At 40.0% G+C, this 57,671-nt stretch carries 44 protein-coding genes (1 of these 44 running past the window's edge); 15 read left to right on the forward strand and 29 right to left on the reverse strand.

Annotated features, from left to right (window positions below; translation table 11 throughout):
• Positions 1-152 precede the first annotated feature (152 nt).
• A complete protein-coding gene (locus tag AC1EU0_RS03300; protein WP_480300510.1) occupies positions 153-578 on the forward strand; it encodes a DUF4124 domain-containing protein in 426 nt (141 codons plus the stop codon).
• 52 nt (positions 579-630) lie between these two features.
• Here AC1EU0_RS03300 and ubiT read toward each other — a convergent pair whose 3' ends face one another.
• Complete coding sequence (gene ubiT / locus AC1EU0_RS03305; RefSeq protein WP_480300511.1) at positions 631-1,131, reverse strand: ubiquinone anaerobic biosynthesis accessory factor UbiT; 501 nt, start codon at positions 1,129-1,131, stop codon at positions 631-633.
• Positions 1,132-1,268: 137 nt separating this feature from the next.
• On the opposite strand from ubiT, the gene ubiU reads away from it, so the two are divergent.
• Positions 1,269-2,270, forward strand: coding sequence for a ubiquinone anaerobic biosynthesis protein UbiU (gene ubiU, locus AC1EU0_RS03310; RefSeq protein WP_480300512.1), 1,002 nt, complete (start codon positions 1,269-1,271; stop codon positions 2,268-2,270).
• A gap of 226 nt (positions 2,271-2,496) precedes the next feature.
• Positions 2,497-3,351 (forward strand): U32 family peptidase, encoded by an 855-nt coding sequence (locus AC1EU0_RS03315; protein WP_480300513.1) that lies wholly within the window; start codon positions 2,497-2,499, stop codon positions 3,349-3,351.
• Between the two features lie 40 nt (positions 3,352-3,391).
• Here AC1EU0_RS03315 and AC1EU0_RS03320 read toward each other — a convergent pair whose 3' ends face one another.
• Positions 3,392-4,102: a CatA-like O-acetyltransferase gene (locus tag AC1EU0_RS03320; protein ID WP_480300514.1), complete on the reverse strand. Its 711-nt coding sequence runs from the start codon at positions 4,100-4,102 to the stop codon at positions 3,392-3,394.
• 432 nt (positions 4,103-4,534) lie between these two features.
• On the opposite strand from AC1EU0_RS03320, the gene AC1EU0_RS03325 reads away from it, so the two are divergent.
• The gene (locus tag AC1EU0_RS03325; protein ID WP_480300515.1) at positions 4,535-7,306 is read left to right on the forward strand and encodes a DUF2339 domain-containing protein; all 2,772 of its coding nucleotides are present in this window, start codon (positions 4,535-4,537) and stop codon (positions 7,304-7,306) included.
• Positions 7,307-7,484: 178 nt separating this feature from the next.
• Here the strand turns inward: AC1EU0_RS03325 and AC1EU0_RS03330 are convergent, their stop codons facing one another.
• The 4 genes from AC1EU0_RS03330 to AC1EU0_RS03345 form a co-directional block, all read right to left on the reverse strand.
• Complete coding sequence (locus AC1EU0_RS03330; protein WP_480300516.1) at positions 7,485-8,693, reverse strand: metallophosphoesterase; 1,209 nt, start codon at positions 8,691-8,693, stop codon at positions 7,485-7,487.
• 374 nt (positions 8,694-9,067) lie between these two features.
• A complete protein-coding gene (locus AC1EU0_RS03335; protein ID WP_480300517.1) occupies positions 9,068-9,823 on the reverse strand; it encodes a hypothetical protein in 756 nt (251 codons plus the stop codon).
• Positions 9,824-9,875: 52 nt separating this feature from the next.
• Entirely contained in the window at positions 9,876-11,660 is a 1,785-nt protein-coding gene (gene ggt / locus AC1EU0_RS03340) for a gamma-glutamyltransferase (protein ID WP_480300518.1), read from the reverse strand.
• 292 nt (positions 11,661-11,952) lie between these two features.
• On the reverse strand, positions 11,953-14,580 hold the full coding sequence (locus AC1EU0_RS03345) for a TonB-dependent receptor plug domain-containing protein (RefSeq protein ID WP_480300519.1): 2,628 nt from the start codon (positions 14,578-14,580) through the stop codon (positions 11,953-11,955).
• A 275-nt stretch (positions 14,581-14,855) separates the two neighbouring features.
• Here AC1EU0_RS03345 and AC1EU0_RS03350 point away from each other — a divergent pair, with 275 nt between their 5' ends.
• A complete protein-coding gene (locus AC1EU0_RS03350) occupies positions 14,856-16,187 on the forward strand; it encodes a sodium/glutamate symporter (protein WP_480300520.1) in 1,332 nt (443 codons plus the stop codon).
• A gap of 369 nt (positions 16,188-16,556) precedes the next feature.
• Here AC1EU0_RS03350 and AC1EU0_RS03355 read toward each other — a convergent pair whose 3' ends face one another.
• The 6 genes from AC1EU0_RS03355 to AC1EU0_RS03380 all read right to left on the reverse strand — a co-directional run bounded on the left by AC1EU0_RS03355 (position 16,557) and on the right by AC1EU0_RS03380 (position 24,908).
• Complete coding sequence (locus AC1EU0_RS03355) at positions 16,557-17,315, reverse strand: adenine phosphoribosyltransferase (protein ID WP_480300521.1); 759 nt, start codon at positions 17,313-17,315, stop codon at positions 16,557-16,559.
• A gap of 121 nt (positions 17,316-17,436) precedes the next feature.
• Positions 17,437-18,690, reverse strand: coding sequence for a dicarboxylate/amino acid:cation symporter (locus tag AC1EU0_RS03360; protein WP_480300522.1), 1,254 nt, complete (start codon positions 18,688-18,690; stop codon positions 17,437-17,439).
• Positions 18,691-19,012: 322 nt separating this feature from the next.
• The gene (locus tag AC1EU0_RS03365) at positions 19,013-20,230 is read right to left on the reverse strand and encodes a phosphoenolpyruvate carboxylase (RefSeq protein WP_480300523.1); all 1,218 of its coding nucleotides are present in this window, start codon (positions 20,228-20,230) and stop codon (positions 19,013-19,015) included.
• A gap of 25 nt (positions 20,231-20,255) precedes the next feature.
• Positions 20,256-20,555: a hypothetical protein gene (locus AC1EU0_RS03370; protein ID WP_480300524.1), complete on the reverse strand. Its 300-nt coding sequence runs from the start codon at positions 20,553-20,555 to the stop codon at positions 20,256-20,258.
• 16 nt (positions 20,556-20,571) lie between these two features.
• Positions 20,572-21,234: a condensin complex protein MksE gene (locus AC1EU0_RS03375; RefSeq protein WP_480300525.1), complete on the reverse strand. Its 663-nt coding sequence runs from the start codon at positions 21,232-21,234 to the stop codon at positions 20,572-20,574.
• On the reverse strand, positions 21,234-24,908 hold the full coding sequence (locus AC1EU0_RS03380; RefSeq protein ID WP_480300526.1) for an ATP-binding protein: 3,675 nt from the start codon (positions 24,906-24,908) through the stop codon (positions 21,234-21,236). Before AC1EU0_RS03380 ends, AC1EU0_RS03375 begins: the two co-directional genes overlap by 1 nt.
• A gap of 147 nt (positions 24,909-25,055) precedes the next feature.
• Here AC1EU0_RS03380 and AC1EU0_RS03385 point away from each other — a divergent pair, with 147 nt between their 5' ends.
• Positions 25,056-26,630, forward strand: a complete 1,575-nt coding sequence (locus AC1EU0_RS03385) for an ankyrin repeat domain-containing protein (RefSeq protein WP_480300527.1) — start codon at positions 25,056-25,058, stop codon at positions 26,628-26,630.
• Between the two features lie 170 nt (positions 26,631-26,800).
• Here AC1EU0_RS03385 and AC1EU0_RS03390 read toward each other — a convergent pair whose 3' ends face one another.
• From AC1EU0_RS03390 to bamJ, 3 genes are all read right to left on the reverse strand, one after another.
• Positions 26,801-27,505: a DUF3581 family protein gene (locus AC1EU0_RS03390; RefSeq protein WP_480300944.1), complete on the reverse strand. Its 705-nt coding sequence runs from the start codon at positions 27,503-27,505 to the stop codon at positions 26,801-26,803.
• Between the two features lie 338 nt (positions 27,506-27,843).
• Positions 27,844-28,659 carry a 4-hydroxy-tetrahydrodipicolinate reductase gene (gene dapB, locus AC1EU0_RS03395; protein ID WP_480300528.1) on the reverse strand — a complete coding sequence of 272 codons (816 nt, stop codon included), beginning with the start codon at positions 28,657-28,659 and terminating at the stop codon, positions 27,844-27,846.
• An 87-nt stretch (positions 28,660-28,746) separates the two neighbouring features.
• Entirely contained in the window at positions 28,747-29,364 is a 618-nt protein-coding gene (bamJ, locus tag AC1EU0_RS03400) for a BamJ family beta-barrel-assembly machinery protein (protein WP_480300529.1), read from the reverse strand.
• Positions 29,365-29,537: 173 nt separating this feature from the next.
• Between bamJ and AC1EU0_RS03405 the strand changes: the two genes are divergently transcribed.
• From AC1EU0_RS03405 to AC1EU0_RS03425, 5 genes are all read left to right on the forward strand, one after another.
• On the forward strand, positions 29,538-29,777 hold the full coding sequence (locus AC1EU0_RS03405; protein WP_480300530.1) for a hypothetical protein: 240 nt from the start codon (positions 29,538-29,540) through the stop codon (positions 29,775-29,777).
• A 15-nt stretch (positions 29,778-29,792) separates the two neighbouring features.
• Complete coding sequence (locus AC1EU0_RS03410) at positions 29,793-30,299, forward strand: hypothetical protein (protein WP_480300531.1); 507 nt, start codon at positions 29,793-29,795, stop codon at positions 30,297-30,299.
• The gene (locus tag AC1EU0_RS03415; RefSeq protein ID WP_480300532.1) at positions 30,300-31,136 is read left to right on the forward strand and encodes a hypothetical protein; all 837 of its coding nucleotides are present in this window, start codon (positions 30,300-30,302) and stop codon (positions 31,134-31,136) included.
• Entirely contained in the window at positions 31,109-31,474 is a 366-nt protein-coding gene (locus AC1EU0_RS03420) for a DCC1-like thiol-disulfide oxidoreductase family protein (RefSeq protein WP_480300533.1), read from the forward strand. Before AC1EU0_RS03415 ends, AC1EU0_RS03420 begins: the two co-directional genes overlap by 28 nt.
• Before the next feature lie 87 nt (positions 31,475-31,561).
• Entirely contained in the window at positions 31,562-32,521 is a 960-nt protein-coding gene (locus tag AC1EU0_RS03425) for a DUF2608 domain-containing protein (protein WP_480300534.1), read from the forward strand.
• Positions 32,522-32,574: 53 nt separating this feature from the next.
• On the opposite strand, the gene dnaJ is transcribed toward AC1EU0_RS03425, so the two are convergent.
• From dnaJ to AC1EU0_RS03445, 4 genes are all read right to left on the reverse strand, one after another.
• Positions 32,575-33,717 (reverse strand): molecular chaperone DnaJ, encoded by a 1,143-nt coding sequence (dnaJ, locus tag AC1EU0_RS03430; protein ID WP_480300535.1) that lies wholly within the window; start codon positions 33,715-33,717, stop codon positions 32,575-32,577.
• Between the two features lie 90 nt (positions 33,718-33,807).
• Positions 33,808-35,736 (reverse strand): molecular chaperone DnaK, encoded by a 1,929-nt coding sequence (gene dnaK / locus AC1EU0_RS03435; RefSeq protein ID WP_480300536.1) that lies wholly within the window; start codon positions 35,734-35,736, stop codon positions 33,808-33,810.
• Between the two features lie 298 nt (positions 35,737-36,034).
• Complete coding sequence (locus tag AC1EU0_RS03440; RefSeq protein WP_480300537.1) at positions 36,035-37,324, reverse strand: NCS2 family permease; 1,290 nt, start codon at positions 37,322-37,324, stop codon at positions 36,035-36,037.
• Positions 37,325-38,159: 835 nt separating this feature from the next.
• The gene (locus AC1EU0_RS03445) at positions 38,160-39,032 is read right to left on the reverse strand and encodes an alpha/beta fold hydrolase (RefSeq protein WP_480300538.1); all 873 of its coding nucleotides are present in this window, start codon (positions 39,030-39,032) and stop codon (positions 38,160-38,162) included.
• Positions 39,033-39,114: 82 nt separating this feature from the next.
• On the opposite strand from AC1EU0_RS03445, the gene AC1EU0_RS03450 reads away from it, so the two are divergent.
• On the forward strand, positions 39,115-40,575 hold the full coding sequence (locus tag AC1EU0_RS03450) for an aminoacyl-histidine dipeptidase (RefSeq protein ID WP_480300539.1): 1,461 nt from the start codon (positions 39,115-39,117) through the stop codon (positions 40,573-40,575).
• Between the two features lie 29 nt (positions 40,576-40,604).
• Here AC1EU0_RS03450 and AC1EU0_RS03455 read toward each other — a convergent pair whose 3' ends face one another.
• Positions 40,605-42,500 (reverse strand): hypothetical protein, encoded by a 1,896-nt coding sequence (locus tag AC1EU0_RS03455; RefSeq protein ID WP_480300540.1) that lies wholly within the window; start codon positions 42,498-42,500, stop codon positions 40,605-40,607.
• A gap of 128 nt (positions 42,501-42,628) precedes the next feature.
• Complete coding sequence (locus tag AC1EU0_RS03460; protein WP_480300541.1) at positions 42,629-45,160, reverse strand: hypothetical protein; 2,532 nt, start codon at positions 45,158-45,160, stop codon at positions 42,629-42,631.
• Positions 45,161-45,268: 108 nt separating this feature from the next.
• On the opposite strand from AC1EU0_RS03460, the gene AC1EU0_RS03465 reads away from it, so the two are divergent.
• Positions 45,269-45,640, forward strand: a complete 372-nt coding sequence (locus AC1EU0_RS03465) for an MAPEG family protein (RefSeq protein ID WP_480300542.1) — start codon at positions 45,269-45,271, stop codon at positions 45,638-45,640.
• Between the two features lie 40 nt (positions 45,641-45,680).
• Here the strand turns inward: AC1EU0_RS03465 and AC1EU0_RS03470 are convergent, their stop codons facing one another.
• The 3 genes from AC1EU0_RS03470 to dinB all read right to left on the reverse strand — a co-directional run bounded on the left by AC1EU0_RS03470 (position 45,681) and on the right by dinB (position 49,365).
• Complete coding sequence (locus AC1EU0_RS03470; RefSeq protein WP_480300543.1) at positions 45,681-46,874, reverse strand: iron-containing alcohol dehydrogenase; 1,194 nt, start codon at positions 46,872-46,874, stop codon at positions 45,681-45,683.
• A 199-nt stretch (positions 46,875-47,073) separates the two neighbouring features.
• Complete coding sequence (locus AC1EU0_RS03475; RefSeq protein ID WP_480300544.1) at positions 47,074-48,168, reverse strand: ankyrin repeat domain-containing protein; 1,095 nt, start codon at positions 48,166-48,168, stop codon at positions 47,074-47,076.
• A gap of 111 nt (positions 48,169-48,279) precedes the next feature.
• A complete protein-coding gene (dinB, locus tag AC1EU0_RS03480) occupies positions 48,280-49,365 on the reverse strand; it encodes a DNA polymerase IV (protein WP_480300545.1) in 1,086 nt (361 codons plus the stop codon).
• A 172-nt stretch (positions 49,366-49,537) separates the two neighbouring features.
• Between dinB and AC1EU0_RS03485 the strand changes: the two genes are divergently transcribed.
• Together AC1EU0_RS03485 and AC1EU0_RS03490 are read left to right on the forward strand one after the other, a co-directional pair.
• Positions 49,538-51,022, forward strand: a complete 1,485-nt coding sequence (locus AC1EU0_RS03485) for a carbohydrate-binding protein (protein WP_480300546.1) — start codon at positions 49,538-49,540, stop codon at positions 51,020-51,022.
• Between the two features lie 22 nt (positions 51,023-51,044).
• The gene (locus AC1EU0_RS03490; RefSeq protein WP_480300547.1) at positions 51,045-51,587 is read left to right on the forward strand and encodes a hypothetical protein; all 543 of its coding nucleotides are present in this window, start codon (positions 51,045-51,047) and stop codon (positions 51,585-51,587) included.
• Positions 51,588-51,759: 172 nt separating this feature from the next.
• Here AC1EU0_RS03490 and AC1EU0_RS03495 read toward each other — a convergent pair whose 3' ends face one another.
• The 5 genes from AC1EU0_RS03495 to nqrF all read right to left on the reverse strand — a co-directional run.
• On the reverse strand, positions 51,760-54,153 hold the full coding sequence (locus tag AC1EU0_RS03495) for a U-box domain-containing protein (RefSeq protein ID WP_480300548.1): 2,394 nt from the start codon (positions 54,151-54,153) through the stop codon (positions 51,760-51,762).
• A 164-nt stretch (positions 54,154-54,317) separates the two neighbouring features.
• The gene (gene nqrM / locus AC1EU0_RS03500; protein ID WP_480300549.1) at positions 54,318-54,542 is read right to left on the reverse strand and encodes a (Na+)-NQR maturation NqrM; all 225 of its coding nucleotides are present in this window, start codon (positions 54,540-54,542) and stop codon (positions 54,318-54,320) included.
• A gap of 21 nt (positions 54,543-54,563) precedes the next feature.
• Positions 54,564-55,598 carry an FAD:protein FMN transferase gene (locus AC1EU0_RS03505; RefSeq protein ID WP_480300550.1) on the reverse strand — a complete coding sequence of 345 codons (1,035 nt, stop codon included), beginning with the start codon at positions 55,596-55,598 and terminating at the stop codon, positions 54,564-54,566.
• Positions 55,599-55,833: 235 nt separating this feature from the next.
• Positions 55,834-56,862: an FAD:protein FMN transferase gene (locus tag AC1EU0_RS03510; protein ID WP_480300551.1), complete on the reverse strand. Its 1,029-nt coding sequence runs from the start codon at positions 56,860-56,862 to the stop codon at positions 55,834-55,836.
• Between the two features lie 195 nt (positions 56,863-57,057).
• Positions 57,058-57,671, reverse strand: partial view of an NADH:ubiquinone reductase (Na(+)-transporting) subunit F gene (nqrF, locus tag AC1EU0_RS03515; RefSeq protein WP_480300552.1) — the 3' portion only. The gene runs 613 nt beyond the window's last position; 614 of the gene's 1,227 nt are visible here — the last part of the coding sequence; its start codon lies off the right edge, out of view — the gene reads right to left on this strand; its stop codon occupies positions 57,058-57,060.

The following is a 57,671-nucleotide window of genomic DNA, read 5'->3' on the forward strand; positions in this document are numbered from 1 at the left end:
CTTTTCACTCGAACAAAATAAGCACAACCAGTCTATTATTCACACAAATACTGTATATTTCCTGTCAAAAATGAATATTTCTTTTCTATCTAATAGTCGCTATCATCAATAGTGACGTTTTTTCATGCTAAACGGAATTTGGATAACACCTTATGCGACTTCTATTGATTTCAGTGTTTGCTCTTTGCTTCTGCTCTCTTTTAAGTAATGCAGCTGTTATTTATAAATGGGTAGATAAAGATGGCATTACCCACTTTAGTGAAGTACCACCTAAAAGTGTCGAGTTTGTAAAACTCTATTCCGAGGATATTGAACCTGAAAAAATTGGTAGCGTTTCTTTATCTAAAGGTAAAGATGAAGCAAAAACTACTGAGTCTGAAATTATTAAACAACAACAAGTGCAGTCTGAAGAAGTATGCAAACGAGCTAAGTACAACTTAAAGTTGCTACAAACTCATACTCGTTTGCTTAGAAAAGACCAAAAGACCGGTGAATCTGTTTCTATAACAGAAGATGAACGTCAAGCTTCAATCAAACAGGAACAAAAACGCATTCAAGCATTTTGTTCAACGAAGTAACGACAGCTTTGTATGTCGGTAAACACAGTAACGACAGCTTTGTATGTCGGTATTAACTCACTTTGGCTTTGAGCTGGTTTACAAAGCTAGATAAATAAGTAACACCATTTCGCATCAATGCTGGCTGTTCATCCATTTCGATGCTGAGTAACAGGTTTTTAACTTCAAGCCCTAATTCTGTATCACCTTCAATCGTCAATTGTCTTTGGAAGAATAAAGTATCGGGATCTTCTTTCGCTGCCGCAACGTCAATCAGAGCATCTGAATTTGCGCTAAAAGTGACATCAGCTTGTTGAGACTGTCTGATCAACCATTGCCCATCGAAACTCACATCAAAGTTAAAATTAAAGTCAGTTACTTTGATTGCAACCCATTTACCTTCAAGGAACTCCAACTCATCATCTTCCATTTGATCCTTTAATAGATGATTTAGTACTTCTTTGATCATCTTTTGCTTGATGCTAAACGGAATGAATGTGTGCACCTGTTTGCCAACTTGCGGAATTCGAACAAGAAGTTGCTGTGCGACAGAAGATGGTAACTTTGAAAGCATTCTTTACCTGTAATTCATTACTTATATTGGCAGCAAGTGTAGCCTTAATTTATCAAGCGAAACCTGTTCTACATCAATTCTTGTAAAATCAATTCCCATTAAACTGCTTGGATTTTAAAATACTTGAGAAGTTTACTATGGAATTACTTTGTCCAGCAGGTAACTTGGCTGCGCTTAAAACAGCATTCAATGCTGGCGCCGATGCTGTCTACCTAGGATTAAAAGATGATACCAATGCTCGCTCTTTTGCTGGGCTTAATTTCAGCCCTAAAAAGTTACAGCAAGCGATATCAATTGCTAAGCAAATGGGTAAGCAGATCTTCCTTACTATTAACACCTTTCCAAAACCCACTGAAGAGCACCGATGGTATCAGGCTGTAGATATGGCGGCTGACTTAGGTGCTGATGCGCTAATCGTTGCCGATCTATCCCTATTAGATTATGCCCATAGCAAGCACCCACAACTACCACTACACCTATCGGTTCAAGCCAGTGCTACTAATCTAGGTGCGCTGACGTTATATAAAGAAGAGTTCAATATTGAGCGTGCTGTCCTGCCTAGAGTGCTTTCAATGAAGCAAGTACGTGACCTTGCCAAAATAAGCCCTGTTGACCTAGAGGTCTTTGCCTTTGGTAGCTTGTGCATTATGGCTGAAGGGCGCTGTCATTTATCTTCTTATGTTACAGGTCAATCGCCTAATACGGGTGGCAGCTGCTCTCCAGCTCAACATGTGCGCTGGGAAGAAAAAGACAATAAACAATCGACACTACTCAATAACGTTTTGATTGATAGCTCTTCTAAAGATGAACAGATGGGTTACCCCGTTGTTTGTAAAGGACGCTATCAAACAGAAGAACAAGAAGAGCCAGAGTTTATGTTGGAATCTCCCACCAGCTTGAACACACTGAGCTTGTTGCCTGAATTAGGAAAAGCAGGCATTGCATCATTGAAAATTGAAGGTCGCCAACGGAGTCCTGCTTATGTAGAGCAAGTCACTCGCGTCTGGCGTAATGCCATTGATACTTATATGAATTCTCCCGAATCATATCAATGTCGTAATGAATGGAATGCCGCTTTAGCTAAAGTATCTGAGGGTCAAACCACTACTTTAGGTGCTTATGAACGCAGTTGGCAATAATGGAACCTAGAAAAAACAGTTAGACGATTAAAGTAGTTTAAAAATATTTTACCTAAAAGAACTGAAATTCTAAGCATTCTTATACTTGTTAAAATTGTCGCTAGCGGCGTTACGAATCTTACAGGTAAGAACCATTACCTGTAAGATTCAAGCCTTGCGAGCAACAATTTTTCCTACGCCTAAGAAAGCTTCTAACTACTTCTTCTAGGTTTCGGAGAAAAAGCAAATGAAAATCAGTTTAGGGCCTCTTTTATACTTTTGGCCAAAAGAAAAGGTATTCGAGTTTTACCAAAAAGTAGCAGAAAGTTCGATCCCAGTCGTTTATTTAGGTGAGGCTGTATGTACTCGCCGCCGTCAATTGAAGTTTAACGATTATTTAGAGCTGGCAGCCATGCTCAAGCAAGCCGGAAAAGAAGTCATTATCTCAACTTTGGCTCTATTAGAAACCCCTTCAGAGTTTACTGAACTCAAACGCCAAATCGAAATCTGTGGTTTCGAAATCGAAGCCAATGACTTAGCCGGAGTGCATGTTGCGAAAGAAGCCAATATTCCATTTACCTGTGGCACTAGCATTAACAATTATAATTTAGCCAGCTTAATGAAAATGCACCAATGGGGTATGAAACGTTTCGTCGTTCCTGTCGAATTATCAAAAGATTGGTTAAGCAAAGTCATTACTAGTAACGGTGGAACATTACCGTTTGAAGTTGAAGTTTTTGGTCATGGTCATGTACCTCTCGCCCATTCTGCTCGCTGTTTTACTGCGCGACATAAAGGTATAGCGAAAGATAATTGCGAAACCGTTTGTATTGAATATCCAAAAGGATTATTGACTCAGACTCAAGAAGATCAACCACTATTACGTTTGAACGGTATTCAAACTCAAGCAGCAGCCTGCACCGACTTAAGTGATGAAATAGAAGAAATGAAAGCTATGGGCGTAACTCATTTTCGTATTTCACCATCAAGTATGCGCAGTATTGAACTTGCTGAAAGGTTAATAAAAGGTGAAGCGATAGAGAAACCTTTGAATCCATGTAATGGCTATTGGAAAGGCGAAGCTGGGATGGAACTCTCTTAAACAGAAAGGGCAGAAGTTTCGATTCTGCCCTTTTTTTAGATTAATTCAGTTTGTGCTTTGGCACTTCAGTCAAATAAGCATTCAAAGTGTTAATTAATTTATCTAACACATACGGATCGCTATTGGCATGATCAAAACTGATACTTAAAGGTACTGAAAGTACGCCGTTGTTGTTTCTTCTTTTGCCGAAGTAGAACATTGGTCTACCGGTTTTTATTCTATTGCGGTGTAAATTCAGTGCTGAGAAATCTAAGTTTGGTAGGTTACCGATGAACGGGCAGAGTGCCCAAACGTCTTGAGGTAAGATTTCTAATTGCTGATCTGTGTTATCTACTGCGGCTCGATAATAGCTGGCAAACTCTTTCCAACTCATTGAACTTGTGTCTTCCAACACAACATCTTTAAATCTCAAATCACCACCAACGGCAATCGGAGTAAAAATAGGTAAATTATCGAATCGATACCACTCACCACCGATATTACGACTTGAGAATGTCCATTGAGATTTTAACGCTCTGGCTAAACACCAAATCATAAAGCCTTGAAATGAAGCTCCATGCTCATGCTGGTAATTGAGCTCATAGTTCTCACGAATTTGAGTGATATCCAAATCAATGGTCATCGAAATGTATGGGTCGGTAACATGTTCATCATTATGAAAATATTCCATCGCCCATTTTTGATAGTAACTTACTTCCTGTTCGTTTAATTTCTGTCCATGATAATTTTTTAGAATCTGTTCTAGGGTCATTATCAGTTTTACTTTTTCAGAGTTTTTATCACAAAATGTTTTCAATAAATAACAACAATGTTTCCATTAATACAACATTGTCATTTTGACCGTGATCTTAATCACTTTAGCCTTCAAACAAATCGTACCAGAGCTGTTTTGCGAGCATTTCTTTAATACCGCATGGAACTTATTTTTTACAAAAGCAAAAATATATTAACAATTACAACAACTTTATCTTTCGTCTTTAGTAGAAAATAAAATTTTCAAATCGAAAATCTAGCCAAGAAGGAATAACATATAACTTTTACTTATTGGAAATAACCATTTACCTCGAATTCAAAATCAGCGATAGAAAAATGCCTTCTGACTTCAACAAGCTTATGAAAACACTGAATAAAAAATAAACCCATGATAATCTAGTACAAACAATCAACAATAATGGACGTTGTAATGAATAAGGACATTGTTCAATTACAAAGTGAGTTAGACAACATAAAGGCTGAGTTTTCTGAGCGAGTCGGCCAACTTGAGCGCCGAATATCGAGCTTAACTGAACCAGAAATTGAATCGATTGATGAGGATATCCTCAATCCCCCAACAGAGACGGTGAGTTTTAATGTCGCTGCTCACCATTCACCAGAAATTGGCAAAGCTAAAAAAGAAAAACCACCTGTTGATTGGCTGGCTTTTATAAGACCATTTTTAGCCATATTGTTTGATTGGTTTAGCCCCGTTGTTCAGGTTATTGAATCATATAAACGCAAAGGGCAACTTCCCTTACTTATTTTAACCCTCGTCGGTGCAGGGCTGGTACTTTCAGGCTTCGGTTATCTCATGCAATGGCTGATTGCTAGCTTAGGATCTGGCGGTAAATCATTACTTATGGGATTAGCCGCAGTTTTAGTGATTATCATAGGTTTAACAATACGCAAGCGTACTCAATTTGATGAATTTGCTAATATCATTATTGCATTAGGGATTTTAATTGGCTTTAGTACTGTATATTTTGCAGGGAGCGTGTACCTGTTATTCTCCAGCAGCATCGTTATCGGTTGTTATTTGGGTATCGCATTCATCAGTCATGTATTAGCCTACCACTTAAATACCAAAATTTTAACGACAGTGGGGTTAGTTGGCTTCACGATAATGCCAATGCTCTCAGGGGCGTTATTTTTTGATCCGACACTTTATCTACTGTCTCTTATTGCGCTCAATATTAGCTGCTTATGGCTAGCATTTCGCCTTCATATTTCGTGGTTGCCTTTAGTTTGTCTCGTGTTCTCGGTTATTGCGATTGAATATGCAATATTGAATTACCAAACCATGCCATCGCCATTGTTAATAAACAGCTTTTATTGGCTATTTTCTGCAAGTTGGTTGTTCAATATATCAAAGCAGCAAGAGCTCACACACAAGCAAGTTCACTTAATGTTGACCATCATTGCCGCAAACATCACTTTATTATTGCAGTCAGATTTATTTTCAAGTTTAGAGCTAACCCTGTGTTTGAGTTTAAACGCATTATTTTCTGTTGGGGTCGCATTAACCAATAAGCCTAAATTAGAAGATAAAAGCCGTTTATTGGTTTGGTTGAGTGCTGCTGTTTGGATTGCATTAGCGGTTATTGCTTGGCTTGATGCTCAATTTTGGGGAATTGCTTGGGGAATTGAAGGTTTACTGTTCCTACTTATTGGCACTAAATTTAGTTCTGTTTCTCTTTTACGATCCGGACATGCGTTAACCTCTTTAGGCATTATTACTTGTGTTATCGCATTAGCTCCCTATTTACCTCAGCCAGCAATACAAAGTGTCACTGGCTGGGTACTCATTTTAATGATTACCGCATTGCTCGGCATTTGGCTGAGGTTACAAACCAGAGCTCAAGAGTGGAGTGATCGTTTCAGTAATACCCTGCTACTTCCTACCCTACAAGTACTCGAAACACTATGGCTGATAATTGTTGCCTTATCGGTAATTGATCTGTTCTTAGAGCGCTGGGTGGGAGCTTTAGTCATTCCTTTACAATTTGCAATACTTTGGCGTTCAAGGAAATATAATCACACTTGGCTAGATGCCTTAGCTATTTTATTGACCCTGTACCCTCTGATCATTATCGAGTACTCCATTAATGAAGTGAACAGTCTCCGTTTCACATTATTGCCAGACTATGGAAAAGCGGCTGTTATTTCGATATTTGCACAGCTTTGGTTGTGGTCTGAGTTTTATCGTCGCTTTGAGCCAAAGCATAAATTTAAAACGCTATCGGAAAATGTTCGCATTGTGTTTTATGCCTTACTTCCGGTTTGTTGGGTTGGCTCTGCATTCCGTCATATTGAAAATGATATATTTGCCATCTTATGGGTATCCCCACTATTGGCATTGTTTTTATCCAGCAAAATAAAAAATCGATGGTTGGATATTGAAGCGAAGGCACTATTGATTTTATCCGCAATTGCCAGTGTACTTTTGATACCAGAGCAAGCACCACTTCAAGCCATTGTAGGCATAAGTGGATTGCTGTTTTGTTACGTCTTAGGGTATCGCTACTTATCTCAGCACAACCAACACTCTACTCAATCATTTATTTTAGGTTGTGGTTTGATGTGTATGAGCTTTCTTTTCTCTACCTTTATCGGAGAAATAACTAACAGTTTCCGGGTTGGTTTTAATTTATTTTCAGCTTATTGGTTATTCGCTTTTTATTTAATGAATTCATTCAATGATTTGAAAAAGCATCAAATGACGATCAGCATCATTCTATCTTTAAGCTTACTGTTCACATGGGGGTTATTGCTTGTCGATTACCATTACATAAGTGTCATTGTATTGATGATGGTTACGGTGCTTTATAGCTACAACAAACATTTTAAAGCCACCTTTTGGGGACAACTTGGGAAACAACATAACACATTAGTGTTGAATGCATTACTAAGTATTAGCTATTGCTGTTTTGTGATTGGTTTACCTAACGATAATTCCCACTTTTTGATTGCCCCTTTGCTTGTCATTCATGGCATCACCCTGTTATTTAAAATAGAAAGAACCTTGATTAATATTCGATATTGCTTTGCCATTATCTTTACTGGCATTACCAAAATAGTGCTTTTAGATGCTAAAACCGAATTAGAGTGGCAGAAGTTCGTCTTGTTTATTGGAGTGGGAGTTGTGTTGCTAATTTCAGCTTTTGTTTATCAAAAGCTTCAGCCTGCTGTACGTGAGTAGTCGAGTAACAAAGTATCAAACAGAGCGAAACACATTTGGACATAAATGATTTATAGCTATGATTTTTTACTAACAGCTACTATTAGAAAAAATATCATTAACAATGAGAGCAAGCACATAAAATTCGTACTTTATTTCGAATGTTATGTGCGACAAACTTCGATGTTTTTTAATAAACTTATAGTGATTCAACTTGTTTTAATGAGAATCTGTTTCCGTTGCTATCAACTCGCCACAACAAATTATCTTCAATTAATAACGCTTCGCTACTTCCTCCAGCGTGGTCTACATCTACGCGAATTACTTTTCCACCGTAATCATAACTAACATGCTTAGCAATGGTATGTCCTATAGCTATTCTGTTAACTTCAAATGCTTTAATAACCGATTCCACATGCTTACCGTCAGCTTTCTTGCCGAGGTCATACTTACTCATATCTTTTGCTAAACCACGGTAAAATAAAACACCCAGAGAGCCATTTATAGTACCGCCTTCTTCTGTTCTTCGTATTGAGTTATTTAACGTAAAATTATTTTTTGCCTCTTCATCAATAGACTGTAATGTTGGCTGTAACTTCAATACTTCTGAAGAAACACCACCATGGGTAAATAGTGTATCCCCAACCTTTAGTATTACAGGCTTACTTCTTAACCAAAGTCCTAGTTCTGTTTTCTCACTCCACAGATCTTGAGAAGATAATCCCGTAACCCTAGCGGTGCCCCTGTACTTTTTATTAGTAGATTTCATTCTACCATCTAATAAATAGCGCTCATGATTACCCAAAACATAATGAACATATCCACCTGCTGATTTAGCTTCTGCTTCAAGTTTATAAATCAACCAAAGTGTTGGTAATACATTATTCCCTCTATCAACCATATCACCTATAAAAACTAAATGGCCTGAGCCGTATTTCCAGTTAAAAGAGTCATCTATTACGTTATTACTCTGTAAGAGATTTATTAATGCTTGGAAATTTCCTTCGATATCAGAAATGGCTAAAACTTTTTCGGGTTGTGGTATATCTAACTCTGAACGTTCGTAGTGATTACGGAGAGGGACAGTAAATGTTGTATTAGCCTTGTCATCGACAATAACTTTTACTTTATTGGTAATGTTTTTTTGTTCTAAGTTAGACGGAGTTAAACCATCTCCACTAATAGATAAAGAGTAACGGTTATCTGCATTTCTGAATACATAAGGTCCATCTTGACGAACAGGAATGTTTTGATATTGCAGGAAGAGCCACTCATTAGTCTTGCTTGAGTACCCTATAGATCGCCCATCGTGGATTCTGATACCGTGACCATAAATCCGACTTAAAGCCGCAATACCTAATATAGCAACTAAAACTAAACCACAAAAAACTATTAACAACTTTTTCAATTTATCGCCTCTTATCCTTAAGTAGAAAACTATATAAATGTGTGCAGGCTAATCAATAAGCATTTCTCATTAGCGTATTTAACCTAGTATCCAAACCGTGTCAGGCATAACTTAACTTATTTAATGATTGAAAATAATACTTTGCATGTTACATTTTTGTAACTAAAAGTGAGGGAGCCAACAAGTGATGAATTAATGCACAACTTGTATGTTTGAACTATTAAAATAGTCTTCTAATAAATTGCCATTACTAAGCAACTTTGGGGAAGAAATAAGCTAGAAAACAATAAATTACAAAACCACAAGTCATCTAGCATGATACTTTATTCCAGCACTTCCAGTAGCTTATATGTTGCCCGATTAAAACATATATTTTACTTACGATAGCTGATTTCGACTTTGGTCATGCCTTCTTTTTCTGCGTATTTTTCACCACGCATATCTTCAATCATCACATGTGGCGTTGTGGTGTAATGCTTAAAGTCTCGAAGAAAGTCGAACGTATCTTTGGCACTTTCTAAATAAATAACCCCATTATCCATCGAAAAGCGCTTGTAACTGCCTACCTTAGGCGCATAGAAATCAATGACCTTATCAATAGGTTCATTAATGGCAATCACAATAACAGGTAAGGAGTCTTGTCCCATTCCATCAGGAAAATGACTGATCACTTTATGCCCCGGATATAAAGGCAAAGGCACTTCATTTGGGTCAGCATACTCAGCATGCATTTTTAAGGCTGTATTGATAGAGTCAGCCAAATATTCGAGCGAGTCATCAGCCGCCGGCTCTTCTTGCTCACATTGGTTGATCTTGCTTTCTGAAAGATTGAGTTTGGATTTGAGTTTATCCATCACACAATCACCGTAAATTTGGGCGTACTCTTCAAATTGATCATGTGAAATGTCAGTTGGAACTTTGGTTTGACACGCAGGCTTCGCACCACTTAACGCCTGATCAAATTGACTTTCTGTTATTCCCAAACATTGTAATGAGGTGGTTTGCTTTAAAAACACAAAGTTGGCATCCATCATATTCATTAAGCTTTGCCTTGCTGAAGCAAAGGCTAAAGATGAAGCAGATAGTGCCAAACTCATTATGCACGTGACAAGTTTCGTCCTTGAAGTCATAACATTCCCTTATTTATTAATCACCCATACAATACCAGAATAGAGCAAATACTCAAAAGCCTATTGCAGCCGCCCCCGGACGTCTTGTATCTGCCGAGCCATAAAAGTATCCGTCTTTGTACATAATGGACTGGGTACTGCCCATTGAGTTTTTAGACGTGACGACTTTGTGCCCTTTCGCTTTCAACAGTTCAATGGTGTCTTTGTTCAACCCTGGCTCAATAAGGATTTGATCTGGTAACCATTGGTGATGTACTCGCACTGCATGAGTCGCTTCAGCAATGTTCATATCGTGATCGATCACATTAAGAGCGACTTGCATAACCGTTGTGATAATTCGACTTCCACCTGGGCTTCCCGTGACTAAAAACGGTTTGCCGTCTTTCATCACGATTGTTGGTGTCATCGAACTTAGCGCACGCTTTTTAGGTGCAATGGCATTGGCTTCACCACCTACTAAGCCATAACCGTTTGGTGAACCCGGTTTCGCTGAAAAATCATCCATTACATTGTTAAGTAAAATGCCTGTTCCTTTGGCGATAATCCCAGAGCCATATGAATAATTAAGGGAATAGGTGTTTGAAACTACATTGCCAAACTGATCCATTACCGAGAAATGAGTGGTATCAGGGCTTTCTGGCAGTGGTGGTGTACCCGGATTCACATCTTTAGAAGAACGCGCTTTATCCATAGTGATCTGAGCCATAGTTTGCTTGGCGTACTTTTCACTGGTTAACCATTTGATTGGAATGTTATTAAAATCAGGATCGCCCAAATGTTTACTTCTATCGGCATACGCTTGACGCATAGTTTCACTCATTAAGTGAATGGTGGCCGCCGTGTTATGACCCATAGATTTCAAATTGAATTTTTCAAACACATTGAGCATTTGCGCGATATGAACACCGCCTGAGCTTGGAGGTGGCATAATGACTAAATCGTGATTGCGATAGCTTGTTTTAATAGGTTCACGCTCGGCGACCACATAATTAGCCATATCCTTTTGGGTAACTAAACCATTGCCTTGTTTCATATCATCAGCGATGCGTTTAGAGATTTCACCTTTATAAAAAGCATCTGGGCCCTTTTTAGCAATTTGCTCAAGTGACCATGCGAGATCTTTTTGATAAAGAGTATCGCCCGCTTTTAACGGCGTTCCGTCTTTTCTGAAGAAGATACTCTTTGCTTCGGGATCTTTTCCTAAGCGCTTGGCGGCATAGACTAACGAAAAGGCTAAATCGTCTGTCACCTTGATCCCATTTCGTGCTAACTCGATGGAGGGTTGTAGTACCTCTGAAAGACTCATAGTGCCGTGTTCTTTTAAGGCTTTAGCAAACGCAGCCACCGTTCCCGGTACACCAAACCCTTTACGGGTGTAACGTACTGAATGTTTATCAACACTGCCATCAGGCAGGATATACATATCACGGCTAGCCGCAGCAGGTGCCATTTCTTTGTAATCCAGTGCGACAAATTTATCTTTTTCGGCAAGGTACACCAACATAAAGCCGCCACCAGCGATGTTTCCGGCTCTAGGTAACGTTACCGCCAACGCAAAACCAACCGCAACAGCGGCATCAATGGCATTACCACCGCGTTTTAAAATATCAACACCGACTTGTGAAGCTAATATTTCTTGGCTGGCTACCATGCCATTTCGAGCAATAACAGGATGAACAATGCTGCTGTATTCGAGTAATGGTGGCGCACTTTGAGTTGTTGGTTTGCTTAAGGTTGTTGAATGGGTGTTTTGATCAGCAGCAACTTGGCCTGCTGTAAACATAAAAGCGGCCGTCAATAACACTGCCGTCTTTTTGAATCCTTTGGATACTGTCACAATCTTTTCCAATTTTATTATCTTTGTTAATTTTTTAAACAAATGCTATCACTAAAAACAAAAAAGAAACCAGCATAAAATCTGGTTTCTTTTTCATTAAGTTTAATTACGAAAACTTAAACATCGTCAATGGAGCAATAGTGTGATTAGACAACCGTCCGTGACAGGATGTCACGGTCGTCTGCACATGGCCGTTCTTGCACATCCATGTGCTTCACGGCATTCAGGCTTCCTGCCTATCAGATGCGCTTCCGTTGACGTTTACACTATTGCTCTTAACCATTTACGATATTTAAAAACTCAAACTCGCTCTTAAATATACATATCGACCTTGGAAGCCATAAGGTGAAAAGTTGGCATACGGAATAACGTAATCAAATTGGCTTGGTGCTTTACCCGCTTTTTGATCACGCTCTATCGCAGACGTTGGGTATTTATCAAATAAATTATTAACCCCAAGACTCGCTACTAAGTTTTCTGTAATGTTATAGCTAGCTTCAGCATCAAAAATAAACGCTTTATCGACCGTAACATCTGAATCACTTACTCGACCCGGTTGCGTCAACTCACCATAATAATTGGTACGTAACATTAGGCTAAGCGCATCTTTATTCCAGTTAGCGGTCACATTCGCTTTTTGTTTTGGTGCTGCATTTTCTAAACGAGCACGTTCTCGACGAGCGAATAATTGATCAGAGGTAAACAATGATGACGGTCCTGCCGTGTTTAATACTTCACTAACTTCAGTTTTATTGTAGTTAAATCCAGTAGACAGCTTCAAATCACCCGACAATGCCTCAGTTTGATACGCAAGGTTGATATCAACCCCCTCTGTTTTGCTATTCACTCCGTTGATAAAGAAACGGATGGCATTAATACCTTCAATATTGTTTTCAGCAAAAACCTTTTTTACAATTTCTCGTTCGGCATCATCATCACCAAGTGTTTCCGATAAAACGACTCTATCGTCAATATCAATACGGTAAGCATCAAGGGTTAAATTTAAATTCTCTTGGATGTCCCAAGTAAAGCCTAAGCTGTAGTTAGTGGCTTTTTCTGCATCTAACTGTTTACCACCCAATGCTCTCGCAGCTTTGCTTGTTGCTGCAACGGTTCCAATCTCAAAAGCAACGCCTTCAATAAAGTTAGTGTTGGTTGATGTATAAAATTGTTGTTGCAGAGATGGCGCTCTAAAACCTGTACTGAATGAACCGCGAATCGCAAAGTCTTCGGTCAAGTTATAGCGAGTCGCAACTTTTCCATTGGTAGTGCTGCCAAAGTCAGAATAGTTTTCATAGCGGGCGGCCAATACTAAGTTCCATTTATCCGTTAAATCAGCATCAACTTCTGCATAAATTGCTTTCGAATTGCGGCTCTTATCAACTTCACTATTTTTTGAGAAGAACAAAGAACCTTGTGCAAATAAGCGGTTGGTTGGATAAACCGGGTTACCTTTATCATCAAAAATCGGCTTGCCATTTTCATCCAAAGATGGACGATTGGTATAAGCTTCGACGTCACCTGAGCGGATTTCATAGCTATCTCTGCGGTACTCAGCACCAACAGCAAAGGCGATGGGTGAATCTAAAAAGTCCACATCATAAAATCGAGAAAAATCGACATTGATAACATCTTGGCCTGAACTTAGCTTACCGCCATAAAAGCTGGTTGGAGTATCAAGCAGATAAGTAACGTTCGCGGTATTGGTATTGTTGTAGCCAACGCTATTTTTTCCGGTTACCACACTGGCATTATAATCCCATTCACCAACACCACCTTTAAAGCCTGCTAATAGTGACCAATCATCAATATCAGCATGAATTCTTGGCGTAAACCCGTCTGGATAAATCTTTTGGATCAAAAACGCTTCATCAGCCGCTTCACGGAAAAACGCACCAGAAACTGATTTACGATTTTGTAGAGTGAAAGTCGAATAAAGCTCACTACCAGAATCAAATTCATAACCTGAACTAGCAAGCACTGAATATGACTCACTTTCTGGCGCACCAAAGAAGAAGCGATCACGGTTTGTGGTTATTTCACGTTTATCAAATGAACCATCTGGATTTTTAGCGTAAGTATCACCATCATCCAAACCACCACGATTCGTTGCATTAGCGTTGTTATATTCAGCGGTGAGGTTCAGATAACCCGTTTCTAGGAAACCAAAACCCGCATTAGCGGCTAGGTTAACTGTCTCCCCGTCTTTACGGGAGATATCTTTACCATATATCCCAGCTACTCGACGACTGCCATTAGCAACAACGTTACCATCGGCATCCGTTTGTACGCCTGTTAACTCTGGCACGCCATCCAGAGTAGTAATATTTTGGCCTGCAGATAGGGTAAAAATGCCACCTTCGGCATCTTTTTTAGTAATGATGTTAATCACACCCGCAATCGCATCTGAGCCATATTGGGCTGCCGCACCGTCACGCAAAATTTCAATGCGTTCAATAGCTGCAGATGGAATAGCATTCAAATCGACCGAGACAGAACCACGCCCAGCAGAACCATTTAAATTCAACAATGCACTTGAATGAAAACGACGACCGTTAAGTAATACCAACGTTTGATCTGGTGCTAATCCTCTAAGCGAAGCAGGCTTAATGTGCTCAGTACCATCAACTAATGATGGTTGAAAATAGTTAAAGCTCGGCACTGCGTTTTGCAGCTGGCGGTTCATATCAGTAAAACCACCTTCTTTAAGTACGTCTGCCGATAACACATCTACTGGTACGTTACTTTCACTGATGGTGCGACCAATACGACGAGAACCCAATACAGCGATGCGTTCTACTGCTTCACCATTTTTTACTGAAGTATCTTCCACTTCGGCGGCAGCTGTAATGGTTGATGTAAGTGATAGCCCCAGTGTCGAGACAATACCAAAGGTAATTTTTGATAATGAAAATTTCATTAAGCTTTTTGCTCCATTTGTAGTTTTTGTTTCCCGACACCAAAACAAGGAAAGAGTTAAATAAGATGTTAAAGCGGGTGTTTATTTTTTGTGATTCTATCAGCACACAATTGAAAAAATAACGATAACAAATGGTTCAATTTGTTATTTGATATAACTAAAAAAACATTAAACAGAACTTTTATAACAAAAACAGATAAAAAAATCAGAGGATTCCACCATTATTGTCTTAATGATATGATCAACAAAACAACAAAAAAGATAACATAATAATCATGAGTTTAACGGTTTGGGAGCTGGCAACTGACTTTGCTATTGCCAGTGCATTAATCCTATTTTGCAAAGTTATTCGTGTAAAAATCACTCTTTTTCAAAAACTCTATATGCCGGTAGCAATGATGGCAGGGCTATTAGCGCTGGCACTTGGTCATAATGGTTTTGATATATTGCCCCTTTCAGAAGCCAGCTATGGTGGAATGTTGATCACCGTTATTTTTGCTTCTTTAGGGTTAACCACAAGCTTTCCTAAAGCCGATACCTTGGTCCATAGGACAGGAAAACTCCTAGCCTTTAACCAGATCATTACTATTTCTCAGTGGCTATTTGCCATTATCGTTGGGGGATATGTTTTACAGTGGATTTGGCCAGAGTTACCAAAAGCCTTTGGATTGGTAATGCCATCTGGCTTTATGGGGGGGCACGGTACCGCTGCTGCCGTCGGTGGCACCTTAGCTGAGCACGGCTGGAATGACGCATTAAGCTTAGCCTTAACTGCAGCAACTTTTGGAGTGTTTTTGGCCGTACTTGGCGGCCTGGCCATTATCAATATTATTTCAAGATTGGGTATAGTCACCCACATACGACGCTTTGAAGAATTAGAAGCGCACTTTCGTAAAGGTCTCATACCTGATGAAAAACGAGAAAGCATTGGCGTAGAAACCGTTTCATCTTCTTCTGTCAACGCTTTTACGCTTCATATCGCATTAGTGGGAGCAGTGGTCGGTTGTGCTTACGCTCTCGCAACCTTTGCATCATCATTTAGCCAGTTTGTTTCTGTACCCACTTTTGCCAGTGCTTTTGTCCTTGGTTGTCTGTTTCGTGTGGCATTGAAAGCCTCAAAAGCCGACCTTCATTTTGATAATAAACTTTTAAGCATGACAGCGGGATCTGCCACTGATTATTTGGTGTTTTTCGGGATTGCCTCTATCAAGCTCAGCGTATTAATTAGCTTTGCTGTCCCTTTTGTTTTACTGATGCTATTAGGAATTGCACTTTGCCTATTTCTTACTTTCGTTGTCGCTCCAAAGCTATTTGGTGATAAATGGATTGAGACCGGATTATTTTCTTGGGGTTGGATGACAGGTACAGTAGCGATGGGGATTTTGCTATTAAAAATAGTTGATCCAAAAGGAAAATCAACGGTAATGGATGATTACGCTATTGCTTACCTCCCCGGCTCTATTGTAGATATCTTAATAATATCTTTGATCCCAACATTAATTATGGCGGGCCAAATCAATGCTGTTATTGCTGTACTAAGCACCTATTTAGTGATACTTGCATTAGTGGCCTACAAGCTTAGGGGGCGATCCCAATTAGATTTTTGATTTGCTGCTGTTAATTTTGTGGTTAAACAAGGCGGAAAATGTGCGATGTAGTTACTCTACATAAACATTTGACAACGCAGTTTAAACACAAAATAAACGCAGCCCTTCGGGTTACGACTAAAATTCGCAAACTCTTCGTTACTCATCTTTCGTTTAGTTCACTAAACTTCATTCTTCGTGCCTTGATTTTGCGAATTTTAGGCTGTAACAAATCAAAAAGTCTTTAATTGGGAACGCCCCCTAGGCAGCAAACATAATTATTCAAAACGTATTAGGATTCATACTCGTGAGATCAACATCCTTTTACTAAGTACGTCATTCCGTTTTTTTAACAAAGTCCCCCGCAGCGCGCTGCGGGGAATAATATCCTCAAATATCAAACCACTTTTCAATCACTGATTCACTCTCTTCCATCTCAAACAAGGTATAAACTTTAACACCCATGTCTGCTAGTGTTTGCTCTCCACCTAATTTGGGAATGGATATTAAAAATGCCGCTTGTTCGACCCGACCACCAGCTTGTCTTATTAATTCAATACTTGATTTAGCCGTGCCTCCCGTCGCAAGTAAATCATCGGTGAACAATATCTTGCCATCTGTTTTGATGTGACTTGAGTTAAGCTCAAGCATATTCTTTGAATATTCTGAAGTTGAATCCAATCTACTTACTTTACCAGGCAATTTTCCCACCTTTCGAATGGGAACAAACCCCGCTTCAAACTGATAACCAAGTACGCCTTCTAAAATAAAACCTCTGGCATCTGTACCTGCAATTTGATCAAACTTTTGGTCTTTATACTCTTCTATAACTTCATCACAACAATCTCTAAAAGCGGGTCCATCGGAAGTCATAGAGAAGATATCGCAAAAGCGAACACCGGGTTTAAATTCTGTATCAATGGTAAATAGGCTCATCGCTCTCAAGAGCGAGTCTTCAGTATTAATACTTGTCTCTTTATGCCAACCAACTAGGCTCATGCCGTTGGAGTCAGACCACTTTTCATCAGTCTCTCTTTGTACGACCTGATAACCTTTAATATTTTGCTCGGGTGAAGTTGCAGTTGCATTGCCATGAAACTGATCTGATGTTTGAGTATTGGGGGGCAATTGAGCGAGTGAAGTAGCCATTTATCTTCTCCAGAATGAGAGGAATAAAAACCTACTTTACAAAAAACAAACCCCAATACTTAGTGAAAATAAATTAACTAAGTATTGGGGCTTTTTTGTTTAATAATGATCTACTTTAGCTTCATTCTGAAACAGTATTACTTTCTTCTATTTGGTATTTCTTCTCTGTTTTATCAACAATCGTTACAACAGCAGTATCACCAACCACGTTACTAGAAGTTACAAACATATCGATAATACGGTCAATTGCAGCCACGATAGCAAAAGCTTCAATTGGCAAACCAGTTTGGTGAATAAGTACACCAATCATCACCATACCGCCACCAGGAACACCACCCGCACCAACGGATAATAAGAAGATGCTGAATACTAATGCTGGAATTTGCTCTGCCGTAAACGGCATACCGAACGCATTGGCTACGAAGAAAATGGCGATAGTGATGTAAATTGATACGCCGCCCATGTTCATCGTGGCACCAAGTGGAACACCAAAGCCAGCAACGGCTTTATTTACGCCTAACTTTTCCGTCAAAGTGCGCATAGTCACAGGGATAGTCGCATTTGAGCTTGCTGTTGAAAGCGAGAACAGCACTTGCTCACGTGTCTTTTCACGGAACACGGATGCTGGGAGACCAGTAAATAACTTAACCGCTAATGGGTATACGACAAATAACCAAAGATTAAGCATCACCAAAATAATCGCGATGTAGCTTAAAACACTACTGAAAGCATCAGAATCAAGAGTCGCACCAAGCTTGAACATCAGTGCAAATACACCGTATGGCGCAAGTGTCATAACCACAGTGATCAACTTCATCATGATTTTGTTCACTGATTGAAAGCCACTAACAACACCTTGAACGTGTGATCCCATAGACTTCATCACACCACCAAATAGCAATGCCATAAAGATGATTTGTAACATGTTGCCATCATAGAAAGCTTGAACTGGATTACGAGGCACAATATTAACCAATAGGGTCATCAAGTTTGGTAATTCAGTGGCGGTGATCGCTACGTCTGAGCTACTGCTCATATCGACACCGTGACCTGGTTGCAAGATCAAAGCAACCGTTAACGCTGCACTAATAGCAACAATGGTGTTAACAATGTAAAAACCGAACGTTTTACCACCAAGGCGACCAAAGCTTTTTAGATCAGGTAATTCACAGACACCACAAACAATACTGACGAATACCAAAGGCACGACCAACATCATGATCATGTTGACAAACATAGTACCAATGCCAGAGAAAAAGCTAACTAAGTCATCTGAAAAGAAAGCGATATCGGCAAGTAGGTATTGCACCGCACTTCCCAAAATAAAGCCTAGAAACAGACCAAGAAAAATTTTGGTCGAGAGTGATTTCATCATATTGTGAACCTAATCTTTTATTATTTTGTACGAAGAATGTAGTCAAATCGCAAACAATAGTGAGGGAATAACAGGATAAATTCAATAGTCAGACAAATGTTCGGTAATCTTAAGGTAACAAACCATTAGAGATTTAAACTAAAAACAAAAACACCCCCAGCTTAAAACACCACATCACTCCAACACAATAGATGATTACACTTAAAACTTAAAACCAGAACAGGATCTTAACCTAGTCAAAGCAATACCTATGATATATCGTGTTTTGAGGCTTTTTCAGAACAATGGTATCGAAACGATTGTTTTGGGTAGGAGCTGGCAATTAAGCCAGCCACAGTTCAACATCTTTAATGATAAAATTACCGTTATAGACTGGGTGCGACTCTCCAAGCGGTTCAAGCTCGAAGAAATGTTTCTGCTCTTCAGGTAAGCCTTCATAACCACCTATCACTTGGTAAATCCAACTTTCGGCATCCCAATTTAAACCTTGAGCTCGTAAATATTCCAATGCCGACTGACGAACGCCAGAGTCAATCACATCACAAAAATATTGATCAACATCCAGCTTTAACTGGCTTTCAGTAATATCAAAAGCAACAGTCTCTTCCAGCGTAATACTTAAATCTTCATGAGTAGTTTGAGTTTGTGGTCTATCACTAAAGCTTCTTACTTTAGCGACCAGCTGCATCAGCTCAGTTTCATGCAAGGTATTTCGTACATCAACGGCAGCAGGTTTTAAGATTGCTGCCGCGTGATTAAATAAACTAGGCACTGTTTTGTGTGACGCATGAGATTCTGGTGAATACTCAGGGTGCATATCTTGATGCAATAACCAGCCTTTAAGTATACGAGTACGCCCTTGAATATGTCGAAAGCGCCCTAATAGCTCAAGCAACCGACTTTGAACCAAGCTTAACTCTTCAATGCTTTTACTCAGTGCTTCTTGCAAAGTAGTTACCATTAACTTACGCAGCTCTCTGATGTCTCCAGCAATTTCGGTTAGCTCATCAAATTGGAACATTTCCAAGCCATTGAGTAATTCTGTCACTTGCGATTGTGCTAGCTCATTTTCACGAATTTTGGCATTAATCGTCCCCACATAGCCAAATTCGTTGTTAATACGACTCCAAAGGACACGAGTGGAATACGCCAATGATTCGGTAAAGGCATACACATGCTCATTTAAGTCAGCTAAATATGCTTCAGCAGCGGCGTGGTCGACGTTATGTCTTGCTTCTTTATAGTGACTTGCTAGGGTTTTAATGGTAACTAAGGCAGAACCAGAGTTAGCATCAATTTGGCGATTACGTTCATCACTTAGCGCATTTTCCAACATTGACCGAACTGTGCCTGTCAGTCGCAGCTCTTGCTCTGCATCCGGTCGCCATAGCACATTAGCCTTACTCAGCTTTTCAATCGTCTTTGAGTCAGCTTCAGCTTCATTCACCGAACCTGATAAGTAGGCGTCCATGATTAAATCAGAGTGACGCCCAAGCAATTTAAGAAACTTACTTCCAGACTGATGTAAATGGTTACTCATTATTTTTTCCCATTAAAAAGCGAGATTAGAAAGGCACTAATAACCCATTTTGTTTTGGAGCATTGTCTTCAATAACAACTTTATAATCATTCAAAAATTGAGCTATACGGCTGGCTGAGTCACGCTTTAACCAGTGTTTAACCCCAACAGTACGAGAAGTCGAGTTTTTAGTAACAGAATATCGCTTACCTGAAGGATCTAAGTTAATTGAGTACTGCTTACTCCCGACTTCAAAACAATCATAATTCTTGCCCCAAACAAAATCACCAGTCTTGCTTTTCACTAATATAGCGTCATGAATTTGTTCATTTGTTACAGCTGGCATAATCAACTCCAATTCTTTAAATCAAATCTTGCTGAACTGAAGATTCCGCTTGAGCTTCAAGGTTTAACGCTTCGGTTTCATCAATAAAGCGGATCACTTCATACAGATAATCCAACTTGCCAGTGGCGATGTAAATTTGTTTATCTTGGTTGGGCTTAATTAAATAACCTAACTCTAATAATCGTTTAAACACCAACTTGATCTGGTTATCTACCTGAGTACTGGTGGAACCAAACAATCTATATTGACTGAGCTTAGCCAGTTGCTCACGAAACGCAGGCGTATCTTCAATACGTGTTTGAAGTTCAGTCAAACGTATCGGCACACCTTGAGATAAAGGCGCATCAGCGCCATTGGCTTCTTGTACTAACACTAACCATTCAACGAGCGGCGTTAACGACTGACACACGTCGCGAAATTGCGATGAAACCACTTTACGCTCAGCGTCACCTAACTCTTGGTAGCCACAAAAATATACCTCACCCTCAGCAGCTGTGGCTAAGGTACGATTGATTTGATTAAGGTACTGTTCAATGTGTTCACGAGTCACATTACTTTGTAGCGCTCGCCATGCATCCTCGTTGGTGGTTCGGCAAATAAAATCCCCTTGAAGCAAGGACTCTATCAAAGCTCCAGTTCCTACCATTACCGATTCGGTTGTCATAGTTGATTCAGACATTATGCAATCTCCTGAGTCATGCGAGCTTTAAGCTTTTCAGCGATAGGATTGGATTTTGGTTTAACCACTTGTAATTTCTTAGTTTGCTTATTAATGATGTAGCGATTTTTAAACAAGCTTAATACTTCAGACTCTGGATTAGGGAACGCACCCAGCACTGAAATTTGGTTGTTTTCACAGGCATCAAAGATTTTTTTAACGTTATTATGGTGCAGAGTTCCTAATTCATCGATTGGCCAATGAATGGTTACTTGTGCTCGACCACGTAACAAACGGGTAAAGGCGAGTAAGAACTTACATAAGATCAGATAGGCCATGCCGTGACTCGAAGATTCATTTAACTGTCTATCGGTACGAATCACTAGATCTGAATTGCCTTCTTTAAGGCGTAATTCAATTTCTAGTAGTTTAGAAATACCGCCAGCTAATGCCGCTCGACCGATAATATCTAATGCTCGGCGCATACTCAGGATGTAATCTTCATCTGGCAAGCCATCAAATCCTGATGATTTCCAGCTATCAAAGGCTTTTACAAAACGTTGCAGCTCAGGCCAGAACTCAAGTTCAGTAATTCGAGAGCGAATTTTAACGGCAGATTCAGATACACCATCAAGGAACAGTTCTTCACCCACTTCTCGAGTAATTCGGGCACTTTGAGATGCAATACGACGGTCGATATCAGCAAGCACATCATAATAAGCAGTTAGATCAATACCGAAGATCCGCCCTTGCTCCTGAATGGCTCTAAATTGCTGCGACACAATCACGTTAAGTAGGTTATCAAGCTTAGGTACAAGCTTACGATAGTCTAGTACGCGGATGCCTTTATCGTTCAATTGGCTTGATTCTTCTCGTGATTTTTCCCAGATTTCTGCGAAGCGGGAGCCTGATTTGCTGGCAATCACTGAATCAAAATGCTCGACGTATTGTTTAACTGAACTAAGAAGCTGCTCTCTTTGTAGTAAACCTTCACTGCCTAAACGCAAACGCTCAGCCAAACTGCCCGGTACTTCTTCATCATTGGTTGTCAACTTAAGCTCAGCCAGTTTACGAATAAGTTCACGAAGCCTAGTGAGGTTCTCTGAAGTTTCTACTTGCACTGCTTCAGCCGCTTTCTTAATTTTATCCAATGCCTCTCGCTCTGCCTTAACTTGGTTACTTTCTTGCGCTAGTTGCTTACTTAATTCGGTCGTGGCTTGCTTTAATTCAGATAGTTGAGTTTGTAGTTTTGGCTTTCTCAGCATCCAATCACGTTGATACCAGTCGTCAAATTTCAGCACGTCACCGCGACGTTGCTCTGTTGTCGCTAGCTTATCTTCAAGCGCAGTGATTTGCTGTTTAAGTTTTATAATGGCTGACTCGTCAATACCACGAGATTGCAGTTCATCTTTATACCATTGCTGACAGGCTTTTTGCTCAGCTTTGGCATTGGCTTTACGCTCATCAATATTCACTTTGATTTGAGTTAATTGTGCCTCTATTGCACCAATCACTTCCTGCCAATGAGCTTTTTGTTCCATTTCGGCATCACGAGCTTGCTCTTGGTGTTCTTCGATCAAGGCTTGATGTTGTTGCTGCAAGCGTTTGAGATCATTATCTAATTGAGTAAGCTGCTTTTGTGCTTCGGTTTTACGTTCAGTCAATGCTTTGTTTATTTTCTGCTGCTCAGTTGCCTTATCTTCAAATAGTCTTTGCAAATCATCACGGCTATTACTGTATGAAGTACGAGCCATGGTTAGCTCTTTATTGAGACTATCGAGCTTTTCGTTGATTACGACTAGCTGAGCTTCAGCTTCTTGTTGATGACTTCGAGATAACTCTAAAGCTTCCTCTGCTTTTGCGAGCCTCTGTCTTAATGCTTGCTCAGAAGCCGCGTATTCAGGCACATCTACTGACGCTAAATCTAATTGCACTCCAAAGATGGCATTGCTCTCTTGCTTGGCCACACTTGGATGAAGATCAGTACGATGCAACATTTCAGGCGCGATCACTTTACCTAAGTTCTGCTCCCACCCTTCAGATTCTTTACGAAGGAACTCCAACAACGTATGAGATTGCGGATACAGAATTTGCTCTATTTCATCAAGTTCAGCTTGACGATCAGTCACACGTTTTGCCGCACTGCGAAGAGCATCATTAGCTTGCTCACGCTGTGCTCTTAGCTTGCGTTCTTCATTCGTTAGACGTTCAAGTTGTTGGTTACAGTTTTGCTCGTGCTCTCTGGCATTTTGGATGCGCTCGTCAAAAACCGCGAGGCTACGCTTTTCATCTTCGTTATAAGTAACGTTAGATAGTTGCACTTTTAGCTCAGCTTGCTGTACTCGATATTGGTTTTGTTGCTGACTAAATTCATCTTTAAGCTTAGTCATTTGCTGACGCGCTTTTTCTTTCAGGGCTTCAATATCTTGCCTTGCACTATCACGTTGTTGCTCTTTTTGTTCTCGTTGTTGCTCAAGTTGTTGATGAAGTTTGTCTAAATCGCGTTGTAGTTGCTCACCAATTTGGCTGCGGCGTTCGTTATAAGCTGATTCGATATCCTGATGTTTTTCAGTTTGCAGCTTATGGCGCTCTCTGAGGTTATCAAGATCGGTTTTCCAGCTGGGTAACTGTCCTAAATCCAATTTAGCTTGTTCGATATCGGCATCCATATACGCATCATACTGTTGCTCGATTTCAGTTAGGTCTTGCTCACATTTATGTAAATCACCTTTTGCCGCAGAAAGCTCTTGGTTCAACTCATCACGCTGTAACCGCCACTGCTCTTCCAGCATTTTGAGCTTTAAACCCGTTTCTTTGGCATCGACTTCAGCGGCTTCTTTCCGTTGGATTTCTAGCGATTCATCATTCTTATACCCACGGGACAAACTGCCTAAACGCAATTCAACACTTTGTAATTTATTAAATTCTTGCTCTAATTTTTCATATTCTGGGCGAAGTTGCTCAAAACCTTTTACTAGCTGGCTTTCATTGATCCACGCCTCGACATGTTGCAGGTTGATGCGAGAACTCGGAGGGTTAACGCCATCTTCTTCTAAAATCGCGGCAATCATGGACTTAATGGTTTCCATTTTGCCTTCTTTTGAATGAACAGCTTTAGCAAGCTTTTCTATATGACGAATGCTGTGTTCAGGCTCACAAAGCGAAAACTGGTTGGCATAACTTCGAAGCTCACTGCGATTGCTACCGACATTCAATAAGCTGCGATCGTGCTGAATCACTGCTCTAAACTCACGGGTATTGAGGTGCTTAGTGGTACTCACACCTTCTTTTTTGAACTGTCTTCCTAGCTCTGCCGTGGTATGAAAAATAACAGTGTCGCCATTACGCTGCTTAATGTAATCATCCAGCTCAAAGCCTTTTCCTACCAAACGATAGTTGACGCCTTTACCATCACCAGCAGATGACAATACTGCTTGGTATAAGCGTTCGTCACTCTTACGGTATTCATAAATAATAAAACTTTGGTCATGTGGTAAGTACCAGCGCTCAAAGCTATCACGAGTAGAGGGAACAACCCGACTTGGGTATTCGCCATAAAATACTGGCACCAGTCGTTGTAGCGTGGTTTTACCCGAAGCGTTGGTTCCACAAATATTAGTGTGACCATCCAGTTCTAATTCTACAATTCCGGGTAAGTGAGTGTTGATCAACACGATACGAATCAAGCTAGACATGCTGTTCCTTTTGCGATTAAAAGCAGGAGTGCGATTTTACAAACAATGATAGAGCATAACTGAATTATTTTTTAAGATGCAATCTTTGTTTATTACTCCGATTACTACTTGGTTAATAAGTAACATTTAAGGCCATGGTTTTCGTTAATGAACTTTAATTTGTTTCGACAAATTAAAGCAAAGCATAATAAGAACAATCTGCAATCAATTCACAGTCTTATGGCTTCAAATTCAATTCCAACTTATACCGCAAGTGTTGCTTCAAATGGCAGGCTCTATATACCAACAGAGTCGATAACTGCAATGGCATCGAACCAGTTTGAACAACATCAATTGAAATTGCAGCTTACGTTTACAACTAAAGAAACCCCCTCATTACTTATGTTCACTTGCTCCAAACCCAATAAAACATGGCAAGTGGAGAGTGCAGCTGGAATGGTTTTTATTCCTAATGTCGCCCAAAGGATCATTGGTAGTCTTGCAAGCCAAATAAGCCGATTTATGAATAGTGGAAAAGAAATGCACCAATGGTGCGAAAGTGGAAACTTAACCCAAATATCGGAAGCTATTAGGCAGGGAGTCAATCTTAACTATAAAAACAAGAGTTATGCGAATGTGTTTACTCTAGCAGCAGAGAACGGGCACTACCTTGTTTTTCAAACCTTACTGAACGATTGTAAACATAAATTTTCATCGCAATTTGCTGGGGAAGTTTTACATTCTTTAGTGAAACATCAAGACTGGCCTGATTTAGTGGCTATCACCCTAGAGAAAGGAGCCTCACCAGAAGCTCAAGAACCTCTGTATCACCAAAACGCTTTACAAGTTGCCTGCGAACATGGACGGTTTGAGAGCGTGTTAGCTTTATTACCTAAATCTGGAAAACTTATCAATGCGGCACAAGGAAAACAACGTCGCACTCCTCTTTGTTTAGCTGCAAGGTATGGGCATACAGCGCTTGTGGAGGTACTGCTAACTAAGCAGGGAATTAACTTGGAACAACAAGACAGAGACGGTTATACCCCGTTAGCAGCAGCCGTAGAAACAAGCTATATTCCACAAGAAATTGAAAAGCATTTGATCTTTGCTGGAGCAAACGTAAACCATAATAGCAGTGATGGAACGGCGCTTATTTTCAAAGCTATTGCAAATGAAAAAATAGCGACAGCAAGATTAATGATATCTAAAGGCCATGCTGTTTTGAATAAAGTAGATCAAAATGGCTGTAGCGTACTTTCTAGAGCAGTACAAACGGAAGATTACCTATTATTTTCCAATGTGTTAAGCCAACTGAGAAATGAATTTCCTTTAAAAGATCAAGCTGTAGCAAGTTCAGTAAGCAGCAGAACTCAGCTCTTTGCTAACGCCCTAAATAAAATTGATAAAAGCCGTAAAAGTGCTTTGTGCTATGCCGCAGAACTCCCCAAAAATCAAGGAGCGCTCCAAGCCAATTTATTATTAAAGCACAATGCTGAATTTAGATGGACAAATACCACATCCTCTCCATTATGCTGTGCTATGAATGCTGGTAATCAGACTGTTTTTTCAATTTTAATAAACAAAATAAAATCAATGCCAGCTAAAGAAGCAGTCAAACTTTTAAGAACCAAAGACTCTTGGGGTAACTCGCCTGAAGATATTGCTGCTCGCCCTGAACCTGCTATTGCAGCAGCAATGAAAGTCACGATTGGAGAAATATTAAATAACTCTAGCTCTGCATAAGTCAATTTCTACAATGCAGCTATTTATGCATATTTCTACGTTAAAACAGCACAAATAGGGTGGCTAAGTAATGGAGAAATTATCCATCAACCACTTCGACTTATGCAGTAGCCGCTCACTTCCCAAAGATTTATAGATAAAGCAACTAGAAATAAAATGAATATTAGCCGTTAAGCAAACTTCAGCTTACGTGATTCGTACAGTTCACGCATACCAGCAATAGCTTCTTCTTGATACTCACGAAGCCCACTCATTACCAGCGTCTTTTTTCCTGTACCAATTAATTTGCCATGACTGAAAAACTCGAAACTCAGCGTAACATTGCCGCGCTTACCATCAATGAGTAATTCATGTTCACTCAATTTAAGCTCAACGCTATCAAAGTCAAAACTATTCAGTTCAAATGACATGCTGTTGTACATAATTAATGGTCTAGCTGGGTTCACCATCACTTGATGTTGTTCCATCAAAGGCAATAACGCATGAGTGAAATTTAGACCTGAGAAAGAAACATAAGTACGAACAAAGGCTTCGATTTTGGCTTTATCTTGACAAATGACCCCTGCACTTTGAGCGGATAAAAAGGACTTATCATTCGTGTCTTTAATTTCTAAAACATCTGGTTGAGACTCAGGAAAGATCAACTCAACGCCATCGCCAACCATACCTTGAAACTTAAATTCCATTGAACTGCTCAAGCCGTACTCTTCTAATACCAAAGCAAATAATAGATCACCGGGTACACAAAAACGCTTTGCATCAACGTCATGGATTGGGTTGACATCACCAGCCACTTTTTTGGCGAATACACTCGCCTGATCAGCTGATACTGTAATGATGTTCTCGTTTCTAGAAAAGTATGGTTCTAAATACATAAGACTGGACACTCACTCCTAAAGGCATGCACTTTTACTCAAGACAAGAGAGTAGTTTATATGATTTTTGAGTATATACTCACCCGATGAGTTGATTTTGACAGCCATTTTCAATGTGCTATATCTAAAAAGGCATATTTGACAGGCAGTTAATGAGATTGGCAAATTTATGGATTTGAGATGTTGATCCCAACCGTTGTATTTCTATTGATCTTAGTTCTTAGCTTTCGTTCTTTTAAACGGGGGTCTTGGTTATTTGTATTTTACATGCTATTTGAATTGTATTTTGCTGGCGTGATCATCACCAGCAAACTCAATTGGATATAATTGGCTCAGCTTTAAACGTTCAAACCAAGTACATCCTGCATATCATAAAGCCCAGCGGGTTGATGAGCTAACCACTGTGATGCTCTCATGGCACCGTTAGCAAAAGTCATTCGGCTAGAAGCTTTATGTGTGATTTCGATTCGCTCTCCAATATCAGCAAACAATGCGGTGTGCTCACCAACAATGTCACCAGCACGAACTGTGGCGAAGCCAATCGTTTTTTGATCGCGCTCACCGGTGATCCCTTCTCGGCCATACACCGCGCATTCATTTAAATCTCGCCCTAAAGTATCAGCAATCACTTCACCTAACTGGAGTGCCGTGCCTGATGGTGCATCTTTTTTATGTCTGTGATGCGCTTCGATGATTTCGATGTCAGCGTAATCTCCCATCACTTTGGATGTCATTTCCAACAGCTTACACATTAAGTTAACGCCAACAGACATATTAGGAGCAAGTACAATCGGTGCTTTTTGGGCATCTTGAGCAATTTGCGCTTTTTCTTCGTCAGTAAATCCTGTTGTTCCAATGACTAAGGACTTATTATTTTTTGCACACCAAGCAGAGTGAATTAAGCTCGATTGTGGAGAGGTAAAGTCTACCAATACGTCAAAATCGTCTTTCACATTATCCAATGAGCCACAGATAGCTACGTTCATGGTTCCAACACCCGCGATTTCGCCCACGTCAGCGCCCATAAGAGTTGAGCTTTGGCGTTCAATCGCCGCGCCAAGATAAATGTTCGGATGATGCTTGGCAGATTCAACTAAAGTTCTTCCCATTCGACCTGTAGTGCCAACAATCGCAATTCTGACTTGTTCACTCATGTTATGTTTCTCAAATTTAAGGCAAAAAAAACGCCAACTACTTTATATAGTTGGCGTTTACATTAACTGATCAGAATCAAACTTGCATTAAATAATGTCTAATAGCTCAACTTCAAAGACCAACGTGCTGTGTGGAGGAATTGAACCACCCGCACCTTGCTCACCGTATGCTAGGTGCGAAGGTACGAATAGTTTTAACTTAGTGCCAACAGGCATAAGTTGTAGCGCTTCAGTCCAACCAGCGATAACGCCAGAAACTGGGAATTCAGCTGGTTGATCACGTAGTACTGAGCTATCGAATACTTCACCATTGATGAAAGTACCGTGGTAGTGAGTACGTACCGTTGAATCAACAGTTGGCTTCTCGCCTTCACCTTGTTTTAGTACTTCGTATTGTAGGCCTGAATCAGTAACAGTAACTTCTTCACGCTTAGCGTTGTCGTCTAAAAACGCTTTACCTTCTGCCACAGCGGCTTCAGACGCTTTTTCTTGAGCGGCTTGCATGCGCTTGTTGATTTCGTTAAATGCTGCTTCTAGATCTTCTTGAGATACTGCACTTTGCTCACCATTGAAAGAAGTCGCTAAGCCAGCTTGAACAGCTGAAATATCTAGACCTTCAAATGGGTTAGAAGCTAGTTGTTGACCCATTTGTAAGCCAATGCCGTAGCTTACACGCTGTTCAATAGTGCTGTATGTATCAGACATAATGTTTTACTCATTGTTTATCGATAAAAATTGCGGTGAATAGTAGCATATTTTATGGATAAGAGCGTAATTTAAGCTGAAATTGTCGTTTTGATAGGTTTTAGATTTATTTCATTCGTATTATGAGATTAATCTTCATTCACATAACCTGTGTTTCGAAATAAGTATCAGGTATGTTTAAGTCTAATTTATCAATGGATATTTTAAACATGCTAGATAAATCGACTTCTGAACAATTGAATAAACTTGTGAGCCAGCCTGTAGCAAAAAAAGCGGTTAAGTCTTGGCCAACTGTTTTCACTCACGGTGCTGGAGCGGCCGCTAATAATAAGATCAATGAGCATCAACTCCACTCATTAAAGAATACAGCAGAGGCAACCGTAGACGAACTGCTCGATATTATGCAGCGTTAGTTTAGGTCGGTTTATTTGCTCAATATTTTTTTCACTCTTTTCATTGCCATTTGGTTGGTTGCAACCATTCACAGGCAGTTTGTACCGCATCCAAAGTCCAAACTTTTTACGTGGGATATCTTTTTTTTAATTCCCACATGGACCTTTTTTAGCCCAAACCCAGGAACCAAAGATCAGAGCTTGGTTTTCCACCGACACGATACTCAAAATTTTTGGCACACTGTCATCCAAACACCCGTTAATCCTTGGTGGGCTTTCTTGTTTAATCCCAATAAATTCGAAAAGAAAGCCTTACAAGATTTATCACAACTCTATGTTGAGCGTATCAGTAATCAAGACGCCTCTGATGATTCTGTACTGGGGTCATATCCTTATTTAGCTTTGCTAAATGTAACGACGACCAAGGCTAAACCTCAGCAACCTACCGATAAGATTCAATTTGCTGTTGTCGCAACAAATGGCTTTTTTAAGAAGCACGATGTCCATTTACTCGCTTTATCTCAGTGGCATAATTTACGTTAAATGCTGACTCTGACTCACTTCAATGGAATAGCAAGTTCCAGTTTTTTAGCTGGTCTTGCATCCTTAGTGATATCGCTAGAAACCTTGGTGAATAGAAAACTGTTTGAAAGTGGAAATTTGCTGGACTGGCGAACGACTCGACTTTCTGTTCCCGGTTGGGCATTACCCATTTTTGATCTTCTGTTCAAATATTCTTGGAGCAATACTTTATTTACAGGACTGAAAGCGTTCACTTCTTTGTTGTTAATCTATCAAGCATGCTGCTCTCAAGTATCAGTATGGACATTGGGATTGTTATTTACCTTGCATCAAATAACCAATAGTCGTATGCCTGTTGGACGCGATGGTGCGATGCAGATGATTTCAATCGTACTGTTTGGCTTAACACTAATGACTTGGCCTGATAATTTGTACTTGAACTATCTCGGTTTAGCCTTTATTGCTGCACAAATTGTTCTCGCTTATACCGCTTCAGGCTGGGCTAAGTGGGCCTCTCCTATCTGGAGAAAAGAAAATGTTCTTGCCAGTATTTATAATACTAAGAGTTTTGGCAAAGCTTGGGTTGCTCGTTTTTTTCACCAGAATCCCAGATTTGGTCGATTATCGTCATTGGCAGTAATGACATGGCAGGCCAGTTTTCCAATTGTGATTTTTTCTTCAACTAAGGTACTCGCTCTTTATCTTGTAATTGGATTTTGTTTTCATTTAAGTATTGCCATTGTTATGGGTTTAAATACTTTTTCATATAGCTTCACCGCCTGCTACCCTATCCTTATGATTGCGATAACCGAATTACACAGAGTTGCGCCATGGCTGAAAGTGATCAACTGGAAATAATCTACGATGGCGACTGTCCATTTTGTCGAAACATCGTACTAAAAAGAGATTTGGAGTCTAATGGGTTTCAGGTAGAAATAATCAATGCCAGAGACTTATCGAGGCTTCAGCTTTCTGATTATCAAAATGCTGGATATGATCTTAATGATGGCATGCTCGTAAAATACAAGCAAAAGCTACATTACGGTCATGATGCCTTAATGCTGTTGCTGCATTTATCACGGCATAAAGGCTTAGGTGTTCGGATATTCGAGTTTGTTTACCTTAAAATGAATCAATATTGGCTTTACAGAATGTTAGTTAAAATCCGGTTATGGTTTGTATCTCCACTCAAGTAATATTCTTTTCTAAACAATAATTCATTGTTAATTTTTTAATTTCATCGTTAAATTTCTGAGTCTTGTATTTAAAATCCGTGTTTATTAATGGCTACTGCACTTTCTCTACCTAATATTCATTGCTCATCAATAGCTCAGACAAATAATCACCCGAAACCTCTTAAGCAATTAACATTAGAAACTGTGCACAAAATGTATCAAGTAACCCAACCATCGCTTTCACAAATAGAGCTATTCCTGAAAGCAATGACACCGAGATCAGACAGTAAAGTCACGAGCTTTTCTATGCTCGCAGTGGCTGAGTTACCGGCTGAGGAAATGAAACACGCATATGACTGTACCCATGTCGAATTGGTGACACATATATCGGAATTACTCTCTCTTCCGATTTCATTTGGTGAAAGGCCATCGTTTAATTTTGACTTAGATGAGACTTTATTATCACACCCTTTTGATCGCGTTCCTTTCACTGGTACTGATTTCAAATGGACAACACTAAGTAGTCATGCAAACTATGAAATTCATACTTTTCTTAAAGAGCTAAGAAATGCATACCCTAAAGGGACAATCTGTCTTTTAACTAATTCTGAAAAAGACGGTTCACATGATGGGCTGGATAGAAAGTTATACGATGCTGGTATAAATCCAGAGTGGTTCGATTGTATCGATCATAGAACTGCTGAAAACAGAAACTTGCTAAAAGGACAACGAATTATCCAAGCCATAGATCAATTAGCCGAAGACGAGCAACCTACTCATGTTGTAATGGTGGATGATTTGGCTTTGAATCTGGTGACAGTTGCTCAAGCCTGTAAAGAAAGAGATCTACCATGCACAACAGTGCATTTTGTATCAGGAATTTTCAAGCAACATTTAAAGTTCGCTAATCAAAAGAGGTACACTTCATTAGACTCTTTTTACACTCATTATAAGCAGCAGGAAATGCTAGCCAATAAGTCTAGCTGGATATTAGTTGAAGCATTTGCGCAAATAAAACTAGAGAGTACTGCGACAGATCTCGTTCAAAAACCTTATTTCTATTCCTAGAATAAAAATACCCCGACATGCGGGGTACTTTATCTATTGTTTAACAGTGAAGTTTAACTATTCAAATCTTGAAAAAACTTTTTAACACCATCAAAAAAGCCTTCGGCTTTGGGGCTGTGTTTTTTCTTCGACTTAGAGTCACCACTCAAAGTATCTTCAAATTCACGCAACAATTCTTTTTGGCGATCATTTAAGTTCACTGGCGTTTCCATGACTACTTTACACAGTAAATCACCAATAGCATGACTACGAACTGATTTCACGCCTTTCCCGCGCATACGGAACATACGGCCAGTTTGGGTTTCTGCTGGAATTTTCAGATTGACTTTGCCATCAAGCGTTGGCACTTCAATCTCACCACCTAAAGCAGCTTTACTGAATGAGATAGGCACTTCGCAGTATAGGTTGTTGCCATCACGTACAAAGATGTTGTGTTCACGAACACTCACTTGAACGTATAAGTCACCTGCTGGTGCGCCAAACTCCCCGGCTTCACCTTCACCTGATAAACGAATACGGTCACCATTATCAACCCCTGCAGGGATCTTAACGGATAAGGTTTTGGTTTTCTCAATACGACCTTCACCACGACACTTGTTACAAGGGTCTTTAATCACCTTGCCACGACCATGACAGGTAGGACATTCTTGGTTTACCGCAAAGAAGCCCTGACGCATTTGAACTTGACCAGCACCGTTACAGGTACCACAAGTCGAAGATGAAGAGCCTTTCTTGGCGCCGCTACCATCACAAGTATCACAACCTACAAGCGTTGGTACGCGGATCTCTTTGGTTAGACCTTTTACGGCTTCTTCAAGCGTCAATTCAAGGTTATAACGTAAGTCAGAACCGCGAGCAGCACGACGTTGACCACCGCCACCACGACCGCCAAAGATATCACCGAACATATCGCCAAAGATATCACCAAACTCAGCTCCACCGCCACCACCAAAGCCACCGCCTTGATTTGGATCAACACCAGCATGACCAAACTGATCATAAGCGGCTTTTTTGTTGCTGTCGGTTAAGATCTCATAAGCTTCTTTAGCTTCTTTGAAGCTTTTTTCTGCAGCTTCATCACCCGGATTTCTGTCTGGATGATACTTCATTGCTAGACGCTTATACGCCTTTTTAATGTCCCGCTCGCTGGCATCACGACCAACACCCAATACTTCGTAATAATCTCTTTTAGACATAATTACTCAATTCTTTTAACGATAAAACGGGCGTACTGGTTTCCCAGAACGCCCGTTGAAATTTTCTAGTTAATCGAAGCGTTCAACAAATTACTTCTTGTCGTCTTTCACTTCTTCGAACTCTGCGTCAACAACGTCATCGGCCGCAGCATCTTTAGCTTGCTCAGCGCCACCAGCTTGCTGCTGTGCGCCTTGCTCTGCTTGTGCTTTAGCTTGAGCGATTTCCATAAGCTTAGCAGAAGCTTCCATTAGCTTTTGAGTTGATGCATCCATGGCTTCTTTGTCGTTGCCTTTAGTTGCTTCTTCAACTTCTTTCATTGCAGCTTCGATTTTCTCTTTCTCTTCTGCTGGAAGTTGCTCACCTGCTTCTTCGATTTGCTTCTTAGTTGCGTGAACCATGCCATCAGCTTGGTTACGCGCAGTTACTAGCTCTTCGAATTTCTTATCTTCGTCGGCGTGTGCTTCAGCGTCACGAACCATTTGCTCTACTTCGTCATCGCTTAGACCAGAAGAAGCTTTAATGGTGATGTTCTGCGCTTTACCTGTCTTCTTATCAGTAGCCGATACGTGCAAGATACCATCAGCATCAATGTCAAACGCAACTTCAATTTGTGGCATACCACGTGGTGCTGGCTCGATGCCTTCTAGGTTAAATTGACCTAGAGATTTGTTCGCGCTAGCTTGCTTACGCTCACCTTGAAGTACGTGAATCGTTACTGCAGCTTGGTTGTCATCTGCAGTTGAGAACACTTGTTGAGCCTTAGTTGGGATCGTAGTGTTTTTCTCAATCAGCTTAGTCATTACGCTGCCCATAGTCTCAATACCTAGAGACAATGGAGTCACGTCTAGTAGTAGTACGTCTTTAACGTCACCGCCTAATACACCACCTTGAATCGCTGCACCTGAAGCTACTGCTTCATCTGGGTTCACGTCTTTACGTGGCTCTTTACCGAAGAAGCCAGTTACTGCTTCTTGTACTTTAGGCATACGAGTTTGACCACCAACTAGAATCACTTCGTTGATGTCTGATACAGATAGGTCTGCATCAGCAAGCGCTACTTTTAGAGGCTCTAGTGAACGTTGAATTAGATCTTCAACTAGAGATTCTAGTTTCGCACGCGTTACTTTAACCACTAAGTGCTTAGGACCTGTTGCATCAGCTGTGATGTACGGTAGGTTAACCTCAGTTTGAGTGGTGCTAGAAAGTTCGATCTTCGCTTTTTCTGCCGCTTCTTTTAGACGCTGCATCGCGAGTGGATCGTTGCGAAGGTCAAGACCTTGCTCTTTCTTGAACTCGTCTGCTAAGTAGTTGATCAGACGGTTATCGAAGTCTTCACCACCTAAGTGAGTGTCACCGTTCGTTGCTAGTACTTCAAACGTTTGGTCGCCATCGTGGTTGTCGATTTCGATGATAGAGATATCGAATGTACCACCACCTAAGTCGTATACAGCAACGATGTTGTCGCCTTCTTTCTTATCAATACCGTAAGCAAGTGCAGCCGCTGTTGGCTCGTTGATAATACGCTTAACTTCTAGACCTGCGATACGACCTGCATCTTTAGTAGCTTGACGCTGTGAATCGTTGAAGTAAGCAGGAACAGTAATAACCGCTTCTGTTACTTCTTCACCTAGGAAGTCTTCTGCTGTCTTCTTCATCTTCTTCAAGATTTCAGCAGAAACTTGTGGTGGAGCCATTTTGTTGCCTTTAGCTTCAACCCAAGCGTCGCCATTGTCAGCTTCAATGATGCTGAATGGCATAATGTCTACGTCACGTTGAACTTCGTCATCTTTAAAACGACGACCGATCAAACGCTTGATCGCAAAGAACGTATTTGTAGGGTTAGTTACCGCCTGACGTTTTGCAGGTTGACCTACTAACGTTTCGTCATCTGTATATGCGATAATCGATGGGGTGGTACGATCGCCCTCGGCATTTTCAATAACACGTGTCTTGTCACCATCTAGTACAGCAACACAAGAGTTGGTTGTGCCCAAATCGATACCAATAATCTTACCCATGGGGTCCTCCAAAAAAATCTTTACGAAGTAATTCTGTTTCTATTCCTTGATATGGGGTCTTAGTCTCGCTTTTCAAGTCTAGTTGATAATTTTTTAGACTTAACGAATTAGCCTTCCATATCGTCTTAGTACCCTATATTGGGATGCCCTTATGGATTACAAGGGTAAAAATGAAAATTTTTGGATCTTTTACGTTAAAAACTGCTGAAAGAATAATAATGAAGCATTTTGGAGAGGAATCTTGGATGAGATCCTAGGGTATTAGGCTGTTTCCTAGGATCTCTGGTTATATACCAAATTAAAAGAAGATGTATTTTGCTAAAAATAAGGCCGCGATAAGTGTGATGCCAACATTCAGCTCTTTCATTCGACCACATAATATTTTGATCAATACATAAGAGATGAAGCCTAATGCAATACCTGTTGCGATAGAAAAACTCAGAGGCATTAAGATACAAACCACAACTACAGGAGCCGCTTCAGTTAAATCTTCCCATTCAACATGAGTTAAACCTGCCATCATCAACATAGCGACATAGAATAATGCACCTGCTGTGGCAAAGGCTGGTACCATGCCCGCAAGCGGAGCAAAAAACATAGCCAATAGAAACAATACACCCACAACAACAGCCGTTAATCCGGTTCTACCACCTGCACTAACTCCTGCGGTACTTTCAATATAACTTGTGGTTGTTGAAGTTCCTAACGCTGAACCTGCAATAGTGGCAACACTATCGGCCATCAATGCTCGACTCAATCTTGGCAGCTTACCTTGGTCATCCAACAAACCACCCCGTTGAGATACGGCAACTAAAGTGCCAGAAGTATCAAACAGATCGACAAACAAGAAAGCAAATACGACAGAGATCATGCCAACTTCTAACACTCCAGCTAAATCCATCTGCATAAAAGTTGGCATCAAGCTAGGTGGCATAGAAACAATACCTTGATATTTTACTTCTCCAGCAATTAGGCCAATGATGGTAATTGTCAGAATACTTAAAAAGACCGCCGAGTTAAGCCCACGTTGCACCAAAGCAATAATCAAAAAGAAACCCAAAGCCGCCATCACAGCAGGGAATGAAGTAATGTCACCTAAGGTCACAAGTGTGGCAGGGCTAGCTACAATGATGCCGGTGCTTTTCAAACCAATCAAAGCCAGAAAAATACCAATACCAGCAGTAATACCAAACCTCAACCCCATAGGAATTGAGTTGATGATCATCTCTCTCACTTTGAATAGAGATAGAATAAGAAAGCAAATACCAGATAAAAATACTGCCGCGAGTGCCGTCTGCCAAGAGTGCCCCATCTCTCCTACAACGGTATAAGTGAAAAATGCATTTAGCCCCATGCCAGGAGCAAGTGCTATCGGGTAATTAGCATAAAGGCCCATAATTAAACAGCCAATTGCAGCCGCAATACAGGTCGCCACAAATACAGCGCCATGATCCATACCTGCGTCAGCTAAAATATTAGGGTTTAGGAAAATGATATAAGCCATGGTTAAGAAAGTCGTTACGCCTGCAATAACTTCCCTTTTTACATTAGTGTGATGTTCTTTGAGTTTGAACAGCTTCTCAAGCATGATGATAAAACCTAGGGATTGAAATAATAACCCTAAGAATTATACCGACATTGATCACACCGAGACAGCATTATGTGAGCAATTTAACAATTCTGTATTTAAAACAAGGGAGCAGCAGAGAGATATTTTAGGCAAAAAAAAACCTGCTCATATGAGCAGGTAAAGACATCTTGCAAGCGGCCTCTTTGAGGAAGTAACTCTACAAAGGGTAGAGTAAACTTGGCGACATCAGAAAAAAGACCTTGTTCCGACATCGCTACTTGAATCTGTTAAAAGTCCAGATGGACTACAAGGGTTGATGGTAACTGATTTGATATAAAATCTAGGGTCAGTCAGCCCTTAAAACTTTAAAGTAAATAACCCGCCGCGTAGGGCTTCAGCATTAAACCAAGTGTTTTGCCAATAGATGGTTTCGTTACCTTGATACATAATTGTACTCCTAACAAAGTTGTTAAATTTCGATGCTCAATTAAAGCTTGGCTCGATTCCGTGGAACTACATCAATTCTCAATCCTTGGAGACAAACAACTTGTTACTCAGATCCTTGGAGTCAGGTATCCATCCTGGATAAAACATTCGGTAGGTATTCGTTTTCACTCCCTAACCGATGATTTGAATTATACATACATGTAATTTTATTACAACTATTTTTTATTTATTTCTTTATGCTGCATATCAAACTAGCATAAAACGACAAAAATCTACTTGAGTCACATCTAGACACAGCAAAAAACCCAAAATAACGTTATTAAATTACAGAAACACTATTTTTTGTAAGGTAATACAAGTCCGCTTAAATTGAGCAGGCATGAAATTACGCATTAAGATCAGAATGTTAATCACTGAAATGCAATTCTTTGCCATGCCCTGACGCTACTATTTGCTTGATGACGCGGTCACTATTAGGGCTTACCTGATAACCTAAAGCCTCATTAAGCCAGGCTAGCGTCAATTGATGATAGTGAAGCGTATTTTCAGAGGTAGGTTTATGACAAAGCATGAACATCATTTCATTATCATCTGTTCCCTCAGGATCTAAATGACTGCTACGAGTTGTCAGTTGTATGACTCTTCCTACCTTTAACCTACTGTCTCTTAGTGCTGAAATGGCATTATTGTTCTCATTACACATGCTTGGGTTCGATAAGATAGATTCGACTGGAACTCCAGTTCCATCTATATCAGCAATAAGTGAAGACATCTTATTATTTACATCAACACCATCAAGATTGATCACAACCTTTAATTGTTCATTGCCTAAAGATACCAAATCATCGCCAATGAATAACACGTTCAAGCCTCCTGCTGAATGACCAACAAGCGCCCATTGCGATGGAATGCTCAAGTGATGAGGAATAGCGAACTGTTGTTGGTTCAGTGTGGTTGCTATCTCCTGCGCTAGCTTTGGATTACCTAAAGCCACGTTTATAGTTGGCATCATTACAATAAAACCATTGTCAGCAATCTTTTTGCCTAGAGACTTTAAATTTTCCGAACTTCCCATAAAGCGGTGCTGCAAATAAACCAAGCCTTTAGGCAGACCATCGGGAAGCCACCAATCAACTTTGATTGAGTGATGACCTTGTAAAGAGAATGAATCTTGACGAACTAATTCAGAGGCAAAAGCTGAAGTGGAGTTAAGCGCCAACAACAAAATCATCGAAAAGAATTGTCGACAAATTATTGACTTAAATGAACGAGTTTTCATAGCACCGTTTTCGCAAATACCGTAATATTAGGCTACTACGGCTTATAACTAGCTGAACAAAAGCATTTTCTAAGGAGCCCCCGTGACAGCATTAAATCAGCTTTATCCACAACCTCTTTGGCAATGGTTTGAAACGATTTGCTCAATTCCACACCCATCTAAACATGAGCAAGCACTCAGTGCTCATATTCAAACTTGGGTGAAAGAGAAAGGCCTAGACTTTATTGAAGATAAAGTAGGTAATTTGATCATAAAAAAACCAGCCAGCGAAGGCATGGAAGATCGAAAAGCGGTTTGTATTCAAGCTCACCTTGATATGGTGCCACAAAAAAACAACGATAAAGTACATGATTTCGAGAAAGATCCCATTGAAGCCTACATTGACGGTGATTGGGTCACCGCTAATGGCACTACCTTAGGTGCTGATAATGGCATAGGGATGTCATCAGCATTAGCCATTTTAGGTGCAACCGATATCAAACACGGTCCTTTAGAGGTCTTGCTGACTATCGATGAAGAAGCTGGCATGACTGGCGCCTTTGGTTTAGAAGCTGGTGTGCTTGAGGCTGAAATATTGATCAACACCGATTCTGAGCAAGAAGGTGAGATCTACATGGGGTGTGCAGGCGGTGTTGACGCTGAAATTACAGTGCCGATGGCATGGGAAGCAGCTGAGCCAACTCAAAAAGCCTATAAACTAACTATTTCAGGTTTAAAAGGCGGTCACTCTGGTGTGAATATTCACATGGGACGCGGCAATGCTAATAAACTACTAGCTCGATTCTTAGCAGCTCATGCAGAAGAACTTGCACTGGAGCTTGCCAACTTCACGGGCGGATCGCTTCGTAACGCCATTCCGCGTGAAGCGGAAATTACCTTTACGATCCCAGAAGAAAAAGTTGCACGCTTGCAAGAGCTGACTTCTTTCTTCCAAGAATTAGTCAGAGCTGAACTGGCCATTGCCGATCCAGATTTTACTTTCACGCTTTCAGAAACCGAAACGCCAAAGCAAGTGATGGCCGAAGAAAGCCAAGATGATTTTATCGCTCTACTTAATACCTGTCCTAACGGTGTAGAAAGAATGAGTGATGACGTTGCGGGCGTAGTTGAAACCTCTCTTAACGTAGGTGTGATTTCAACGGAAACTGAGCATGTAAGTATTCTTTGTTTAATTCGCTCACTGATTGACTCAGGCCGTAGCCAAGTTGAAGGTAACTTAACCTCTTTAGTTCAGTTAGCTGGCGCAGAAGTGGAATTCAGCGGTGCTTACCCTGGTTGGAAGCCCGATAATAGCTCAGAAGTTATGGCACTGGTGAATGAAACTTACCATGACATTTACAAAAAAGAGCCAGACATTATGGTTATCCATGCCGGTCTTGAATGTGGTTTATTTAAAAAGCCATATCCAGATATGGACATGGTATCTATTGGCCCAACGATTCGTTATCCTCATGGACCTGATGAAAAAGTACTGATCGAAACAGTTGGTCAATATTGGGAATTGCTTTTAGCAGTACTAGAGCGCATTCCAGCTCGTAGTTAATTTATACTCGCTCAATAAAGCTTCTGGCTTTATTGAGCTTTAACCATTAATCGCAGTTGTGAACTTCTCTCCGTAAAATGACGTCTTGCTTCACTCACTCTATCCATTGACTTTCCCTTATAGGCAAAAGCAAATTTAAACCATACTTGAGCTAAACTTGGGCATTCCGAATAGTCAATGCTAAAACCATCTTCAAAAGTATTTAAGTAAGCAATAAGATCCTCTTTATTCACCTTATAAAGTTCGAGTAATTCAACATTTTCAATGTTGTTTTTAAACCAAAGCGCCATTTCAGAGCAACAATCTTTGTCTGCACTTAAAGCTTTAAAATAGTGGGTAGCGAAATACCGATAAGCTCGGTAAATTAATGGACTATTACTACACATAGAAACTAAAGCCTGAGTATGTTCAGGTATGATTTTGTTTGAAGCAAATACACATTCCAGTGGTATAGATTCATCTGGGTAAACCGCCAGCCACTTCATTAGCTCTGGGCTAGCTTTAAATACTTCCATTACATTCGATACTGGCAAACATCTTTTATGTAAGCTCAATATCTGCCGTACGGCATTTTTCTCTAAGTACTCTGTACAAGAAGTTAGATCTTCCCCTACCCTTTTTACTATGCCTGAAGGCAATACAAGTGCTAAGGAATTATTCTCTAAGTTGCATTGCAAAATGTATAAAAAGTTTTTTATCTCAGGCAAAGCCTGAAAAATGTGATAACGTCGAATTAGGCTCAATACACGGTTAGAACTGAATGTGTTTAACCTTACCTGAAGCTCAAGTTCTTCAGGAGAGCAGTTGCTATCATCCTGAGTATCAACAAGACGACCTCGTTTGGAACATTGTTGGAGTCGCATTGCCGATTGAAGAAGTTTAGTTTCACAGGTTACAACACTTCTTCCAAGTTGTTGTCTATATTGCGGTAAACTTATTGCGTGATGGGAAGAATCCCAATGGGTTCGGGTGTTTCCATAAAATATTGCTAGCTCTTGTAAACTTATCAGTAAATAACGATCTTTGTTTACCCTATCTGCAGAAGGGATAAACTTCATAATCGGAATAACTTCAACCCTGTTTGAAGTTACCAGTCCCACAGTGGGTCGGAATATTTTTACTCCTTTTCCTGCGGCAAAAGTTTTAAAAATACAGGTCTCTTTAGAGTGAGAATCATGCAACTTTAAAAGTTCTGCTGCCGTTCTTTCCACTTTCCAATGACTATGTTCAGCCGTATTATCAATAAAAAGTTGCTTATAGCTAGAGGACTGTTGATCTGTCAGGTAATGACCAATACCAAGTTTCTCGCTTAAATAACAAAAATCGTGATGTTCTTTTAGATGTGTTGAAAGCCAAGTCAATAGTTCATAAGGTTGATGGTATCTAATAGGAGTAACGGAATCACACAAATACGCTGTTTTACCTGAAATAAACAAAAAACTTTGTTTGTTATTTCGCCACACACTAACCAAGCCTTTGACCTTCTGAATTGTAGTTTTATCATCTTCACAAAGAGCCAAATCTACTTGGTGGCAAATCTTGTATTTTTCTCCGCTAATGCTCAGCACCGTTGGTCTGGTTGTATGTCTTACTTTCGAATCGAGTTGTAATAATTTTTGTGCTACGTGCGTTAAGCGCTCAGTAGTCTCAGCTGGTCCTAATGGTTTATTCATTGCCAAACGTAATAGCTTAGGATCTGCTTGAGGCGCTCGAATGGCATAGTCTTTGAGTGCTTGGGGTTGTGTGCTTGCTTTACCTTTTACAGAGGAGCCGGCTTGCGGTTTCTGATGGAAATCTGAAACCAAGAGATGCGATGTAGGTTGATGAGTATATTCTTCATACTCTTTTTCTGAAATTACCTCAGCTTTCTCAGAGTAAGCCGCAAGCCCCCGCTCACTGGGTAGGGCAGAACATGATGTAGCCATAAGAATCTAAAAACTTAAACCTATTTTCAATTTGCATACATATTATTACAAGTTAGCTTAACATTTGCTTAACGCACCGATAACTAATATGGCTTAACCAATATTGATTTAGCTATAACGTAACAACATCAAGGAATTGAGACGGTTTGCGTATCGTCTTCTTTATTTTCTTCAGATTTTGATTTGATTTTTTGCTCTCTCAATTTACTCTCTAGACAAGTTGCACACATATCTTTATCTGGCCCATTGGGATTGTAGTAATGAGCAATATTTGTATCAGCAGTAATTCGTATACTTCCTTTTCGATAGTCTATATAAAATATCAGCTTCTGTTGTTCTCCATTTTGCGGTTCTACACAAAAATCACATACTGCTCCAGCAGCCCAATGGCCTTCATTTTCATCATGAAGATAAAGCGGAGCAATAGTGTGTACAGGTCTTAAATAATACGCTTCACCATCTAAAGTAATGGCTGCTTCTGTAGGTGTCAGATTGTGGATAGAGTGAAGTTGAGTTAAATCGAACTGAGCCGCTTGAATACGACCTTCTGGTTTATTTTTGTAATGATAAGCAAACGAAAACCAAGCCAGTGTTAAATCCAGTTGTTGAGCTACTTTTTTAGCCAAATCGGGATTATAAGTGGCTACATATTGTTGAAAACAATCCTGTGTAACCTCTGCACCTGAAAAAGCACTTAACCCTTGAGATTGATTGAATAACCAGCGCAACTCAGACGAACTCACATTTCTATCTTGTAGTATCTGTCGAAAATGAACACTATGGGCATTGTAAAAGCCTCGATAAATAAATGGCTTTTGATTAAAAAAATCTAATAATAAATCAAACGGAACGTTAAATTGCTGAGCAAGAAAAAACAGCGCATCTAAAGGTATGTCTCTCTCAGGGTAAAACTTAAAAAATGCCTGCCCATTTTTATTTCCTGCAAAAGCATTCATTGCTTCAGATTTTGGTATTCGCTTATTGCAAGATTTTAGTACTTGTTTTGTATCTTCTAAATTCAATAGATCAGTAAAAAGAGTTAAATCCTGTTTCGCAATGTCCTGTAAATTTTTAGGTAAAGTTAAGGTTGCCGTAGGTAGAGCAAGCTCCCTTTTCCAGTGAGCTAGCATTGATTCTAACTCTGGTTTGACATCAAACACTTGATAACGTTGAAATCCGATATTCTCCCAATTCTCACCTAATAATTTAGATAACTCCTGAGACCATGGACGAATACAAACATCACTAAATGTTCGCTCATTTTTTAATACGTTAAGCGCCTCTACAGCCTTTCGATAAGAGATTTTAGAACCCGCTTTAACTTCATTAAGCTTAACTGACTGCAAATGACTTAGAGCATCATCATTCCAATTCACTTCAGTGTCAGCATATAATTTCACTAAATTAAAAAGACATTGAAGCAAATTTCTCGAGGCCATAAATTTATCTTCACTCAAGGAAAGCGTTGTAATCGGTACCACTTGAATTCGTCGAGTCCGACATAAGCCTGTATCTCGCCTGAAACGATAAGCGCCAGCCGCCGCCATAAAAGTAACATTCGATAACGACTCACCACAGTGATGTTTTAATAAAATTTTGACAGCAGTCATTGCTGGTTGCCAATAAGTCGATTGACTCTGATTAACTGAAATAAGTGCTTTGAAGCCATCAAGGTTTGTTTCTATATTTACGAATTGCCCTACTTCTAGCTCATTACATAGTGTCAAGAAATCACCTTGTTTTTGATGGGAGCATAGCCATTCCACCAGTTCGTATGGCTGACAAAACGGTATGCTTTCAGAGGAGAAACATAAACAAGCTTTATCACCATATATATATAATAAACTGCCAGTGTGCTCTGTTTTCCAGTCTTTCCAAAGCAGCTTCACCGCTTCTAAGCGATCTTTATCTGAATTTAACTCAGCTAAATCAATCGAATAAAAAAGCTCACATTGAATGCCTTCTATTGTAATTTCAGTAGCATTTGTCGTTGGTGACTTGTCTGTCACCAAGGGCTCGCCATCTCCCAATTGAAGCTGGGCAGCATTTTCCAACGCACTCATTAATGATTTGACATCATAGAATGTGTCCTCCAACGCTTCGTTGTATTGTACACACCCATAAATTGTGAGCTCAGACCATAAGGCAAGTGCTTCCTTATTGCCTGTAATACACTGATGAGGCTTGCTGGCTTGTGGCTTATCTGAACTCAAAAAAAGCAAGGCCACAATTACCCCCGTCGAGAAATATCCTTTAGACTTAATTTCAGCATCTCGAATACTTAGCAATGCTTCTACCGAATGAGCTCCGGTCATTCCCTGAGAATGAGCAGTACAATTCAAAAATGCCGCTTCTAAGCCTGAATCAGTTTCCAATAATTCAGCTAATTCACTTGCGTTTTTTACAAAAGGAGTTGTGATAGTTTTGTATAACTCTCCTGCCGAAAGTCTTACATTCACAGAAAACTCAGCAGGTTCAGCGGTAAGAATGGGCGCAGCGGGTTGATTCTGATGAAAACGTCCCTCTGGCACTTCAGCACTTGCAGGCTGTATTTCAAACTCTTTAAACTGCTTCCCATTATGATGGTCTGATGGATCTGTTCCTGTCAGAAGAGATGGTGATGAATCACCACTAGAAAGACTATCTATTAATGCTGACATAACTCCTCCAGATCTTTGCAATTGAAGTTAATCTCGTAGCATCATAGTATGAGTACACTTAATGAAGACTTGATCTAGAGTGAATTTAAGATAAAAGGATTTTTGATTATGAGCGCTCCAATTTACGCAGCAGTTCTTACTTTATTGCTTATCACCTTAGCATTCAGAGTAATAAACCTCAGAAGAAAGCACAGAGTCAGTATTGGAAATGGTGGAAATTCAGATCTTGCTGCTGCCCGTGCCGCAATGAGTAACGCCAGCGAGTACATTCCAATCTTTTTGATCTTATTGTTCAGCTTTGAGTATCTATCTCAGAATACAGTACTTACTCATATTTTTGGCAGCCTATTCGTTATAGGACGATGCATGCACGCTTTTGCGATTTCGAGCCACACCTTTAAAGCTCGATTTTGGGGAATGATTTCAACTTTTTGTTGTTTGAGTATTTTGGCGTTAGCGAATTTATTTTTAGTAATATGACTTTCTCAACCAAGATAAGTCACTACTAGAAACACTTTTGCTAGGTAAGTTTTGCTAACAAACTTAAACCTTCTTGTTTAGACATATACTTAGGGACAGGGTATAAATTGTGCGCCTCTTTTAAGGCAAGTTCACAAATTCGCTGTAAATCGGTTTCTTTTAACTCTTTAACAAAAGTAGGAATATCTAAGGTTTTACAAAGATCTTTCACAGCATTGATAAAACCTTGAGATAACTCTTGTGGTGTATCACCAGCAATACCGATTGCGAGGGCTAACTCAGATAACCGCTCTACACAAGTATCGCTGTAAAAGTCTAATACATAAGGAAGCACAATCGCATTAGCCAAGCCATGAGGTACATGATAAATCGCCCCTAGCTGATGAGCGATAGCATGTACATAACCCACAATGGCTTTATTAAAGGCAAGTCCTGCATAAGTACTGGCATTTACCATAGACTGCCGAGCCTGAACGTTACTCCCGTCCTCATAAGCAATAGGTAAATTTTTGAAGATTAGTTTAATGGACGTTAACGCGTAATCATCGGTTTCTTTACTGGCATGATTGGATAAATAGGCTTCAATCGCATGAGTTAATGCATCCATACCCGTTGCAGCTGTAATATGAGATGGTAACCCTAGCATTATCTCAGCATCTAAAGCGGCAGCTTCAGGCACAAGAGCTGGTGAAACCGCTGGCTTTTTTAAGCCATTATTCATAGTGATGACGGAGGTCATGGTGACTTCTGATCCCGTTCCTGCGGTTGTAGGGATAACGTATAACGGCAAGTTTCGACGCCACACTTTTAATACACCAGCGATTTGGCAGGTACGTTTTGTAGTGCCTGATAATATCGCTACAATTTTAGCCGCATCAATCACTGAGCCACCACCAACAGCAAGCACCACATCAGCTTCAGCTTGACTCGACAAGGTCACCATACTATCAATCAAGCTCTCTGACGGGTCAGGCTCCACTTCGTCAAAAACAATTACGTCACACCCTTGGTGTAATAACTGTTCCTCAATTGATTTCACTATGCCCAATTGCGACAGGGTTTGGTCTGATACTAAAAAGACTCGTTTGCCTTGAGCGTTAGAGACTAACTCAAGAAGTGTTGAGGTTGAGCCTACTCCAGAAAGCAACAAAGGTTTTGGCATAGGTAAAATTTTCATCAACACTTTTATGCCAACCATTAAGCTTTGATAATAGTTTTTTTGGATTAGGTTCATTTCAGCCTTCCTTAGCGCTTCGCTGCTTATTTTTTATTTTCAATGAATTGATTCTTAAAGATTGCGATGAGGAAATCAACATTAACATGAACATTGATATCGTAAGCAAATTGGTAACGTAGAGTTAGGTTTGTAGTAGCTTCTCCATACAATATTTAGCCAAGGCGACAACGACACAAGAAACATGACGGCTTTGCATTTAAGGCGTATAAGGTGGTGGGGCTTCGTAAGCTTCAGCTGTTCGAAGTGTATGATGATGTTGGGAGTATTCTGGTATTAAAGTAGGTTTATGGTTTTTAGAACGATCAGTTAACCCATCTTTAATACTTCTAAACTCTAAAGCTTTTAGAGCTTTTTTAACTTCAGTATTATTCGAAAAGCGCTCTTCAATCAATTGATGATAGCTTTTACTTGGCTCTAGACCCGAGATTCGATGTAAAGACATATCATGCTTTATCAGCTCAATCACGACATTAGGTCGCTGAGTATTAATCGCGATATCTAAAGCACTATAACCATCATTATTGACTAACTCTAGATTTGCACCACATCCAACTAACACACTCACTGTATTTACGAATCCGTGGCTGGCTGCAGCCATAAGCGGTGTCCATCCTGCATCATCACAAGAATTTAAATCAGCACTCAAACTGGCTAATAACTTTACTGCAGCAGCTTGCCCTGAATTAGCAGCACTATATACAGGTGACCAACCATTGCTTTTAATATTAAGTTTTGCTCCACAAGTAATAAGCGCCCTCATTGTCTCTAAATGACCTCGCTCGGCAGCAATATGCAAAGATGGACCACCCGCTCCACTCATATTAGTATCAGCGCCATGAGAGTTTAAAATGTAAACTGCACCAGAATTCCCAGCTTTAGCGGCTGTATGCATGGCATTATAACCAGATGCTCTAACAAAATTTGGTAATGCGCCCTTTAAAAGATACTTGTTCAACGTATGATTATTACCATTTCGAACCTGATAAGTTAGTTCAAGAGTAAGGTTTAAACATTGCTCAATCTTTGAAGCGCTTTTAGAACAAAACAATGCATGAAATTTTTCTTTTATTCTTTGAGTGCAGGCCAGCTCATCAGGCTGAATTTGTTTAACTCTAAATCTGCCTTCTTGTCGAAGAAAGTGCACTAGATAGGAATGATTTTGAACGCGTAAATAACTCACTCCATCGGACTCAAGACCGGCATCAGATTTTATCAATGCAATTTCTGATTGAAGCAGTGAAGCCCAAGTATTCTCTGACGTTGCAAGAGGAATATAGCCCGCTTTACTCATAACAATGTACCAGTAAGGTTCTGAACTTATATTTAACCTGATTTCCTCTTTAAGTACATGAACATAAGATTAACCCTATATGAATTAATAGGGCGTGCTGACCTTTCAGGCTTAAACTTTAAATTCAAACCCCAATTGTTTCATTTCTATTTCGCTTCCGCTTTCAGCATTTGTCTGTAACCCTACAGAAACCCCTACGAGTCTTATACCTTTACCTTCCCCTCTTTCGAAGGCTTCAGTTAACAACTGCTCTAACCCTTGTTCATTTATAGAATCACTGCGATGTTCGACGGTGGTTTGGACAAAATCAGAAAATTTGAGTTTTACTACTTGCTTGTTGATCACTCTGTCTGATGCACTTCTTACAACTCTTTGCTTGAGTTCTTCAATGAGCTTAACCAGTACGGATTGGCATTGCTCTAATGTGTATATGTCTTGCAATAAGGTGGTTTCCACGCCAACAGACTTGCGTTCACGGTGAGAAACGATAGCTCTGTCGTCACGTCCAAAACTGCGATTTATAATCACTTCTCCAAACTTTCCAAATCGTTTTATTAAGGTTTGACGATCAAAAGTTTGAATATCAGCACAGGTTTTGAGCCCCATTTCTAATAACTTTTCTTCGGTTACCTTACCTACACCGGGAATTTTTCTCAGTGGCAAAGTTTTTACAAATTCATCGACTTGAGTGGGAGGAATAACACATTGGCCGTTGGGCTTATTAATATCAGAAGCCACTTTAGCCAAAAACTTGATCGGGGCTACCCCAGCTGATGCCGTAAGCTGAGTTTCTTTGAAAATGTCTTCTCGTATCGCTTGAGCTATCAAGGTAGCGGAACCTTGATGCTGTTTACAGTCAGTGACATCAAGGTAGGCTTCATCAAGCGAAAGTGGTTCAATAATATCGGTGTATTTTTCAAAAATGCTCCGAATTTCCTTAGAAATAGCCTTATAAACTTCCATTCGACCTGACACTAAAATTAAATCAGGGCAAAGTTTGAGGGCTTGTTGAGTTGGCATAGCTGAGCGAACACCATACTTTCTAGCTTCATAATTACTGGTACTGATCACACCTCGAGTTTGACGACTACCGCCTACAGCTAATGGCTTGCCTCTATATTCAGGAAAGTCCCTCATCTCAACTGCCGCATAAAAGCAATCCATATCAACATGAATGATTTTTCTGCAATTTGACATAGCCTAACCCAAACACTGTATATAACATCAGTATATGGTAAGTTGTGACTAAAATAAACTACCTTGCCTGAGACTAATTCAGCACTGGTTAAGCAATAAAAATATACATTGAGAATTGTTTTATCTGGCCTTTCTTATGAAGTTCTTTCAAACACTTTTTTTCTTGGTATCTATGAGCTTAAGCTCATTCGTTTTAGCGCAAGATTATAAACCAGAGCAAAACTATCAAGCTGGAGATACCGTCGGTTTTCATGGCCAACGTTATAAAGCCACGATTGATGTTTCCGCTTATAGTTTTGTTCCCTCACAATCAAACCCTTGGGTAAAGTACGAACCTCTTAATACATGGAGCACTTCTCAAACTTACACGCAAGGACAAAAAGTGACCCTAAATGGGCAAGCCTACGAGGCTTTATTTTGGAATAAAGGAAAAAACCCAAGCAAGCCCGAAAACCAAAACCCTAAAAAAAATAACGGCCAACCTTGGTATCCGATAGGAAAATGGCACAACTATACTCAGAAAGAGTTGAACGACGCTCCACAGTATTCTTCGCAAACCCTCTTTAATGGCAATGCCTTAGTAAACATACAATCAGTATTTTACATCGCCCAACAAGCTGTGAAAGATGTACTACCCAACCAGCATTCACCTTGGAAGATTGATGTCGACTGGGGAAACGTAAAGCAACAAGTCGGTGATGCAAATACTCCTTGGCCAGCTCATGTCTTTGCGCCTTATACAGATATGCTATTGTGGGGACATGTTCCAAACTTTTCTCAACTTAAAAGCAGCCTAGGTGTTGATCACTTTGTCAGTGCCTTTATCGTCGCCACACCAACGATTCAATGTTTCCCCTCATGGGGTGGAACAACCACCATTAAAGAATTTGACCAATACGATAATATCAAACAGCTACGAGATAATGGCGGAGATATCATGGTTTCGCTGGGTGGGGCCAACGGCACGCCCTTGGCGGCAAGTTGCAATACAGTATCTGATTTAACCAACGTATATTCAGGTATCATCAATAACCTAAATTTACATGCCATTGATTTTGACATTGAAGGCACTTGGGTGGCTGATTCAAATTCAATTCAACGCCGCAATCAAGCTTTAGCTGAAGTGCAGCAGTTTGGTAAGCAACTCAAAATTTGGTTTACCCTACCAGTACTTCCTTCTGGGTTAACCGCTGATGGATTAAACGTTATTTCCGATGCCGTAAAACAAAATGTGAAGCTCAGTGGCATCAATGTAATGGCTATGGATTTTGGTGATAATGCTTGCTCACCTTCTGCTGGTAAAGAAGGGGCTAATATTCAAGGAAATTGCACCATGCAAGCTTTAACCAATACTTTCAATCAACTAAAAAACATCTATAAAAATCAAAAAACGGATGATGAACTGTGGGCAATGCTTGGTGTTACGTCGATGATTGGCTACAACGATGTTTCGAGCGAAGTTTTTTACAAATCTGATGCTGATGGCGTTTCCAGCTTCGCCGCTAAGCATAACCTAGGCATGGTAGCCATGTGGTCAATAGCAAGAGACAACCCCGATGGTGGTACACACCAAGCTTCTCCGACCGCCAGTGGGCTCGATAAGTCTCAAGCTGATGTGTACGATTTCTCCAAGATATTCAGTCTTACTTTCCCTTAAACTCGAATTGATAGGTACCCTTATGTCAGCAGAGTATGTAGCGTTAGACTCATCTCAAATCGGTCTCAATCAAGGCTTAGTGATAAATGACGAAACTGATATTTCTCAAGTTATCGAATGCATTAAAGGCTGTTCCTATGACTTAGAATTTACCTGTACAAAAGAAGAGTTACGGCTGTTTAATGTAAAAGCTGAAACAAAGCCAAAAGAGCCTGTGCGTAATGACTTTACAATAGGGCAATTTGCACCTCGCAGAAGCGAAACCCGAAGATGGTTTGAATGGGTCTGCCCGACTACAAGCGTTAAAACTTGTAAAAGATATACCTATGGCACTTGTGCTATTGCGAACATATTACTGAGAAGGTTCGATCAACACCAAGTCAGTCTTTTCTTTTCGCAATTACCGTCACAACGGCATACTCAATTTGCTAAGTACGTCAAAACTTGTCAATTAAAATTCTCCACTGTAATACCGCCACAAGGAGAGCTGACTAATGATAAATTCGGCTTAAGTTGCTCTGAGATCAGGGAGCTAGGAAGGCTAGCTCAACAAGCCTCTGTTTAATCATTAAGTAAACGCGATTAAGTGCCCTTGTCAATTTTCAAAGTTTAGTTTTTTCCTCTAAGCCTTTATCAAAGGAGAGCATTTTCACATCCTCAGATTTAGTGGCTTGGCAAGTTCAAAAACACGAAGGCCTTGTTTAAAAACGATCTCATTCAAATACTAGGTCTCACCTTTACAGATTTTTAACCCTATGCTTCTCCACCCAGTCATCGATTTCTTTTTGCAATCTAGTATCAACGGGTAATTTGGAGACAAGCTCATAAGGTAAGCTGTCTCGTGTATAAGGGTTTGTCTGGCTCTCCGTGGCTAAATAATGAAGCAATTGAGCACGACTAAAATGCACCAGCACACCACCTCGACAAAGAATAGCAATGGGGTTTACCAAAAAATCCAACGTAATTGGGCACAGATATTTTTGAGGTATAGCCTCATCTGGCACAGTGAGCTTGATGGTAGCAGGCGATGCGGGTAACGGCCTAAGGTGCTTATCTAATAAACCATCCTGATTAATACGCTCATACTCGTCTTCTAGTAAGGTATTCAATTGCTTCAACAACAGCTTATCAACATTAGTGGCTAACAAAATTTGATAACCTGCTGGAAGTGACGTAAAAACGGAATCTCCAAATCCTATGGATGTGATAAATTTTTTTATCTCTAATTTATGATATAGACGTAAAGCGAAATCAGGTGTTCGCTCACAGAGTAAAATAAGGTTGATTCGTTCATTAACGAAACGACACATGGAAGATAATGCACAAGGCGGGTTTTCAATATTCCCTTGATTGGGTAATAACGCTACATAAGCTTCCAGTTCTCCGACAAAAATGGACTTCAAATCCCCTGTATGCAATAAAGGCCATTGCATTAATATGTCCTCCCAAGCACTAAGACTAATATCTTTAAGGAGTTCTATTTTTGAGGGAAACCTGCTCTCGACATCAACTTTCCATGATTGCTGAGGCATCATGCCAAGTAACAATAACACTCGTAATGCAAGCTCGTGGGGACATACCAATGGTAAGACATCTTTGGGTTTGAGTATTCTTGATTTGCTATCTGGCTGCTGAGTCAATGATAAGCGCCAAGATAACTCTGGCAATTCGAGTGATGTGGTTTGAGATGCTGCAAGCGCAACAATATCATCCAAGGAAAACTGCTGCTTAGCTATGGAGGAAACAAGATTAAAAGCCAGATTTTCACCATTATCTGCTAATAGATTTAGGGTGTCATTGTGCAAAAACAAAAGGTTTACACTTTTTTTATAGCTGCTATGTCTTAACAGTTGAAAACTATGCAGCAAACTCCATTTTTTATTTTTTGTAAAATCAGAAAATAAGGCGCCGTAGTGAACATGACAATAAGGATTATAAGGTTCAGGCTCAGGTAATTGAAACTGCTTAGCCAGTTTGAATGCGGCCGCTATTTTTTCCATAAGAGCCATCGCAAAAACAAAATTAGCTTGCGTAAGTTTCTTTTGTTTTGCAGCTTCATTAAGTACTTTTTTTACTCTTAATTCAAATATCGAATCTTCTTTAAAATGACCAATGAGCCATAAGTGAAGCGACCAATATTCTGTAGCCACCTCTTCGATTAACTCGCAGAATTCATCAATCTTGTCAGTGGCATGTAAGTCGTGATTGGCGGAAATTTGCTTCTCAAGAAGCCAATGTTGAATCTTCAGACCAACCTCATTTTGATCCATTTTTTTCGGATCATTTACAATACCTATAACTGCTTGAGGATAAAGTGGTTTGGTTTTATATAGAACTTGACGCAGTTTTTCCTTGCAACTGATTTGACTGCTTGCATCAATACCAATCATTTTTAATTGATATTTTTCCACTCCCAACCCTTCCCCCAATTTGGACCATTGCGTTCTAATAAGCTTTAAAGACGCCAGATAATGGCAAAAGGCGTTTCGCTTCTCACCTGAAAGAATTTCATCCACACTAGTACGGTTAAAAGACGCCCAAAGATGCAAGCTCACATCAAGCCCTGAAGACAAATTGGCAAGACCTTTTGAATTAAGAACCTGACAGATTTTAGAGATTGAAAGTTGTGGAACCAAGCTTAACATTCTATGCAAACACTCTTTATCTTCATCGCACACGTATAAATTAAGCTTTGAAAGAGATTCAGCATCCAACCCTAGGCCAATACCCAGCACTAAGGGACTTGTCAGTTCACACTCATATTGCTGCAGATAAGTATACGCCTGAGTAGTATTTAGCGGCTTGTTTGAATAAGAAACTCGTTGTATTGGAGGTGTGACTGGCACCACGGTATGTGCTTCCCTCATTGGGAACCGAGTAATAAGAGAAGCTGATGAGGGTTCAGTGTCTAAATCAAAGGCTCCTGAAACGTATGGAAGTTGTGAAAATAAATAGGTGGGCTTTACTACAGGCGTATTTTGCCACTCAGAGAGATCTTCATCTTTGGTTGGCACCACATGGTATTTTTGCTCTTTAATATTACTTGTTGACTGTGGTTCAATATTTCTGACTTTTGGGTTTTGCCTAAAGCAATGACAACAATGGGAGAGCGCTCTAACAACTAAAGCCAAAACAGTCACAGGTCACAAGAAATTTGATGCCATGATAACGCTATTTTCTATGCATTTACTGTGAAATATTGTTCATATCTTGTTAACGTTAGGTGTTCTTAAATAAAAAAGAGCAATACGCTTTGGCATTGCTCTTATAAGGAGTTTTTTGATGAGTGCTCAAACTAAATGATTCGGTTTTTCTCAAGCATTTCTTTTCGAGCTTGCTCTTTTTCCATACGACGCTTACGGCGATCACATGGGTCATCACAATCACATGCTTTTTCGATACCTATAGCACCAAGGCCACCACAGCTGCCTTCTACAGCTTTTTTCTTCACTAAGTAGCCGATAGACATCAATACAAAAAATAATAGCAATACAACAAAGGCGGCTATAAAGGTGCTCATACTTGCTCCGAATGATTCCAACTATTTCGAATTTGATACATAGGGTTTAAACGCATCACTGTAGATGACTTTAAATCCATCTTTATGTTTTTCGATGAGCATTATCGCTAAGTTCTCTTTTTTAGCAAGCTCTAATGCACGCTTTGTCCCTAATACCATCATGGCCGTTGAGTAACCATCGGCCATCATACAAGATGGATGTAATACTGTCGCAGATACCAGTTTATGCTGAACTGGATAGCCAGTATTAGGATCAATAATATGAGTATAGCGTTTACCGTTTTCTTCAAAGTAATTTCGGTAATCCCCAGAGGTCGCCATCGCCATACTACCCGGTTGGATAACCTCTTGAACTGCACGCTCATTAGAAACGGGTTTTTCTACAGCAATACGCCAAGCACTACCGTCCGTTTTCGTACCTTTGACTTTTAACTCGCCACCAATTTCGACCAAATAACCGCTGATGTGATATTTGTCCATGATGCTCGATACTTTATCAACACCAAAGCCTTTAGCTATGGTAGAAAGATCAACGTACAAGTTATCACTGCCTTTCGTGAGCTTTAAACCTTCAATTTCGATAGCCTGAATATTGATCTTTGCTTTAGCGGCATCAATGTCGGCTTGTGGTGGTGGTTCTACTTTCGGTTTATCAGGACCAAATCCCCAAAGGTTCACTAAGGGCCCAACGGTAATATCTAATGTGCCATGAGACTGCCTTTGTAACAGCTTTGATGCTTTCAGTACTTTAACTAAATCCGCAGACACCGTCATGCTTTCGCCTTTCTTAAGCTTGTTATAACGAGAAAGCTCTGAGTTAGGGCGATAGGTCGACATCTGATCATTGACCAGTTCTAAGGCTGTATCAATTTCCGCTTGTAATGTTTTGGGTTCTGGGGTGTTATCATTAGGAACATATTTGATGTGGTATGTGGTTCCCATGGTATTGCCCGCTAACGCTTGCTCCCCAACAGGCTTACTACAACCAGAAAGTGCTAACAGTGAAAATAACGACACCAACAAAAACCAATACTTGTGTTTTAACAGCCCATTCATTACAAACTTCCTTGGGTTAAAAAAGTGGGCGTATTCTAACAATAAAACTATCAATATACGTTAAGAAATTAAGGCCAAAAATATATTATTGTTAATATTTGGGGCTGAGTGATTGAAACGATACTCTTTGCATCACTACCAACGAAATAGGGGATGAAACCATCCCCTATTATTTAACAAGACTAACGTGGGCTCCATAAAGAGCTGAAACCCAGTTTTCCTAATAGTTCATTAATTAACGAACACTCTTTAGGTATGGCTTAAAAGCTTCACTGAAAGTCACTTTATAATCCGTTTTATCTTTTTCAACCATCATCACAGCTAACTTGTGCTTCATGGCAAATTGCATTGCTTTTTCTTTGCCCATTACCATCATCGCTGTTGCATATCCATCAGCCATCATAGTGTCTTTACTCATAACCGTTACGGATACTAAATTATGCTGGATAGGGTAGCCCGATACAGGATTGATAATATGCGAATATCGCTTACCCTTTTTTTCAAAAAAATGGCGCTGTTCGCTTGAAGTAGCAACAGCCATATCTCTAGGATCAAAATACTTGATTCGTTTGTTTGGATACTTAAGGGCAATGTGCCATTGTTCACCATTAGCTTGCGTTCCTTTTACTCGAAACTCTCCATCAAGCTCGATTTGGTAATTATGTATACCATGGTGAGATAACACTGAAGCCATTTTATCTACACCAAAACCTTTAGCAATGGGAGACAAATCAATATAAACATCGTTAGTTGCTTTTTGTAGATAACGTCCCTTAATCATCACTGCATTTAAGTTAATTTTTGCTTTGGCTGCATCTATTGCAGACTGCTTTGGTGGACGATTGTTTCGACTCTGTGAACCAAAGCCCCAAACGTTAACCAGTGGCCCTGCACTCACATCAAGCGCGCCATCAGAATCTTTTTGTAACATCTTAGCGAACTTAATAACGGTAATTAAATCTTTTGAAACTTTGAGCTTTCCACCTTTTTTTAGCTTGTTAAATCTGGATATTTCAGAATTGGAGCGATAGGTGGACATTTGAGCATTGATGATTTCCAATGCATTATTAATGTCATCATGCACTGCCTGCGACACTGATGTACTGCCTGAGACATATTTTATCTGATAGCTAGTCCCCATCGTTTTACCTGATAAAGACACAGTTTTAGTACTTTTCCCTGTTTGGCTACATGCAGCCAAAAAAGCACTGAAAATGACGACACACAGTAAATTTACTTCCTTGTACCTTTTGAAAAGCTTCATTCTTGAATTCCTATAATTGAATTAGCAATTAAAGCTTAATACAAATACAAAAGTCTGCGAGTTATCAGGTTGAGACACTCAATAGTAGTGTTCTCTATGAGTTCAAGAGCCTCGTTTTAAGTTTCTTTTATTGCACAAAAAAGCCGTAAGACCTTACAATCTTACGGCTTTCGTTTAGTTAGAAGTTCAGGCTAATTAGCCACCGAAGTCATCAAGTAGGATGTTTTCGTCTTCTACACCTAAGTCTTTTAGTAGACCAATAACTGCAGCGTTCATCATTGGAGGTCCACACATGTAGAACTCACAATCTTCTGGCGCTTCATGGTCACGTAGGTAGTTTTCATACAATACGTTATGAATGAAGCCAGTGTATCCGTCCCAGTTATCTTCTGGTTGTGGGTCTGAAAGTGCTACATGCCAATCGAAGTTTTCATTATCGGCTGCTAGGCTATCGAAGTCTTCAACGTAGAACATTTCACGCTTAGAGCGAGCACCGTACCAGAAGCTCATCTTACGCTTAGAGTTAAGACGCTTAAGCTGATCAAAGATGTGAGAACGCATTGGTGCCATACCAGCACCACCACCTACGAACACCATTTCAGCGTCAGTATCTTTCGCGAAGAACTCACCGAACGGACCAGAGATGGTTACCTTGTCGCCTGCTTTTAAGCTCCAAATGTACGAAGACATTTTACCGCAAGGTAGGCTTAGATCACGTGGCGGTGGCGTAGCGATACGCACGTTCAACATGATGATGCCTTCTTCCTCTGGGTAGTTAGCCATTGAGTAAGCACGAATGGTTTCTTCGT

The sequence above is a fragment of the Parashewanella sp. 2210YD4-3 genome (assembly GCF_056591735.1).

Excerpts from the sequence above, each read along its gene's own strand:
- AC1EU0_RS03465 (WP_480300542.1), top strand. The coding sequence starts at position 45,269 with ATGAGCGCTCCAATTTACGCAGCAGTTCTTACTTTATTGCTTATCACC.
- AC1EU0_RS03415 (WP_480300532.1), top strand. The coding sequence starts at position 30,300 with ATGCTGACTCTGACTCACTTCAATGGAATAGCAAGTTCCAGTTTTTTA.
- AC1EU0_RS03315 (WP_480300513.1), top strand. The coding sequence starts at position 2,497 with ATGAAAATCAGTTTAGGGCCTCTTTTATACTTTTGGCCAAAAGAAAAG.
- AC1EU0_RS03375 (WP_480300525.1), bottom strand. The coding sequence starts at position 21,234 with ATGTCTGAATCAACTATGACAACCGAATCGGTAATGGTAGGAACTGGA.
- dinB (WP_480300545.1), bottom strand. The coding sequence starts at position 49,365 with ATGTCAAATTGCAGAAAAATCATTCATGTTGATATGGATTGCTTTTAT.
- nqrM (WP_480300549.1), bottom strand. The coding sequence starts at position 54,542 with ATGAGCACCTTTATAGCCGCCTTTGTTGTATTGCTATTATTTTTTGTA.
- AC1EU0_RS03335 (WP_480300517.1), bottom strand. The coding sequence starts at position 9,823 with ATGACTTCAAGGACGAAACTTGTCACGTGCATAATGAGTTTGGCACTA.
- AC1EU0_RS03485 (WP_480300546.1), top strand. The coding sequence starts at position 49,538 with ATGAGCTTAAGCTCATTCGTTTTAGCGCAAGATTATAAACCAGAGCAA.
- AC1EU0_RS03475 (WP_480300544.1), bottom strand. The coding sequence starts at position 48,168 with ATGAGTAAAGCGGGCTATATTCCTCTTGCAACGTCAGAGAATACTTGG.
- ubiT (WP_480300511.1), bottom strand. The coding sequence starts at position 1,131 with ATGCTTTCAAAGTTACCATCTTCTGTCGCACAGCAACTTCTTGTTCGA.
- AC1EU0_RS03380 (WP_480300526.1), bottom strand. The coding sequence starts at position 24,908 with ATGTCTAGCTTGATTCGTATCGTGTTGATCAACACTCACTTACCCGGA.
- AC1EU0_RS03505 (WP_480300550.1), bottom strand. The coding sequence starts at position 55,598 with ATGAATGGGCTGTTAAAACACAAGTATTGGTTTTTGTTGGTGTCGTTA.
- ubiU (WP_480300512.1), top strand. The coding sequence starts at position 1,269 with ATGGAATTACTTTGTCCAGCAGGTAACTTGGCTGCGCTTAAAACAGCA.
- AC1EU0_RS03420 (WP_480300533.1), top strand. The coding sequence starts at position 31,109 with ATGGCTGAAAGTGATCAACTGGAAATAATCTACGATGGCGACTGTCCA.
- AC1EU0_RS03460 (WP_480300541.1), bottom strand. The coding sequence starts at position 45,160 with ATGTCAGCATTAATAGATAGTCTTTCTAGTGGTGATTCATCACCATCT.
- AC1EU0_RS03455 (WP_480300540.1), bottom strand. The coding sequence starts at position 42,500 with ATGGCTACATCATGTTCTGCCCTACCCAGTGAGCGGGGGCTTGCGGCT.
- AC1EU0_RS03385 (WP_480300527.1), top strand. The coding sequence starts at position 25,056 with ATGAACTTTAATTTGTTTCGACAAATTAAAGCAAAGCATAATAAGAAC.
- dnaK (WP_480300536.1), bottom strand. The coding sequence starts at position 35,736 with ATGGGTAAGATTATTGGTATCGATTTGGGCACAACCAACTCTTGTGTT.
- dapB (WP_480300528.1), bottom strand. The coding sequence starts at position 28,659 with ATGAGTGAACAAGTCAGAATTGCGATTGTTGGCACTACAGGTCGAATG.
- AC1EU0_RS03440 (WP_480300537.1), bottom strand. The coding sequence starts at position 37,324 with ATGCTTGAGAAGCTGTTCAAACTCAAAGAACATCACACTAATGTAAAA.
- AC1EU0_RS03470 (WP_480300543.1), bottom strand. The coding sequence starts at position 46,874 with ATGAACCTAATCCAAAAAAACTATTATCAAAGCTTAATGGTTGGCATA.
- AC1EU0_RS03390 (WP_480300944.1), bottom strand. The coding sequence starts at position 27,505 with ATGTATTTAGAACCATACTTTTCTAGAAACGAGAACATCATTACAGTA.
- AC1EU0_RS03510 (WP_480300551.1), bottom strand. The coding sequence starts at position 56,862 with ATGAAGCTTTTCAAAAGGTACAAGGAAGTAAATTTACTGTGTGTCGTC.
- AC1EU0_RS03325 (WP_480300515.1), top strand. The coding sequence starts at position 4,535 with ATGAATAAGGACATTGTTCAATTACAAAGTGAGTTAGACAACATAAAG.
- AC1EU0_RS03350 (WP_480300520.1), top strand. The coding sequence starts at position 14,856 with ATGAGTTTAACGGTTTGGGAGCTGGCAACTGACTTTGCTATTGCCAGT.
- AC1EU0_RS03360 (WP_480300522.1), bottom strand. The coding sequence starts at position 18,690 with ATGATGAAATCACTCTCGACCAAAATTTTTCTTGGTCTGTTTCTAGGC.
- AC1EU0_RS03365 (WP_480300523.1), bottom strand. The coding sequence starts at position 20,230 with ATGAGTAACCATTTACATCAGTCTGGAAGTAAGTTTCTTAAATTGCTT.
- AC1EU0_RS03320 (WP_480300514.1), bottom strand. The coding sequence starts at position 4,102 with ATGACCCTAGAACAGATTCTAAAAAATTATCATGGACAGAAATTAAAC.
- bamJ (WP_480300529.1), bottom strand. The coding sequence starts at position 29,364 with ATGTCTGATACATACAGCACTATTGAACAGCGTGTAAGCTACGGCATT.
- AC1EU0_RS03370 (WP_480300524.1), bottom strand. The coding sequence starts at position 20,555 with ATGCCAGCTGTAACAAATGAACAAATTCATGACGCTATATTAGTGAAA.
- AC1EU0_RS03300 (WP_480300510.1), top strand. The coding sequence starts at position 153 with ATGCGACTTCTATTGATTTCAGTGTTTGCTCTTTGCTTCTGCTCTCTT.
- dnaJ (WP_480300535.1), bottom strand. The coding sequence starts at position 33,717 with ATGTCTAAAAGAGATTATTACGAAGTATTGGGTGTTGGTCGTGATGCC.
- AC1EU0_RS03490 (WP_480300547.1), top strand. The coding sequence starts at position 51,045 with ATGTCAGCAGAGTATGTAGCGTTAGACTCATCTCAAATCGGTCTCAAT.
- AC1EU0_RS03355 (WP_480300521.1), bottom strand. The coding sequence starts at position 17,315 with ATGGCTACTTCACTCGCTCAATTGCCCCCCAATACTCAAACATCAGAT.
- AC1EU0_RS03425 (WP_480300534.1), top strand. The coding sequence starts at position 31,562 with ATGGCTACTGCACTTTCTCTACCTAATATTCATTGCTCATCAATAGCT.
- AC1EU0_RS03445 (WP_480300538.1), bottom strand. The coding sequence starts at position 39,032 with ATGAAAACTCGTTCATTTAAGTCAATAATTTGTCGACAATTCTTTTCG.
- AC1EU0_RS03345 (WP_480300519.1), bottom strand. The coding sequence starts at position 14,580 with ATGAAATTTTCATTATCAAAAATTACCTTTGGTATTGTCTCGACACTG.
- AC1EU0_RS03405 (WP_480300530.1), top strand. The coding sequence starts at position 29,538 with ATGTTTAAGTCTAATTTATCAATGGATATTTTAAACATGCTAGATAAA.